We start from the raw sequence: 57,671 nt of genomic DNA on the forward strand, positions 1-57,671 counted from the left end.
TCTTTACTAACTCTAAAAGGGTTACTTCATATTCACCTACCAAAACAAAATCAATAAAAGGATTCCTCTCCAGAAATTCTTTTTTTCTTATATTTGCCTCCGGTCCAGAGAGAGCAATAAGAAAATCTCCGGATAGCTGTTTTAAAATCTCTAAATCGTTATACAGAGATGGTGTAGAAGTTTCCGCTAATAGAAGATGAGGTTTTATCTCTTTAATTTTCTGCTTAAGTTTTATGAAATCCATCTTTTCGGCAAGGCAGTCAATAAGGTAAACTTCAAAACCATTATTTTTTAAAAGACTGGCAGAGTAAGCCAAAAAGAAAGGAAAAGGTTGATAGTTATTCTCTTCTTCAGTTTTTATATGTGGCCAGCGCGAACCTGCCCTTACCCCCCATTTCCCATCTTTCTCCCAGGGAAGATTGACTAAAACAACTTTAAAGTTCTCTTTCCCCTTTATAAATATTTTTTTGGTAAGCTCTTCTCTTGCCTTTTCTATATAATCTTCTAAAATCTGCTCATCATCAATTAACAAAATTTCTCCTTTAAAATAAGGGTATTTTCCTTCTTTATATTCCTCTTTACCCATACAGGCATTTAAAACCCGCGCATTGTTCTCTTTCCCTGTATTCTGTATAGAAGGAGAAGTTTTAAAATAATTTTTTGCATAATCAAAGATAATATTGGGTAAGTCGTTTTCAAAATTCCTAACTCCAATAAATTTACTTTCTTTTAACTGCAGGGGAATTTCTTCCCAGTTTCTAATGACTGGGAAAAAACCTTCTTCATAGGAATTAATCCAGCGCTTATATAAAGAAGAAACCATAATGCTTGCCTTTCTTTCATCTACTTTTATATCCCTTTTTACCTCCATATTTATATCCCAAATAATTTTTTCTGGAGAGACCAGATTTATCTCCCACTTCTGTAAAATCCCAATTTTTTTCCATTTAACTTGAAGGGAAAGCCTGTGCGGTTCTTTAAACTTAACTTTCCATTTAGCCTGTGGTAACGCAAAACATTTATCTTTTATAAGCAGAGATGTATTTAGACCCACATCTTTAGTAATCTCTTTTCCTTGATAATAAATCTTTATATTTTTGTTAAAACAGATAACCTCAGTATTTTTGTTTTTAATTACTTTCTTTCCTATTCTCAAATTTCTTTCAAGCCTATATTTTCTTATAAGATAAATAAAATATTTTATCCCCCTCCATACAGCACAGAAAAATCCCCTATCTTTGAAATGTTTTCTAAATTTTTGGTAGTTTGTTCTTATCCATATCATTTTGTTAACTCCACCTCCCCCAAGAAATACCCTTTCAATTTTTCTCCTGATAAATTTTTCTGAAATTGAAATAACCTCGCTTTATATAAATTATCACTGTTTCCAACCACTGCCCGAAAGGAGTTATCTTTATTTAAATCCCTGAATATTAGCAAAGGGAGATTTTGCCCAGAAGATTTTAATTCATTTGCCCGACCATAGAAAAAACGGAAAGGCAAGATATCGTAATCTTCAGAAAATTCTTCTAAAAAATTACCTCTATAGACATCTTGGGCTATCCAATTTTTATATTCCGAAATAAACATCAGACTTATTTGCTCCAATTCTAAGTCTGCCTTCTCAGATATCTCTGTTTCTACTCTCCAGAGAATCTTCTGATTATCTAAGAGAGAAATTTTCCAGAATTGAGAAACAGGGATATAAAACCAGTTCCCTAAAACCTCAATCTCTTTAGAGTTTTTTCTCCTAATCTCCCATAAGGCTAAACTTGAATCATACCAAATCCCTTTAACCCGGAAAGATGTATACATCCCTAAACCAGTTGTAATTTCCTTATTTTCCCCAAATATCTTTCCTCTCCCTTCAGCAAAAATAAATTCCAAATCTTCCTTCTTAAGCAGAGGATAAAACAAAGAAACTGTTTGTTCTTTTACCAAATCCTTATCAAGAATTATCCTCCCGCTAAAAAAGTTATACCTTCCTGGAAGGGACTTTTGATTTCTCCTAGGAATTATCTTGGAAAATTGAAGAACTATTTTTTCACTATTTTCTTTTCTCTTATAAATAGAAGAAAGCCAATTATCAATATTATTGATGGAAAAAATAAAATTGGGAAATCCTTCTTTTCCTTTTAATCCCAATTCTTTTGCGCGGTGATTTCTCAATCTCACCGGAATAATTTCATTAACAAATTTTCCTGAAAAACAGCCTTCCTCTTCATTGGTCATCCAGAATTGATAAAAAGAGGCTACCTCTAAACGAATGTCAAAATTTGAAAGAAGAGTTTCTTCCTCCAATTCCATCTCTATCTCCAAAAATATCTCCTTCTCGGTCAGGATATTGATTTTAATATATTCCTTTAAGGATAAGGGAGGGTAATCGGTTATTATCTGGAGAGTTTTTTCATTTATTTTTTTTACTTTTATGGGAAAATCAAAAGAGTGATACCACTTGTCTTCTATATAAATTGCTGTATAAAGTCCGTTATCACAGGTCAATTCCCTACCTTCCCAAAATATCTTTATCCTACCTTCCTCGGATATTAACTTTAACCTGTTATAACTTATAACTTCTTTCTTTTCCTCTTTTTTTTCAACAATTTCTTCCCTTTTTATACTTTCTATATAAGAGGATATTACTTTTTCTATAGAGCCATCTTCAACAATTTCTCCTTTTCTTAAAAAAACTCCTCTTTTCGCCAACATTTTAGCCAAAGCCAAATCCTGAGTTACTAAGATCAAAGTTAGGCCTTTATTTTTTAATTCAAATAACTTACTAATGCATTTTTTTTGAAATCCAATGTCCCCTACAGTAAGAATCTCATCAATTAACAAAATATCTGGGAAAAGATGCACGGCTATAGAAAAGGAGAGTCTCACAAACATTCCCTGGGAATAGTATTTTAAAGGGGAATAAATAAATTTACCAAGACTTGCAAAATCACAAATCTCTTCAAACAGAGAATCTATATTTTCTTTTTTTAATCCAAACAAACTTGCACTTAAATAGATATTTTCCCTTCCCGTAAGTTCAGGATGAAAACCTAACCCCGGTTCAAGCAATGCAGAAACTTTTCCTTCTACTTTGATCTCTCCTCTATCAGGAGTAATTAATCCCGCGATTAACTTTAGAAGAGTGGTTTTTCCTACCCCATTTTCTCCAATTATGGCTAAAGTTTCTCCCTTTTCTATCCCCAAGTTAATTCCCTTTAATGTCCAGAAATCCTCCCAGAAAACTTTACCCTCTTCTATATACTTTATTCTATATTTTTCCCAGACATCTTTTAACTCGATTACTTTCATCTAAATCCTTTTGAGAAATTTAGATTCAGTTTTTAGAAAAAAAGAATAACCTATAAAAAAAGACAAAACTGCCCAAGCTAAACTAAGAGAAATAAATTTAACCTTAGGAATCTTCCCATCTAATAAAATATCTCTAAATAAATTTATATATAAATTCAAGGGGTTAAAATTGACTATCCAGCGATAATGAATAGGAACCATTTCTGTCTTATAAAAAATAGGGGTAATCCAAAAAAGAAACATTATCAAAATACCCAAGAGGTGAGAAATGTCTCGAAAAAAAACATTGAGGGAAGAGAAAAATAAGCCTATTCCAATTACAAAAATTAAAAAAATAGGAATAACAAATAAGAGAAAAAATAAAGGATAAAAAACAGAAAGTTTAGAAAAGATAAAAATAGGGATAAGTACCAAGAGCCCCAAGAGAAAATTTAAGAAATTGGTCAGAATTAGAGAAAGAGGGATGATTTCTTTAGGTAGATTAAACTGTCTTAAAAGATAAGCATTTTCTACAATGGAGTTGGTTGTTTGGGTTAAAGTTGCACTAAAGAACATAAAAGGAATAAGCCCCGAAAGAACAAAGAGGGAGAAATTTTCTATTTCAATTTTTAATACATTCTCAAAAACAAAACTTAAGACAAACATCAAAATTAGAGGAATGAAAATTGCCCAGCTTATCCCTAAGAAAGAATTTACATAATAGGTTTTTAAATTTTTTTTGATTAAATTTTTAAGCATTTCCCGATTTAAAAAAACAATCTTAATTCTCTTTAATAAAACCATGAAAGGGCTTTAATTAATATTCTCTTTCTTCTATTTAAAGATTCAATCTGTCTGTGTATTGGCTCGTTTTGCCAGAGATTATCGCAATTGTAACAACCGGTTTCCAGATTAGCCTGGTTTCCTATTTGGGAAAAATAGACATCTTTCTTTGATAAATTTTTAGCCTTGTATCTAAACTGATTATATATCTCTGAATTCCAGATTTTGTAGAAGTTTTTTTCATAAACGTTTCCTAAAACTAAACGATGTCCTTTACAACAGGGAACCACATTCCCTGTGGCCATTATCCGCGCAAATAGCCATCCCACATAACAAGGGATTGTTTCTATTTTATTAATATCGTGGGTTCCGGTTTCTAAATCAATGTCTTCTATCCTTCTTAAAAACTCAGGGAAAGCGGTAATAACAATACTTTTACCATTGTAATTATATCTATGGGTTATGGGATCATAATACTGTTTAATTAAAGATAACCTTTTCAACAACTCTTTTCTTTCCTCTTGATTAAGGAGGAGACAATCCGTTCTTTCTGGTATTGGGTCTAAGGGAACAAACTGTATATCTTCCGCTTTTACTTCTATCGCAAAATCTATCATTCTCTCTATTTCTTGAAAATTATGATTGAATATTACATTATATATTTTTATATAAGGTTTATTTTTCTTTTTTTCTCCTAAATAATTAAGGACTCCTTTAATTTGATAAAATGTCTCTTTATTTTTATTAGGATGGGTTTTTGTATAAGTTATTGCATCTCCTGCCCAAAGACTTACAGTCAAAGAATCTACTTCTAAATCCATTAACTCTTGAGCAATCCTTTTATCTACAAGAGTAAAATTAGTATTTATATCAATCTCAATTTCTTTTTTCTTTTCTTTAATATATCTTATAATTTTTAAAATATCTGGATGCATAAAGGGTTCTCCTCCTCCTACCAGTTTTATCTGTTTCAGCCCTCCCATTTTTAAACAGTCATCAATTACTCCTTTAATAACTTCGAAAGGAAGAGAAAGTTTCTTTTCCCAATCGGGCATCTCTTTATCTTTCAACAACGGCGAACGACACCAACAGCCAATGCAGTTATTATTACAGAAATTGGTTAGATCTAAATGTATTACCTGTGGGCCAAGAAAAGCCTGTCTTCCCTGAAAAATTCCTGCTAATAATTTTAGGGTTTCTTTTTTAGATATTGAGGGAATCATAGGAAAGATTTAATTCTTTTAAAAGAGAAATTATCCTTTCGGCTCTTTCCCTTCTTAAAGAATAATCGTTACCGTAAATATCTTTCCAGAAAGGCGCTCTCCTTTCTGGTTCTTCAGGAAGAAGCAGACCGTATTTTGAAGGATTAAATTCTAAATCTGTCTCCCCATTAACTAAACAGACACTTAAAGCGGCTAAAGAATCTATATATTTTCTATTTTCTTTTATAAAATTATAAGTCTCCATAAAATCCTCTTCAGTTTCTCCGGGAAAACCAACAATAATATTTATATAAACCCTTATACCTGCTCTCCAGGTATCCTGAATTACCTTTTCTGCAATTTCTTTAGTGAACATCTTCTTCATCCTGTTTAAAACTCTATTGGAGGCACTTTCTAATCCATAAATTAAGGTGTGACAGCCTGCTTGCTTCATCTTTTCTAAGATAGACAAATCCATCTCTTTCCTGGGTACCGCCTGAGAATCCCAGTTTATATTCAGTCTTCTTTCTATTATTAAGTCGCAAAGATTCTCTAATATAGAAATATTTCCATTACATAAGAGGTCCTTGAAAGAGAAAGAATTAATTTTATTATACCTTATATGATATTCTATCTCCTCACTCATATAGGAGGGATTTTTCCAGCGATAGGGAAAACTTAAACGGTGGTCATTACAGAAGGAACATTTTGAAACGCATCCTCGGCTGAGAAGTAAAGGCAAAGCGGGAATAAGATATTTATCTAAAGGAAAACTTTTAAAAGTAGGAAAAGGAATGGTATTAATATCCATAATCGGATGACGGAGAATAAGCGAAGTATATCCTCCATCTTCTTTGAAAATTGCTCCCTTTGTTTTATTTTTACCATGGGTTAGCAAGATTTCGTATAATGTCTCCTCCCCTTCACCAACTACAAAAATATCTACAGGAAGATTCTCTTTTTTTCGCAAAAAGAAAGTATCTAAATGTAATCCGAATGTAGCCGGCCCACCAAAAATTATTGTTTTTCTTTTGTCTTCTAATTTTATCCTCTTAGCCAATTCTAAAGAAAAAAGACGATTGCTGGTATTAACCGAAAAACCAATGAAAGGGGTTTTAAAGGAAAGTATTTTTTTAGTATATTTTTCAAAATAGGTCTCCCAAGAATTCTTCAATCTTAAAAACCTCTCTTCCTCAAACCAATAAGGATAACTCTCCGGCCGCCAGAGTATCCTCTCTTCCTTTGAAACTCTATTATAAAGGTCAATATTTATATCCAAAATTATAGGATAAAACCCTTTCTCTTTAAGATGCCTTTCTAAATAGGCAATTCCTAAGGGAGGCATCATTGTGTCCCAGGGAGGACACATAATTAAGATAATATCTGATGATTTAATAAATCTTTTAAGGAAAAACATGTTGATTAAAAAAAGATATAAGTATTTTATCTAACTTGGAAAGAGAAGCAATTTGTTTCTGTAAAATCATATTTTGAGCGAGATTATCACAGCTTAAAGAGCACCTCTGGGGAGAAAAATATATATTCTCTTTTTTCTCTTTCGCAAGTTTTCTAAATATCCTCTGTTTCTCACCATACCAAATTTTAAGCAAATCTTCCTCATAAATATTTCCTACAGGAACATTTGCTTTTAAACATGGATAGACATCTCCATTAGCAGTTATACGCATAAAATCCCAGCCAATATAACAAGGAATATCTTTAACTAAAGAATCGTATTCTCCCTTATCCGCTTCTTCATTAGAAAGTCTGCGCAAAAAATCTTCATAATCACAGATAAATAAATTTGGACCTGCCTTATTTTCAGGATTGTCATCAAGCAATTTTTCCTTAATTCTTTTCAATTTCTCCTTCACTATTTGCCTCTCCTCATAATTCAATAATAAAAAGTCGGTTTTACCCTTAACTGGGTCCGTAGGAACAAACTGAATAGAATCTGCTCCCACCTCAAAAGCAAACTCTACCATCCTATCCACCTCTTGGAAATTTTCTTTAAAAATTACATTATAGATATTTATATGAGGGAGGTGTTTAATCCTTTTATGCTCATAGATAAAACATAAAACCTCTTTAATCCTAAAAAAACTCTCCTTCTCCCTCCCCGGATGTACTTTCATGCAAATTTCAGGAGTCCCTGCCCATAAACTTACATTTATATGGTCAAAATTTAAGTCAATGAATCTTTTAGCTTCCTCTTTGTTTATAAGGGTGAAATTTGAACTGAGTATACAAATAAAACCATTTTTTTTAGCATATTCAATTACCTCCCAGAATTTTGGATACATAAGGGGTTCTCCACCTCCAGAAAAAAATAATTTTTTTGTTCCTATTTTCTTTAATTCCTTTAATAACTTTATGAGCCGAGAAAACAATAATTCCTGATTCTCAAATTCTGGAGTTACTCTTAATTTTCCTAAATAGGGAGAACGCATCCAGCAGACAAGACAGTTACTATTGCATCTATTGGTAAGGTCTATTTGGACTAAAGTTGGTCCTGTAAAAAGAGAATTTTTTAATATCCCTGCAGTAACTAAATATGCATGCCAGTAGTAGTGCAAACCGTAAAAAAAATCCTCAATTTTATATTTATAAAAATCTATCGCTCTTTTGAAATGCACCCTTTTTCTTATATGTCTTTCTACTACCATCACAAATTCATAGCTATATCTTCTCCCTCCCCAAGAACATCCTCCATGGACATATAGCGCCACGAACCGTAACGACCAAAGGAGATGATATTTTTTTCTTTTAAATAATCTAAGATTTTTCCCCTTGCCATCTCGTAATTGAAGTCATAAATTGGATAGCCATACTTTATATCGTTAATATCTTTAACTAAAATATTTTCCTCTCCTTTAAGAATACCCACTTTGATTAAATCTTTTATGGCTACAGAGATAATTTCTTTTTTATTGATAGGTTTAAATTTTGAATAAGAGATTTCTATATAAATGGAGCTTTTCCCTTTAGGAACTATCTTAGAAGAAAAATTATGATAAAATCCTACCCGATAAAAAGAGAATCTTTTTTCAGGAAAGTATATCCAGTGGTAAGGAAGTTTAACTTCCCCATCTATTCCTAGATTTATATTAAAAATAGAATTCCAACGTAATTTTTTACACAAAGATAATATTTCCTGAGGCATATCTTTTATAAGTTTTGGTAACTCTGGTAAAGGAATACTTGAGAACAAATAGTCATATTTTTCCCATGAATTATTAGCTAATCTAACTTTTTTGTTTTTTAAATCTATTTTTTTAATCTCGCATTGAGTAAAGATATTTTTAACCTCTTTAGCTAAAGCCAAAGAAATATCGCTTATCCCTCTCTTAGGATACCAGAAAAACGCGTTGTAGCCAAAATCCTTATTAATTTTTCTTTCTGCTCTTCTAATTATCTCTTTTACAGTGGGAACAGGAATTAATCCGTTTGTCCAAAAATAAGTTAAATTTTCTAAAGGTACAGTCCAGAATTTATTATTATAAGGAAACATAAAATAATTTCCGATTCCTTTACCGAAATTTTTCATTATCCAGTCATAAAAATTATTTATTTCTATTCTTTTATTATGAGCTTCTATAAAATCTTTAAGACATTTTTCTTTAATCTTTTCGGGAAGAGCAAATAGATTTACCTGAAAGGGATAGGGAATAAAACTTTGAAAAAAATAGATAGTTGAGTTTCTTTTATGCCTAATTAAATCCCTCCCTAAAAATCCCCTCACAAAATTAAACAGTTTTTTATTTTTGAAATGCAAGAGATGGCCTGAGTAATCAAAAATAAAATTTGATAATTTTTTAGAGCTGGCTAATCCACCAATTTGTTTACTTTTTTCAAAAACTAAGAACCTTATTCCTCTTTTTTTTAGATGATAAGCTAAACTCAAACCTGCAAGCCCTGTACCAACTACAATGACTTTTCTCATTAATTCCTACTCAATTTGAGGGAATAGGGTATAAGGAAAGTCAGGAACAATAGAATTAAAATAAAACTGGCGAAATTTGTCAATTTCGTAAAAAGAATTCCTAGAATTATAAATGCTAAAGTTAAGAAATAACAAATAAGAAGACATCTCAACTGATTTCTTTTTTTAAGTAAACAAATAATAAAATGGTCATCTGACCTTTTGAAAATTGATTTTCCTTTAGATAATCTTCTTAAACTAACAAAAACCGTATCAAATATAGGAAAACCTAAAATAAAAATTGGAGAAAGTAATGCTATTTCGTGAGAGGCTTTGGCATAGCTTATTAAAATAGCTAAGATACTAAAAATATAACCCAGAGAGAGACTTCCGGAATCTCCAAGATATATCTTTGCCGGAGGAAAGTTGAAAATCAAAATTGCTAATAAGGAACTGGAGAGTAAAAGAGAAATCTCTACTACAATCTTATTTCCTGTAGGATAAGCTAAATACAAAAAAGCCAAACTTATTAAAAAACTTACCCCCGTCGATAATCCATCTTGAATATCTAGAAGATTGAAAGCATTGGTAATTCCCAAAATCCAGAATAAAGTGATGAAAAAATTTACAAATCTCGGGAGGTAAATAACTTCGGTGGTCAAATTGGAAATAAACAAGAAAAATAAAACAATAACCATCTCTCCCAAGAATTTCTGCCATGCTTTTAGTTCTTTTAAGTCGTCAATCATACCGAGTAGAAAAACTAAAAATGCGGTAATAAAAAGCGTAAAGTAAAGAGATTTAAATAAAAAAAACCTTTTGCCAAGAATTAAACTTGAAACTAATAGCGATAAAAGTATAACCATACCACCTATCTTTGTGATTTTACGGTCTACTTTCTCGATATAAACACCTTTTAACCTAAATCTTAATAACAACTTTCTTAAAATTAAAACAGAAATAATACTGAATAAAAAATTCGCGAGAAAAATATTAATGAGCATAATACACCTCTAACATTTTTGAATAAAGATTCTCTGTCTCCCGTGTCATTAAATCGAGATTAAATTTAGACAAAGTTTCTGTATATATATTTCTATCAGTAAACTTTTTTCTCAAATTTTCTTCTTCGAGAATAAACATTATCTTCTGTGCTAAATTATAGTAATCACCGGGTTCAACCAAAAAACCGTTTTCTCCATCCTCAATTAACTCTCTTATCCCATCCACATCAGTAGCGACAATCGGCTTGCCTAAACTCATCGCCTCAAGTATAACCAGAGGAAGACCTTCCCAAATACTTGTAAGTACAAAAATATCAAATAGGGAAATTATCTCTATCGCATCTTCACGCCATCCCAGAAGGGAGAAATTGTTTTCCAAGTTTAATCTTCTTATCAATCTTTTAACTTCTTTATATAAAGGCCCTCCCCCTACTAATATAAATTTTGCCTTTGGAAATCTTTTCTTTACTAAAAATGCCCCTTTTACAAAATCCAAAGGAGCTTTCTGGGGTTTTAAACAGGCAACCATCCCTATCAAGGGAAAAGAGTAAGAAATGTTTAATCTGTTATACAAAGATTTTTTTTGTTTTTGTTTTACAATCTCTATCCCTTCCCTAATCAAAATATATCTATCTTCGGAACCTATCTTAGCAGAAATCCCTTTTTTAAAATCACTTTCACAAACTACAACAAGTTTATCGGTTATTTTAGCGGTAATTCTCTCCATAAGGATATAAATTTTTTTAAGAATAAATTTTTGATTTTCGTAAAAAGGAAAACCATGAACAGTATGAATAATAATAGGAACTTTAGCTATTTTTGCAGCCCAGCGACCCAGAAACCCTGCTTTAGGAGAATGGGTATGAACAATATCAAAACGGTTATGCTTTATATATTTTAACAACCTTAGAAAAGCAATAAAATCATTCAATAAATTTATTTCTCTTCTTAAACAAGGAAACAAATTAAACTTAATACCCTTAATTTCCTCTAATTTTCTGATTAAATAACCGTAAGGAGAGGTTATAAAATGTACTTCAAAATTCTCATGATTCAGTCTTTGAATAAGTGCGAGCGTTGTCTTTTGTGCCCCTCCTAATTCTAGATGTGTAATTATATGTAAAAGCTTAATTTTTCGAATAGACATAATAATTAATGCTCTAAATAAAATTATAATCGAAGGAGGGAATGATTGTCAATCTTTAAAGATGCGTGGTTCTTGTCTATCGGATAATAATCTAGGAGTGCGAAGGATATTTAATATCATGTGGTATTTTCGTCAAAAATATTCTTCAAATATTTTCTTTGCATGTAAAATAAATTTTTTGATGGGATTAAGTGTTTTTTTAGAATCTTTTTTAGAAGCTCGATTAAAATGGTCAAAATATAGTAACCCAATCGTATCTGCCCAAGAATAGAGACTATCTTCTTTACCTGATAAATCTTCACTTACTCTCACCGTCCCTAACCGGATAGGAAAACGAAAAATTTCTCCAACCTTCTCTACTAATCCTTCAAGGAGAAAAGTACACCCCCCTAGAACAATACCTGCAGGGAGGTAGTCAAAAACACTGGATTTTTCAATCTTTCTTTTAATCTGAAATAAAAAACCTTCTGAAACATTCTCTATGATTTTTATCAATTTCTCAATACTTAATTCCTTTTCGCCATTCTTCCTGATTATTTTTTCTTGCTTAATTGCAGGATATAAACTACCGTAATTTTTCTTTAATTCCTCTGCCTCATCTAAAGAAATGTTCAAAGCTTTCGCAATCGCTTTATCAATATCTATCCCTCCAAATGGAAAAATCTCTAAATTTATAGGAACACCTCCCATAAATTTAACCACCGTGGTTATCCCCCCACCTATTTCTAAGTAGAGCACTCCAGAATTGCGTTCTTCTTCCTCCAAAAAAGCAAAAGCAGAAGCTAAACCAGAGTATATTGTTATATCTACATCATATCCTGCATTATAAATACCTTTCTTAATATTTTGTAAAACAGAAGTAGGTAAAGTAATAAATAAAAAGTCCGCTGATAACTTACTACCAAACATCCCTCGAGGATCTCTAATCTTACTCTGACCATCTACCATAAACTCCCTTGTAAAAATATGCAAAACCTCATGGTCAAAAGGAACAGAGTTATCAACTGTTTCATTAATTAGACGCTCTATGTGATGATTTTTTATTTCCTGTGTCTTTTCGGAAAGCATAATCGAGCGACGGTAATTCATAACTCTTAAACAATCGTTGCTAATACCGAGTATAATGCGATTAGGTAAAAAATCCTTATTTACCTTATGCATAATACTTTCTATTACAGCCGTGAATTTTTCCATGTTTAAAACTTTACCCCTCTCCATCCCTTCTGAAGCCATTCTATCTTTAGCAAGAATTACCAAGTTATCATCCCTAAATTCTCCTAAAACTGCAGAAATTTTACTTGTTCCAATATCTAATCCACAAACTATTTCTTTTCTCATTTTGGTCCAATAATTACATCTTTGAATCTCAAGTCAATAAAAGCTGGGGAAATTGATTTAACCTTAATTTCTTCTAAAACCTGCGCAAGACGTTCAAATTTTTCTTCTTGTAAATTGGAACCTAATTTTATTTCTATTCCATTATCTAGGAGCATAGATACATCGTTCAGACTGGTTAAATTAATCTTGGCTACATTCTTTCGCCAAGGGAAACTCATTCTTTTTAATAAATTTACTATTTCAATCGCCTTCCTAATTCTTAAGGAATTAGAAAAATTATTTAGAGTAACTTCCGTGGGTTCTACCCCTATCACAATAGGTAAATCTGAATAAGGAATATCTTTGGGATATGGGATAACAAAACTATTCTTATCTACAGGATAAAATTTAACCATTTTTATCTGTACTACGGGAAGGCGTTCCTTAAGTAATATAAATATACTATCGGGAAGAACCCTTTTTACTACTACATCTTCGTATTCAGGATGTTTTTCTTTAATTTCTTTTGCCAAAGGAGAGATTTCTAAAGAAAAAATGTTTATACCTGGTTTCAATCTGCTAAATTCAAATGCTTCTTTACCCTCAAGCATAAAATGATCCTTTACACAAACTTCTGTAAGTTTAAAGCAGGATAGATTCGATAGTAGTAAATAAACCGCTTTCCTCCCCCAAAAACCAACAAAATAAACTGTAAAAACTAAGATGAGCATTTTAAAGACAGTTTTTCTCACCGACTCCCAAACAGGATTTTTCTTCTTAAGTTTTGTCTTTCGATTCTTCTTTCTTAACATAAATACTCACTTCACCCATGCTGATTCAAGAATTTTAAGGCAAAGATACGGAAAAGAAATATCCTCTGCCTGCGCAGCTTTAGGCAAGAGACTTCGCGAAGTCAATCCCGGTATTGTATTTACTTCCAGTACCACAGGAATTCCTTCTTTACTCAAAATCATATCCACCCGAGAAAAACCACTGCACCCCAAAGCTCGGTGTGCCTTAACGGCATTAATTTTTGCCTTCTCCTGTAAATCTTTTCCTATCGGGGCGGGCAAGAGATACCCTGTTTCTCGATCCTTATATTTAGCTTCGTAACTATAAAACTTTCTTTGGGGAACAATTTGAATAACAGGCAAAGCTCTATCTTCTAAAATCGCTACCGTAATCTCTTTACCCTGAATATATTCTTCAATTATTATCCTCTCATCATAGTTAAAAGCTAAATCTATTGCTTTCTGCAAATGTTCTTTTTCCTCCACTATAGACACTCCTATACTTGATCCCCCTCTTGCCGGTTTTACTACCAAAGGTAAAGAAAAATCAATTCGAACAGATTTGCGTTTATCCAATATCCTGTAACTTGGCACAGGAATATCGGCATCTTCAAAAATTCTTCGAGAAGCAATCTTATCCATTCCTAAGTAACTCGCTTTGCTGTTAGAACCTGTATAAGGAACCTTTAGATTTTCAAGAATCTTCTGGAAGGTTCCATCTTCGCCAAAATTACCATGCAGAGTATTAAAAACGACATCAATCCTTGAGTCGTCTAAGAGTTCTTTGAATAAACCTTCTAGATTACTAACCCTTTCTTCTAAATCCCGAGGAAGAACGACGGAAACCGCTTCTAAACCTAGTTCTTTCAAAGCATTAAATACAGCTGTTCCCGATTTTAAGGAAATTTCGTGTTCCGGAGAAGGTCCTCCCATAAAAACTCCTATCTTAAAGCTCTTCCAAGATCGCACTTCCATCGCAAAATCTATAAATTTCTTACTACATTAATCTCTGGTTCAAGCCACACACCATGGTCGGATTTCACCCTATTCTGTATCAACTCCATGAGGAGAAGAAAGTCTTTTGCGGTGGCTCTGCCTAAATTTATAAAGAAATTGGCATGTTTTTTAGAAACTACTACATCTCCCATTCGTTTTCCTTTCATGCCCGATAGTTCAATTAACTCCCCACTACTCCTCTTTACATCCAAAGGATTCTTAAAAACACAACCCGCGCTAGGCAATCCCAGTTCCTGTGTTTTCTTTCGATAATTTAAAAACGCGATTATCCTCTTTTTTATTAAAGAGGCATCTTTCTTTTCTCCTTTTACCAAACCAATCTCTAAGATAATAAATCCTCGAAGATTACTTGTGCGATAATCAAACTTTAAATCTTCTTTATCTAAAATCATCACCTTCCCAAATCTATCCATTACTTTGACCATCTTTACAAAATCACCTATCTGAATATGTTTCTCTCCATCAGGAATTTCTCTTACCCCCGCATTTAAACATACCGCACCTCCCAAAGAACAGGGAATTCCTGCCAGGAACTCCCATCCTCCCCAAGAATTCTCTATCATCCATCTTAGAAGCTCTTTTGTACTGACTCCACTTCCTACTTTTATAAATTCTTCACAAAATTCTATATTTTTTAAAAAATGATTTTTAAAATTTAACACTATACCTTTCAATGTCTCATCAGGAAATAACACCTTGCTTCCTCCTCCTAAGATAAAACAGGGAATTTGGTTACTGTTAGCAAAGACAATAATCTTTTCTATATCTAATATAGAAGACGGGTCAACAAAAACTTCTGCCCTGCCCCCTATTTTTATAGTAGTATGACTTCTTAGCTCTTCACCGTTAATTACCCTTCCTTTGATACCCAGATTTTTTATCGCTTGGCTTAAATTCAAATCGGTCTTAATCAACATCTAATATCAAGTCTCCTTAACAATTCATCAGTCACTTTGGTAATATCTCCAGCACCTAAAATAAGAACCAAATCATCTTTTTTTACTGTATTTAACAGGTAGGGTATTATTTTTTCTCTTTTCAGGAACAAAATATCTTTTGCATTACCCACCTTCTTCACTATCTCCTCATAAAGCATGCAACCATTAACTCCTTTTATAGGCTTCTCGTCTGCTGAGTAAATATCGGTCACTAACAGTTTATCTGCCAGAGTAAAAGCATCAGCAAATTTGTCTCTAAGATAGAAAATGCGAGTATAGCGATGAGGCTGAAATACAGTAATTATTCGATTTTTCTTAAAAGTACAAGCTGCTTCTAAAGTGGCCTTTATCTCGTTGGGGTGATGGGCATAATCATCAACAACCATTACGGGTTCGTATTTTCTTATCTGAAATCTGCGTCTTGTTCCTTCATAAGAAGACAAAGCATGTTTTATTTTATCCCAACTTATATTTAACTCTCTTCCAAAAGCAATTGCTACTTGAGCATTTAAAACATTGTGTCTACCAGGAACCTGCAGATTGAAACTTCCTACATTATTACCCAAATAAATACATTCAAATTCTACCTGATTAGCGTTAAGAACTATATTAGAAGGGTAAACATCTGATTCTCGACTAAATCCATAACTAATAGAACGTAAAGGAACCCTATTCATAATCTTTCTAAGATAGGGATCGTCATAACAGTAAAATACACAACCCATATCACGTGTTCTGCTTATAAAAAGCTCGTAGGCTTTAACTATTTTATTTATATCATTCTTATAATAATCAAGATGTTCAAAATCAACATTGTTAACTATTGAATAGACAGGCGAAAGCCTTGTGAATGAACCATCACTTTCATCAGACTCTGCCACAAGGAAATTACCTCTACCTAACCATGCATTTGTATCGTACTGATTAATCCATCCTCCCACTATGGCAGTAGGTGAAAAATTTGCTTCACAGAGAAGATGCGTCAATAAAGCCGACACAGTAGTTTTACCATGTGCCCCTGCTACTGCTATACCTATCCTTGATTGAAAGAGAAAAGACAGGACCTCAGAACGATGCAGAATAGGAATGCCTCTTTCTTTTGCACTGGTTAATTCCGGATTATCAAAAGATATAGAAGATGAATATATTACTAATCTTACATCGTCTTCTATGTTAGTTTTTTTATGCCCAATAAAAACCCTAATTCCTATTTCTCGTAATTTATGAATGTAAAAATTATCTACTTTATCTGAACCACTAACTTCATAACCTAATTCAAATAGAACTTTTGCCAAACCACTCATACCTATTCCACCTATGCCTACAAAATGAATTCTTCTAAATCTATTTAACATATGATCTATTTTTATTATCTCTTCAACAATCCTTCCACAGTATCCGCTAATAACTTAGTCGCCAATGAATTGTTTAGTTTCTTAATACCTTCGCTCAATGAATGTCTCTTCTCCTTGTTTTTTATTATATCACAGATAAAATAATAAGTCTTTTCTTGATTTAAATCTTTCTCGTCTATAAAAAAAAGACTGTTTCTTTGGCTATAATAGAGCGCATTCAGAAACTGGTGCTTTTCGGCATAAGGATAGGGAATTACAACTGCGGGTTTGGCAAAAAAAGATAACTCATTCAAAGTAGAAGCACCTGCCCTTCCAATAACTAAGTCCGCTGAGCTATAGAGGGCTCCCATATCTTCATAGAAGGGAAAAACTTTAGCAAGGATACCTAATTTTTTATACCTTTCCGCTACCCATTCTAAATCCTTTAAACCAGTAAGATGAATAATCTGTATTTTAATATTTTCTTTTATTATCTTCTCACATAGATTAAGAAAATAATTATTGATAACGTTTGCCCCCTGACTACCTCCTAATATAAGAATAGTAAAAAAAGAGGCTTCAAGTCCAAGACTGGATAAAGCTTTTTCCCTATCCATAACTAATAAGTCCGGTCGAAGAGGATTACCGGTAAATATAAGCTGGCTTCTTCTAAGATATTGTTTCGTATCTTCAAAACTAACCGCTATTACATTGGCAAAATAAGAAAGCAAACGATTTGCTTTGCCCGGATAAACATTCTGTTCATGAACTAATGTGGGTATGCGCAATAAGAAAGCAGAAAGAATCAAGGGTAAAGAAAGAATTCCTCCAAAGCCCACTACTACTCGAGGATGAGAAAGTAAAACCAACAAGAACGAATAGATAACCCCTCGTATAGTATTAGAAATGAACCTAAACCATTCACAAAATCCTCCCCTTTTAAAAGGAAAAATAGGAATGATTAATATCTTGATATTAGGAATTTTCTCTTTAATATAATTAGCTATCCTCTTTTCTTCAGCTCGCCCAGAAATAACAAACATAATCTCAAAAGATTTCTTTCTTTTTTGCATTTCGTAAACCAAGGCAAAAGCCGGAAAGAGATGTCCTCCACTTCCCCCTCCAACTACTAATATTCTTTCCATCTAATCCTTTTCTTCTCCCGGGCAATATTTAAAAGCAAAGCAACATAGGCGAGGTTAAAGATGAGAGCAGAACCTCCATAACTGATAAAAGGCAGGGGCAAGCCTTTCGTAGGTAATACCCCTACTGTAACTCCTATATTAACCAAAACCTGTATAGCTAAAATAGAAATAATCCCAAGGCTAAGGAATTGACCAAACTCGTCTTGTATCCGAAAAGGTATTTTGAAGGCTTCCCAAAAAAGAATCCCGAAGAGGATTATTACCAAAAGTGCTCCCAGAAGACCTAATTCCTCCCCCAATATAGAAAAAATAAAATCAGTATGAGCAGCGGGAAGATATAAAAGTTTCTGCCTGCTCTGGCCAAGCCCTCTCCCTAAAATACCTCCTGAACCGAAAGCGACTAATGACTGAACTATCTGAAAACCTGTACCCCGTGGATCAGCCCAAGGGTCTAAAAAAGCAAGAATTCTCTTTCTTCGATAGGGGGTAGAGAATATAGCTATAAAAAGAATAGGCAAAGAAATCAGTATTAAATTGAAAATACATCTCAACCCCACCCCAAAAACAATCATAAAAATTAAAAGAATAACTCCTACCAGAAAAGCCGTACCCATATCGGGCTGAATCAAAATAATACCCGCCATCAGAAAGGTAACCAACATTAGAGGAATAAGGTTATAAAAATTACTCTTTATCAGATTTTTTTTGCGCACAAAAAAATCAGCGGTATACACCAATAGAGAAAACTTTGCTAATTCGGAAGGTTGAAAACTGAAAATACCAAACTTAAACCATCTTCTTGCTCCTCCAATAGACTGCCCTATTCCTGGAATAAGCACCGCTATCAGAAGCAAAAAAGAAATCATTATAAGAAGCCTGCTGTATTTTCTTAAAAGAGAATAATCCCATTGGAGAAAAAAATAGAAAACAAACATACCTAAAAAAAGATAAAAAAGATGCCTCTTTAGATAATAAGCACTATCGTGAAGACGCTCGTAGGCGAATACCCCCGAAGCAGAATAAATCATCACTACACCAATGGCAAGTAAAATAACTGTAACAAAAAATATCCTTCTCCTTATTTCGCGCATAATGTCTTCTTCAAATTCAAAACTATATTCTTAAAAACTATTCCGCGGTGTTCATAATTTTCAAACATATCAAAACTTGCACACATCGGAGAAAGCAATACTATATCGCTTTCTTTAGCAATCAAATAAGCGTAGTCAACTGCTTCTTCTAAACGCTTAAATTTTTCTACTGGCATCCTCCCTGCCACTGCCTTCTCTATCTTTTCCGCTCCTTCTCCAATAAGAATAAGATATTTGACTTTTTCCTGAAGCCAATCGGAGATAATTGTAAAATCTTGTCCTTTATCTTTTCCTCCCGCAATTAGAATTACTTTTTGTCTAAAGGAACTTAAACTATAACGGGTTGAATGAATGTTGGTGGCTTTTGAATCATTTATGAATTTAACACCACCAAATTCTGCAACAAATTCGCACCGATGAGGAAGCCCTTGAAAATCTCGAAATATAGAAAGGGTCAACTCTTTGGAGATACCCAAAACAGAACAAATTTTAAGAATTGCTTTTTGATTATCCGTAAGGCTCTGGTTATCATCATCATTAAAAAATAAAACCTTTGCCTTAGTTTTATCAGCAAAATTTCTGGTAATGGGGTCTTCATAATTAAGAATTAAATAATCCGATGCGGTCTGATTTACAAAAATCTTTTCCTTAGCTTTAATATATTCTGCAAAAGAACTGTAACGGTCAAGATGGTCAGGTGTAATATTCAAAACTACCGCAATGTATGGCTTAAAGGCATTAATATTTTCTAACTGGAAAGAACTGACCTCTAGTACTACATAACTATTGGGGGTTAACTTATCCAGTTCCCCTGTGAAAGGATTACCAATATTACCACAAACCACATTAGGTATTCCTGCTCTCTCTAACACCTTACCTATAAGGGTAGTTACCGTAGTTTTACCATTTGTGCCGGTGATGGCGATAATTGGGGACGGGGAAAGGAAATATCCCAATTCTATCTCGCTGATTATGGGAATACAGTTGTTTTTTGCTCTTTCTAATAATGAAATAGTGGAAGGAATACCAGGGCTGATTACAATCAAGTCCTTTAATTCTACAAAATTGGGGGAGTGTCTTCCAAGCTCTACCTGAAACCCTTCTTCTTTCAACTGATATGCAAGGTTTCTTAAGTAGGGGGTCTCCTGAATCTCGCTTATCCAAACCTCTGCCCCTATTTTCTTTAAAGTTTTTGCCGCCGAAAGTCCACTCTTCCCCAAACCTAAAACTAAAACTTTTTTGTTACAAAAACCCCCAACATTTAAATCCATATCTACCTCTTAATTAACGAATTTTCAAAGTAGTTAAGCTCAAAAGGGCCAAAATACCGGCAATTATCCAGAAACGAATAATTATCTTGGGTTCTGCCAACTTTTTAAGTTGAAAATGATGATGTAAAGGTGCCATGAGAAAAATCCTCTTTTTTCTCCAACGAAAAGAAAAAACCTGGAGGATAACAGAAAGAGCTTCCGCTACAAATATACCACCTACAAGAATCAAAAGAAGTTCCTTTTTTACCATCAAAGCTATGAGACCAATAATACCCCCTAAAGCAAGAGCACCTGTATCGCCCATGAATATAGTAGCAGGGTAACAATTATGCCAAAGGAAACCGAGACTCGCTCCCACAAGACAAGCCATAAACACAGTAAGCTCACCTGAACCGGGAATGTAGGAAACCATAAGGTAATGGCTCAAACGATAATTGCCGCTAATATAACACATAGCCGTATAAGCCAAACCTACCATTACAATAGAACCTATAGCTAATCCATCCAAACCGTCAGTAAGATTAACAGCGTTAGACGAACCCACAATAACCAGAATGGAAAAAACAATATAAAAAATACCAAGGTCTAAGAAAATCCCTTTTAAAAAAGGGAATTCCAAATGATGGTCTATAGCAGGGTCAAAATAGAAAGTTATCCCTACCAAAATCCCAAGGATAATCTGACCTAAAAACTTCCATCTTGGTTTCAATCCTTTAGAATTACCTTTTATAAATTTAAGATAATCATCCCAAAAACCAAGCAACCCTAGATAGACTACGGAAAGTAAACTCAAGCGAATATAAGGATTAAAAATATCAGCCCAAAATAAAGTACTTAAAACAATAGCAGATATTATAGCTATACCCCCCATCCCGGGAGTCCCTTCTTTATGTTTAAAATTATCGTGGAGAATAAAATCCTTTTCATCGCGTAAAGGCTCTTTTATGCTATGTGTCTTTAATAACTTGGTCAGTCTATAGGTCAATATGAGGCAGATAAAGAAAGCAGTAATGCTCCCAAAAGCAGCACGTACAGTAATATAGCGGAATATATTTAGTCCTGAACAAAATGAACGAAAAAAATGAAGAAAATAAAACATTTTTTAAGATACGACGATTTTATCTATTTCCATTACCCCTTTTACAACTTCTTCCATACGCATTCCCCGCGAACCTTTAACCAATAACACATCACCATCATTTATAGTATCTTTAAGAAATTCTATAATCTCTAGGTGCGAATTAAGATGTCTAATTTCTCTAATTTTTGCTAATGAAGTTGCCACTTCGCTTATCTCTTGGGAATAATTACCTAAAGTCAACAAAATATCTATATCTTTATTACTCCCTAGAAACAAACCTATCTCCCGATGACATTTATAAGAATAATTACCTAATTCCAACATATCCGCCATTACTACAATCTTTCTCCCCCCCGTCTTAAAACAAGAGAGTGCTTCAATTGCAGACATTACAGAGTTTGGATTAGCATTGTAAGTATCATCTATAACAATGAATTCTTCTTCTTTATTAAGACTGGCGTTTTTCTTTTTTATTCTAAAAATATTCATCCGCATCTTTTGAGGACAGAAATTTTTCAAATGAAATGCCATATCTTTGAGAGAAATTCCCAAAAGAGCTCCTACTGCTATAGCCGCCAGGGCATTATAAATATTGTGTTTTCCAATAAGAGGAAGATTGAAGTATACATTTCTAACCCTGAACCGCACTTCAGCATCTGAACAGAACAAAAACTCTCCCTTAAAATCTGCATCATTTTCTAAACCGAAACTTAGAAGAGATAAATTACTTCTACGCTGCAAAAAATTTTCTCTTAAAAGAGTTTCATCATTATTAAAAACAATTGTATTATCTCTATTAAAATTACTGACCAGATGCATCTTTTCTTTTAAGACTCCTGAAGTGCTTTCTAAAAATTCCAGATGGGTTTTTCCGATGTTAGTAAATACTGCTATATTAGGCCTTACCATATCCCGCAAAACCTCCATCTCGCCTTGATGATTTATTCCTAATTCAAGGACTGCTACTTTATGATAACTATCTATCTCAAGAAGAGTAGAAGCTAATCCAATTTGATTGTTGTAATTGTAGGGAGTCTTCAAAACAGAAAAAAAAGGAGAAAGTAGATGATAGATCATCTCTTTTACCGTAGTTTTTCCATTACTCCCCGTTACGGCGATAACTGGTAACTTAAACTTACTACGATGGAAATAAGCAATCTTTCTTAAAGCTTCGAAAGTATCTTGCACCCTAATGATGCAAAATTCGGGATCTTCTCCAATGCTCATTTGACTTTCTACAATAGCTCCTCTTGTTCCTTTAGACAGAACCTCCCTGATAAAATCATGGCCGTCAAAATTTGGCCCTTTTAAAGCTACAAAAATATTTTCTGCTCTAATTGAACGTGAATCAGTGCTAATTCCTCTAAAGACAGTTTTACTCTGGCCCTGGAGCAATTCTCCTTTTGTAATCTTCAAAATTTCTTCCGCTCTTATCTCTAACATATAAATTATTTACATCTTGAAGAAATACTTTCTAAAAGAAGTTCTTTAGCCACAAGACGGTCATCAAAAGGAACGGTGATATTCTTAAATATCTGATAGGGCTCGTGTCCTTTGCCCGCAATAAGCACGATATCATTTTCTTCTGCGATAAATATTGCTTCTTTTATTGCTGCATAGCGGTCTAAAATTATCTGATATTGCTTAAACCCCTCCGGGAAACCACTCTCTATATCTCTAATGATTGCTTCAGGCTCTTCCGAACGAGGATTATCAGTGGTAAGAATTATAAAATCTGCTAACTCTGAAGCTACTTTACCCATCAAAGGCCTTTTTTCCTTGCATCTATCCCCTCCACATCCAAAAACAATTATTATTCTACCTTTAGCAAGTGTCTTGAGAGAAGAAAGTACATTCTTAAGCGCGTCATCGGTATGAGCATAATCTATAAATACCTGAAATGGTTGGCCTACATAAACAGGCTCTAGCCTCCCACTTACATAAGAAATTTTCTCTATGCCCTCTTTTATTTTATCTAAAGCAAAATTTTCTGTTATTCCAAGAGATATCGCCGCAAGTATATTATACACATTATGCATCCCCAATAGTGAAGTTTTAATCTCCATCTCTCCATAAGGTGTCCCAACCCAAAAATGGCTTCCTTCTCTCTTCAAAGATATTTCATATGCTTCAACATCAGCAGGATTATTTATAGCGTAAGTAATAGTTTTAGCAGAAGTGCGCATAAGCATATCTTTTCCTTTCGTATCATCCATATTAATTATAGCCCATGCAGATTGACTAAGCTTTTCAAAAAGTTTTGCCTTGGCATTGAAATAATTATCAAAATCTCCATGGTAATCAAGATGGTCTGTAGTAATATTAGTAAATATCCCTGCTTTGAAATCTATGGCGTCAACTCTTCCCTGTTGTAAACCATGGGAAGAAACTTCCATAACCACATACTCTATCCCGTCATGTTCCATGTGGAAAAGTAATTCCTGTAGTTGAAGTGCTCCGGGTGTGGTATTTAAAGCAGGAATTATACGTTGCCCAAAACGATAGTTAATTGTCCCAATCAACCCCGTTTTGAATCCCATAGATTTTAAAATACTTTCTATAAGGTAAGTAGTAGTAGTTTTACCATTAGTCCCCGTTACACCAATAACTTTAATCCTAGAAGAAGGGCGTTTATAAAAATTAGCTGCTAATTGTGCCAATATATACCTTGTATCCTTCACCCCGATAAAGATAACATCTTTATATTTCTTAATAAACTCAATCAAGGAAACAGAAATATTATAAATAACTACCGTTGCACCTCGTTCTATCGCTTCTTTAATAAAAGATGTCCCATCCTGAGAGTTTCCCTGTACAGCGATAAAAATAAATCCCGGCTTACATTGTTTGGAGTAGTCAGTAAGTCCCAAAATCTCCACATCTTTAAATATAGGAGCATAATCAATCACCAACCCTTCTAAAACTTCTTTTAGTTTCATTTCCCGCCCCTCTCTAATCCGGAATATCTTCAGCAAGTTTTAAATCTATAGATAAAGAATCAAGATATTTTAAGGCATCGGTGGCTATATTCCTAAAAACTGGTGCACAGACTACTCCTCCATAATAGGGATATGGTTCGTCCAAGACCACGCCGATGACTAACTTAGGCTTTTCTAGAGGCACAAAACCTACAAAAGAAGAAACAAATTTGCGATGTGAATAAGTCCCATTTTCTACTTTCTGGGCAGTACCTGTCTTACCTGCAGAAATATACCCTTCTACCCTCGCCATTTTACCTGTACCGTATTCCACAACTCCTTTTAATACTTGAGCCATCGCTTCGGCAGTAGAAGAAGAAATTACATTTCTTACCTTTTGAGGATAATTAACAACTATGGAAATCCCCTTACTATCTCTTATTTCCTTTACAATGTAAGGCTTCATAAGAAAACCACCATTGGCAATGACACACATTGCCATCGTTAGCTGAAGAAGCGTAACCATTACCTCCTGACCAATAGGAATTGCTCCGATAGAGGTTCTAGATAATTTACTTAAAGGCCTAATAAAACCCTCAGCTTCTCCAGGTAAACCTATGCCTGTTCTTTTTCCCATTCCAAATGTATAGATATAAGGATAAAGTCTATCTAAACCCATTTTCTGCGCTATCTTTACTGTACCGATATTACTGGAAAAACCAATGACTTCTTCAAAGGTCAACCAACCATGAGGCTGGTGGTCATGAAGTATATGAGTTTTTAAATTATACGAACCTTTTTCACAAAAAAATTTCTCTTTTAGGTTAGTCGCTTTCTCCTCTAAAGCTGCTGAGGCGGTAATTATTTTAAAAGAAGAACCGGGTTCAAACATATCAACAATTGCGCGATTGCGTAGTCTATCTTTATCAACTACTTCTTGAGGATTATTAGGATTGAAATTTGGATAATTTGCCATAGCCAAAATTTCCCCTGTATAAGGAGAAACTACAACCACCGAACCACCCAATGCCCCTGTAGCCTTAACTGCTTTCTCCAATTCGCGCTCAGCCATGTGCTGGATTACAGAATCCAAGGTCAGAATTAAATTATAACCATCAACCGGAGGTAGATAATCAAAGTCTAAGAAAAAAATTCTCCTTCGTTTAGCATCTTTATTAGAAAGTATATATCCTTTTCTACCCTTTAGTTGTTTATCATAATATAATTCTATTCCCTCCAAACCATTGTTATCTATGTCGCAAAATCCCAAAACAGTAGAGCCGTTATTTATCTGGGGGTAATAACGTTTGTTTTCTTTAATTAAATATACTCCTTTCAGAGAAAGTTTTTTTAAAGCCACTGTAGCCTCTTCGTTAATCCGACGGGCTATCCAAACAAAATGCTTGTTCTGAGATAATCTTTCTAAAACTATTCCTTTATCCAGTTCAAGAACATGCGAAAGTGCCTCTACAGTGGAATGGGGGTCGTCTATTTCTTTCGGATTGGCAAAGACTGAATCCACGGAAAGATTAAAAGCAAGAGGTTTTACATTACGATCAAATATAGTACCTCTCTTAGGTTCGAGAGGAATACGCATTTCATACTGGCTCTGGGCAAACTTTGCAAGAAATGGTCCACGGAATAACTGGAGATAAATTAAACGGAGAGATAAAAATAATAAACTAACAAGAATAAAAGAATATAATATATATACATACTTTTTCCTACGCTGCTCTATCACATTAAATAAAAAATTTCTATTAAAACGGTTATAAAAACTTATGGCTTTGCTTCTGCTTCAGACCTACCCGAGAATATTCTAGAAATTAATCTATTAACTTTATGCCAGAAAAATGTTGTTTTTGTAAATTCTGAAGATAATAAATTCTCTTTTTTCGATTCGGAAATTATTACTATAGGCTTAGTGTATTTGAGGCCTGTGTGTTTTGCCAAAACCTTTCTTTCTAAATAAGAAGGAGATTTTAACTGGGCTACATTGTACTTCAAAATTCGATTCTGGTCAACAAGATTATTGATTATTTTCTCTCTCTGCAGAATCTGATAACTCAATTCTATTTGATGAATACTCTGCCATACATATAGAAGAGCAGAAGCAACAAGGATAAAGATAACAAAAAGAAATTTTATAATTTTCATCTTATCCTTTCACCTAAACGTAATTTGGCACTCCTTGCCCGCGAATTTTCTGAAATCTCATCACTTTCAGGTCTAATTGGCTTTTTGGTTAATATCTTAAACAATCCGTTTTTAGCTAACTGGATAAATTTATTCTTAACAATGCGGTCTTCTAAAGAATGAAAAGAGATAATAACAATTCTTCCTCCCAAAGAAAGAAGATTGAAAAAATTATCAAGAAAATAAATAAGGTTATCCAACTCGTTATTAACCGCGATGCGTAAAGCTTGAAAAGTTCGTGTGGCAGGATGAATATGATAACTACGATAATTTTTAGGAAGTGCCCTCAAAATGATCTCTACCAGTTCTGTGGTAGTCTCTATATTCTTTCTTTTTCGCGCGATAACAATATTGTGGACAATTCTTCTTGCAAAGCGTTCCTGAGCGTTATGCTCCAATATTTTCACTAACCCATCTTCATCCATGTAATTGACTAAGTCAAATGCCTTAAGCCTCTGGGTTTCGTCCATACGCATGTCCAATGGTCCACCTGAACGAAAGCTAAATCCCCGTCTGCGGTCTGAAAGCTGATATGAAGAAATACCCAAATCAAGTAGAAAACCATCCACTTTCTTTATATGTAAATCTTCTATTATTTTACTAATATCTTTAAAATTCCCCTGAACTAATTTAAAAGAACCGCTGTATTTTTTTAATCTCTCTTCTGTAATAGAGAAAATATTTCGATCGAGGTCAATTCCTATCAAGAAGCCACCCGGTAATATTTTCCTCAAAATTTCCTCCGCATGTCCACCGCTTCCTATAGTGCAATCAACGATAGTTTTACCCGGAGAAAGATTAAGATTTTCTATGACTTCTCTCAACAAAACGGGCTTATGCAAGAAATATTTCTCTGAACCATCATCTCCTATCATAGAACGGCAATAATCATCATTCAATTCTACCTTAATCACTGTCCCAGTAATTTCTCCGCTGTCTCCTCGAAATAAGGACGAGAATTTTCGTAAAATTCCTTCCATAAATTCTTACTCCAAATTTCTATACGGTTAGAAACGCCGATAATTACAATATCCTTTCTCAATTCGGCAAAATCTTTTAAATACTGAGGAATAAGTATCCTTCCTTGTGAATCAGGTATTATTTCTTGAGCTCCAGAGAAATATAACCGATTAAATCTTCTTGCTTCTTGGTGAGTAAAAGAAAGTGTCTTAAAATTTTCTTCCTGCGTTCTCCATTCTTCTTCAGTAAAGAGAAATAAACACTTATCTAAACCCCTCGTGAGATAAAATTTCTTTATCCCTTTATCTTTTACTATCTGACGAAATTTCGCGGGTAAGATTATTCTTCCTTTACGGTCAATAATATGGGTAAACTCACCGTAAAACATAAATTTAATCTCCTTAATATATATAGAAAAAATACTGTTTATATTAAATAAGCCAAATTTAATCCACTTTACTCCACTTTAAACCACTATATGTGAAAAGTATACCACTATTTATATACTTGTCAAGAAAAAAATAAATATTTTTATATCTTTAAAGGAAGTCTACTGGGAGGAATGCTGAGAGAAGAAAGAACGGGCAAACGATTCGTCTTCTTTCATAGCTAAAACAAGAGAAGAAATTTTATCAAATTGTCTCTCTGCTCTTACTCTTTTTATAAACTCAACTTCTAAGAATTTACCATAAAGATTATTCTTAAAATCAAGTAAATATACTTCTACACTAAGTTCACTAACTTTGGAAAAAGTTGGCCGGTGTCCTATATAAAGAAGACCAGGATAAATATCTTTTTTAAAATAAACTTTTACTAAATAAACGCCAGAGGGAGGAAGTGCCTCGTGTTTTATATCCAAATTTGCAGTAGGAAAACCCAATCTCTTTCCCCTTCCCTCCCCTTTCACAACTTTTCCATAGATAGAGAAAGGACGGCCTAAAAGACGAGAAACTAAATCGAGATTGCCCAAATTTAATTCTTTTCTTATCCAACTGCTACTAATTATTCTTTTCCTATATTTAACCGGCCGAACCACAGTCAGGCGAAAATGGAATTCTTTACTTAATCTTTTGAGTAATCTAATACCTCCTTCTTGTCCATATCCAAAACGAAAATTATTCCCTACATATAATATCTTAATCCCTAATCCAGCACATAAAATATTTTTTACAAAAAGATGAGGAAAAAGAAGAGAAAAATTCCTATCAAAAGGAATGACTAAACAATAATTTATCCCTAAATTTCTCATCATTAAGAGGCGGTGTTCTAAAGAAATTAAAAGAGGAAGAGCAGTATTTTTTTTCGTTATCCTTGAGGGATGGGGATGGAAAGTAATTGCTAAAGAAGGAACTTTCTTTATCTTAGCTTCATTTATAACTTTATAAAAAACTGCTAAATGTCCGCGATGTATTCCATCAAATATTCCAATAGTAGCAACGGTTCCTTTTGGTATTTTATCTAAATTGTTTAGAGCTCGAATAACTTTCACTTGTTATACTCTCTAAAGGAATAAAAATTTTAGCTAACGAATCAATCTGTCTAAGGACATCGATACTAACTGCGTTAGCTAAGGAAAAATTACCACAACGCACGCGTCTAAGAGAATAGAGATAAAGAGGCAAGTTTAAACGCCTCATAATTTCTTCACAAAGACTTCTGATATAGGTTCCCTTTGAGCAGGAAATATGAAAATCAACAAAAGGAGGAGAAAAATTCACTAGTTTTAAAAAATAGATCTTTGCCAAACGCGGTTTACGGAACACAAGCTTACCTTCTCTTGCCAATTCATAGAGCCGTTTTCCTCTATAGTGCAAGGCAGAAAACATAGGGGGGGTTAAAGAAATATCACCGGTAAGCGAATGAAAGACCCTCTCTATATCCTCTACATCCAAATTAGTAACTTTATCTTCGTCTTTTTCTTCAAAAATTATCCTTCCATCTCCATCTCCGGTATCGGTAAACTTTCCAAGATAGAAACTTCCTTTATATTCCTTATCCATCTCTACAATATACGTAAATAATTTAGTAGCTTTACCCAACAAAACCACTAATACTCCGGTAGCCTCCGGATCGAGGGTTCCTCCATGTCCTACTTTCTTGAGTTTAAATCTCTTCCGAATAAAATCCACCACATCGTGAGAAGTAAATCCTTTGGGTTTATCTACAATAAGCACCCCATTCATCTTAAACCTCTTTAATTATCCGATGGAGAACCATATTTTCTATATCTTTTAATCGGCCTTCTAACATACAACCACTAGCAGCAAAGTGTCCCCCTCCTCCAAAAAGACGAGCTAATTTACCAACATCTAAATCGCGACGTGAACGGAAACCAATCTTTACTCTATTTTTTTCTACCTCCTGAAATAAAATTGCTAATTTTATACCTTTTATTGAACGTAGCATCTCGATGAAACCCTCAGTATCTTTTAAATCAGCACCTGTATCCCTCAGCATTTTCTGAGAAACGGACATCCAAACAATTCCCTTCTCTTTATTTACTTTGATGTTCCGAAGGGACAATCCTAATAATTTCATTCGTGCAAGAGAGTACATTCCATAAATATTTTCAAAAACCAAAGACGCATCAAAATCATATTCAAGCAGACGAGAAACTATCCGATGTGTCTTGACTGTAGTATTCTGATTACGAAATCCCCCTGTATCGGTTATAATGGCGGCATATAGACATATTGCCGCATCTTTATTCAAAGAAATGGCAAGTTTCCTAAACAATCCATATATCAATTCACCAACCGCAGAAGCCGTGGGATCTACCCAGTTAACTTTTCCAAAATAAATGTTATCAGGATGATGATCAATATTTATAATTATTTTTTTGGAGTTGATAAATTTCTTAACTTTACCTATCCTCTCAAGATCTGAACAGTCTAGTACTATGGCAGTATCAAATTTTTTATTTTTCCTTTTATCCAAATAATGAATTAGTGGCAAAAATCTATAGGCGGCTGGTAAAACACTGGCATTATAGATAAAAAACTTTTTACCCATTTTCTCCAGAATATATGCCAAAGAAAGTTCGCTTCCCAAAGCATCGCCTTCAAGATTTACATGGGAGGTAATTAAAAAGACTTTTCCCTTCTTTATATATTTAACAACACTATTTAGCGCATCTAATTTCATCTCTCTTCCTTGATTTTGTCCAAAATATCCTGAATATGCATACTGTATTCTGCAGAAGAATCAAACAGAAACTTAATTTCAGGAACAAACCTTAGCCTTATTCTCTGTCCAATTAATCCACGAATGAAACCTTCACTGCTCTTCAACGCTTTGGTTGTTTCTTCTTTTTCCTTTTCTGTACCGAGAATACTGTAGTATATTTTTACAAAACGAAGATCATCCGTTATCTCTACATGAGTAATGGTAATAAAACCGATACGTGGGTCATGCAATTCTTCGTATATTATTTTAGAAACTTCCTTTTTGAAAACCTGAGCTACTTTCTGTGCACGTTGTCTCATCTTTAAATAAACTCCAGGTGGTAGTCATTGACTTCTATTCCAGAAATATGATGAACAAATTCTAATATTTTACAAAGTAGACTGTTTAAGCACCTCTTATCAGAATTCACAGAAACTATACAGAGGCGGGAAATCTGCCAGTTATCTTGGGCTCCAATCTCTGAAACCGCTACATTAAAATTATTTCTTACTCTATCCTTTAAACTTTTTAACACCATCCTTTTGTCTTTCAGAGAATGACTTGCATCTATCTTTATGGATATTTCTAATATCCCAATAGTCATCGCCGAAAAGTAAAATTATTCCTAATAAAAGCTTCCTCTTCCTTTGCTGTAGAAACAATTCCATCGAGTTTAGCCAGAAATAAGGCCTCTAATATCTTGTTGAAAATTGGACCTGGAGAAAATCCCATTTCTTTTAGTGTTTCTCCATCTGTATGGATCTTAACTTCGTAAAATTTAATAAGAAAGTTAAAGAGTTTTTTCTTCAAAAATGAATTTTTTGTTCCGATGATGAGATAAATTATACTCTCTGGTATGATGGGTTTCAATAAATTAAATAATTCACTATATTTAGAAACTAACAATTTTTCTCTTTTTATTCCCCGCAATTTAAAAGTATGTAAAACCGCAAAGCGTTTATGCCTATCCAATTCATATTGCATACATAACCTCTGCAGTTCACTCTTATCAAGTGCATCGGTAATAAAAATAAAGTAGACAAGCCAACTTTCTAAATGTTGGGAAGTCTTACTCTCAAATCTTCTTATCCAGAGGGGTAACTGTAGAAAATACTTATTCCATTCTTCTTTAAACTTAATATCGGGATGGATTATTTTTAAACCACAGAGTTTCTGTATCTTTTTAATACCCTTAAAAGGTTGCTTCTCCTGAAGTAATCTAATTATTTCATTACCAATGCGCACGGAACTTATCTTAGAAAATACTCCTCTGGAAACTGCCTCTCTTAGCCATTTGAGAGTATCTTTCGCTATCGAAAAGTCAAATCTGCTTGCAAAACGTATAGCACGAATAATTCTTGTCGGGTCATCTAAAAAACTTCTTTTATGTATCACGCGGATTCTTTTGTTTTCTAAATCCTCTAAGCCTTTAAAAGGGTCAATTAAATCAGAAAATCCTTCTCCATTAATTTTAAGTGCCATGGCGTTAATTGTAAAATCTCTACGAAAGAGGTCTTTCTTTATAGAAGAAACTATCTTTATTTGGGGAAGACTCCCTACAGAAGGATAATACTCTTCTCTCATAGTGGCTATATCAATGTGTAAATCCCTCAGAAATAATTTAGCGGTTTTAAATTTTTCTTGGTAAACATAGTTTGCTGAGAATCTCTTCGCTAAATGAGGAATTGCTATCCTTACATCTTTATCAAGAACAATGTCCAAATCAATGTTAGACTCTCCCAGAAACAAATCTCTTACCGGTCCTCCTACTAAATATGCATTTATCTTCAATCTTTTACATTCTCTTCCGATAATTTCTATTAACTGTGTTAACTTAGGATTTATTTTCAATTTAACCATTTAACCATTTAGCAACTTTTGGTAATCTAACAGTCTTCAATCAAGGCCTGGGATGAAACATTTTGTGTATCGACTTGAGCCTTTCTTTATTTACATGAGTATAAATCTGAGTAGTAGAGATATTTGCATGGCCTAACATCTCTTGAACCACCCTCAAATCTGCACCGCGTTCTAAAAGATGTGTTGCGAAAGAATGTCTTAGAGTATGTGGACCAACCTTCTTCTTAATTCCTGCCCGTAGAACATATTTTTTAATCATTTTCCATATGCTCTGCCGAGAAATCTTCTTACCCAGGTGAGATAAAAAGAGAAACGGCTCACTATTTTTCTTAATCATCTTTGGCCTTATCTCTAACAGATAATTTCTTAAATACCTTATTGCAGTCTTTCCCACAGGAACAATTCTTTCTTTCTCACCTTTACCTTTACAACGCACAAAACCTCCTTCTAGATTAATATCGCTAATCCTCAAATCGGCTACTTCAGAAACCCGCATTCCTGTGGCATAGAGAAGTTCAAGACATGTTTTATCTCTGAAACCTATAGGAGTATTTGTGCGAACAGAGTTTAGAACTTTTTCTACCTCAGCAACAGAAAGACTTTCCGGAAGCCTTTTCCACAACCGCGGCGTCTCTAAAACCGCAGTAGGGTCATCTCTTATAATTCCCTCTTGGGCAAGAAATCTAAAAAACATTTTTAACGCTACTAACTCCCGCGCTATCGAAGAAGGATTTATTCCTTTTTCTCTTCTCTTAAATAAGAAATTGTCTATATCTCTGCGAGAAACCTTATCCCAAGAAATGATGCCTCCATCAGAAAGATATTTTTTAAATATTTTAAGATCTCTTCTATAAGAAGCTATTGTGTTATCTGCTAAACTTCTTTCCACATTGAGATAATTCAAAAACTGTTCAATCCATTCTTCCATATCTTAGAAGAGAAATTTTTCTCTGCCCCAATAGTAGAAGTTGGACCATGGCCAGGAAAAATTTTAATTTCCGCATCCAAGGTAAATATTTTTTCCTTAATAGACTTGAGTAATTTGTCCTCTGATGAATGTGGAAAATCTGTACGACCTATCCCTTGAAAAAAAATGGTATCTCCCGTAAAAAGATGGTTGTCAAATTTTAGACAAATACTCCCCGGCGTATGCCCTGGCGTATGAATTGTTTCAAAACTTAGACCAGAAAAATCAAACATTTCTCCACCTTCCAGAATTTTTTCTGCCTTCCGCGAAGAGTAAGGAAAACCAAAGCACATGGATAGATTCAACTCAGGATTGTAAAGAAACTCTTCATCGGCTTCGTGGACCATTATGGGAATATCAAATTCATTGTTCGCTCCGATATGGTCAATATGTCCATGGGTATTGATAATAAAAAGACATTTTAGTTTTTTCCTATCAATAATTATTTTAATTTTAGATGCATCTCCGCCGGGATCTATGATTAAAGCCTGTAGGCTAACCTCATTGTATACAATATAACAATTAGCCTCCAATTCTCCGACAACAATTCTTTCAATCACCATTGCTTTGAGATTCCTTTATAAACCCTTGCATCTTATGATACATTAATTCTTTCTCAACCATTCTCAAGTGTTTTTCTATTTTCTGTCTCAGATTTAACCTTTCTAGTTCGGAAATTATTCCATCCTTAATCTTAGGTTCAATCTCCTCCAATGTCTCTCGATATTTAGCAACCTCTTTCTGCTTCTCAGGAACAAGATAGGATTCTAAGTCTCTAAGGTTAGAAATCGATTGTTGTAAACTACTCAACTGTTTCTTATAATTGTTTTCTCCAAGGGCATTAATTAACTCCATTTCCCAGTATTTCCAGAAAAGAAAATGTTTCTTGTACAACTCTTCATAAGAAATATCTTTTTCATAGTCTTTGAAATAAACAACTGGTCGGGGCTTTTCTTCTTTTTTCTTTTCGCGTACAAATTTCCTCCGAAAAGACGCACAACCAGTAAGAGTTGTTATTAAAATAACTATAACAATAATCTTTTTCATCTTGCCTCCTTTACCAATCTTTTAAATTCCTCCTCGTTAATAATCTTTACCCTCAACTCTTCTGCCTTATTATATTTTGAACCCGGATTCTCTCCTAAAACTACGAAATCAGTATTTTTAGATACGGAAGAGGCTGTTTCACCACCCAAAATTCTCACTAATTCTTCTGCTTCTTTGCGTGTAAATTCGGAAAGTTCGCCAGTAAAAACAAATCTTTTACCTTTTAATGGCTGATGTTCTATCTTCTTTGCCTCTTCTTTTAGATTTACACCCGCTTTTTTAAATTTCTTAATCAAATCCTGAGTTGATTTTTGTCTAAAGAAATTAATAACACTTTGAATCATGACCGGGCCAACTTCGTAAATTCCCAATAAATCATCTTCTTTTGCATTCATAAGGGCATCGATATTCCTGAAACGCTCTGCCAAAACAATTGCTGCTTTTTCTCCCACATGACGGATTCCTAAACTATATAAAAATTTACTAAAAGGCCTATTCCTGCTTTCTTCAATTGCCCTCAACAAATTCTCTGCCTTCTTCTCAGCAAAGAGCTCCAAAGTAAGTAAATCCTCCTTATTTAAAAAATAAATGTCTGCCAAATCCTTGACCATTCTTTTCTTCACAAGCTGTTTAGCAACAGATTCTCCTAAACCTTCTATATCCATTGCCACGCGAGACGCGAAGTGAATTATAAGCCGCTCTAACTGTGCAGGACAAGAAGGATTAATACAACGATAGGCAACTTCTTCTTTTTTTTCTTTGACCACTCTACCGCCACAAACAGGACAAGTTTTAGGAATATCTACTTCTTTTTTCCCTTTTGATTCAACTACTTTAACTATCTTAGGGATAACCTCTCCTGCTCGTTCTACTAAAACTCTATCTCCAACACGAATATTCAATCTTTTTATCTCATCAAAATTATGCAAAGTAGCATTTCTAATAATTACTCCTCCGCATTCGACCGGCTTTAGTTCTGCGGTAGGAGTAATTACGCCAGTTCTGCCCACATTCATCTTAATTGCTAAAACCTCCGTGGTTGTCTGTCTGGCGGGAAACTTATAGGCCACCGCCCAGCGTGGACTCTTTAAAGTAAAACCTAACTTCTCTTGCTGTTCAAAAGAATTAACCTTAACCACCATACCATCGATATCATAATCTAAACTATCACGCTTTTCTTGCCACTGTCTACAATAGACAATAACTTCGTTTATATCCTTGCAAAGTTTATTTGCAGGATTTACTCGAAAACCAACCTCTTGGGCATAACTTAGGAATTCCCACTGCGTAGAAATTATTCTCCCTCCTTCCATGGTTCCAAAAGAGTGAATGAAACAATTCAGATTACGTTTTGCAGTAATTGATGGAGAAAGTAATTTCAAGGAACCACTCGCAGCATTCCGCGGATTGGCAAAAATAACCTCTCCTTTTTTTTCTCTTTCTTTATTCAGAGCTTCAAAATCTTTTCGTTCCATATATACCTCCCCACGCACTTCCAAAATCCGCGGGATATCTTTTCCTTTAAGGCGCAAAGGAATGGAACGAATCGTTTTAAGATTCAAAGTAACATCCTCACCCACTTCTCCATCTCCCCGCGTAGCTCCTAAGCTAAAAATACCGTTTTCATAAGTAAGAGAGGAACTTACTCCATCAATTTTTAGTTCTACCACAAATTCGATCTTATCTTTTCCTAAATTCTTATATAACCTTTCGTTCCACTCCCTAAGTTCTTCAAAAGAATAGGTATTGTCTAACGAAAACATCTTTACCTTATGTCTCACAGTTTTAAACTCCTTTAAGACCTCTCCACTCACTCTTTGAGTAGGAGAATCTGAAGTTATAAATTGCGGATATTTTTCCTCAAATTCTTTTAGTGCTCTATATAAATCGTCATACTCTTTGTCAGAAATGACCGGTTGATTCAAAACATAATAGAGATAATCGTGGTGTCTGATTTCTTCACGCAATTTTTCAATTTGTCTTTTAACTTCATTTAGCTCCGTCATAATATCACCTTCCCCACGACAATCTAAAAGCGAGTTCTTCGGGTAAGAGGTTATTCAAAATATTTTTTTGAGTTTTTTTCAAATCATAACTTATTCTCCTAAACTCTACAGTTTTTTCTTCACTATCATATATACAAAAACATGCTCGCGGGTCTCCATCGCGAGGCTGGCCTACACTTCCTACATTAACAATATAACGCATTCCCTTCTTTAAAGAAATCTTATCTTCAAAAAAATATTGTATATTCCCTTCGCTATCCAAAGAAAAGATAAGAGCTTTATGTGTATGCCCTACAAAAAGAAGAGGGGTTTTTAATACCTGAAAGCACATCCAAGCGTAACTCAGATTATCAAGATAAAAAAATTTATCTGGTTCAAAGATAGTTCCGTGAACTAAGGTAAAATCACTTTCTTCATAAATAAGTGGAAGACCAGAAAGAATTCTTTTTTCATCCTCATCTAACAAATTAACAGTCCATAAAATTGCGTTTTTAGCCAAGTCATTAAACCATTCTAAATTAAATTTACCAACACATGCCCAATCATGATTCCCTGCAACAATTTTTTTACAAAATTCCTTCATAATCTTTATACATTCCTTAGGACTAGCATTATAGCCAACAATATCCCCTATTGAAAAATACTCATCAATATTTTCTTTTTTCAATGCCCACAATACTTCATTTAAAGCCTCCCAATTACTATGAACATCTCCTAAAATAGCATAACGCATCTTTCAATTAAACTTCAAGCTCTAAACTATCACTTTTTAATAAAATCTTATTTCAAAATCCCTATATTCGTCTATTGAGTCGAGCCATTTTAATTCTACATTTTTTATATATTTATCGAAATAGTTCTTTAACTTATCTAAGAAATTCCTTAACTTTCCTTCCTCACCTTCTACTTCCAGTTCTACCCGTCCATCATTCAAATTCCTTACCCAGCCAACGAGTCCCAGCTCTAAAGCAAAACTTTCTGCAGTAAAACGGAAACCTACCCCCTGAACCTTTCCTGAATAAAACACATGAATCCTTTTCTTTGCCATAATTTCTTATTTATCACCCCCTTAGAAAGCTATTTTTATTATAACTAAATTGAATTTCCGGTCAACTTAAAAGTATTAAAATTATATAGATAAGATAAATAAAAAGGAGGTAAATGGTGACTCATTAAGAATATTTATAAAATAAAAAATAACTCCGTAAAAGTATATATTCAACCTTCTCCTAACTCTGTAACTTTAAGATTCCTATAATTACCAAAAAAATCGGCAATTCGTAAACCCTAGATTTGCCAGTGTGGATAATAAAACCGCACCTCAATTTTTACAATATTCTTTTAGCCTTACAAGAGATGCAAAATTTTCGGCGATTTTTCCAACATGGATTTCTGTGGTGGCAGATCAATTCCCTAAAAGCGCTTTTTCTACTTTGGGATATAATTTATCAATTCCTTTTTGCAATTCTATAGTATGTGATAATGCAGCAATAACTTTAAGAAAATGGGCAATATCATCATCGCTTAAAACTCTATCTTCTCTTTCTTTGAGCCATTTATCCAAGACCTGATAGCCGCCAATATAATAATTCCAGACCTCTTTAGCGACGCCAGAAAAATATTGCTTATCGTTAATATATATCCTTTCTTCTTTTTCTTTGTATTCTCTCTTTTCAACTTTGCAGCCGTCTTTCGCTGGAAATTTTGCGATTGATTTATCCAATTTCTTGGACTTGAGCAAATGCAATTCTACTAACTCTTTGCCCAGGCCTGCCATTTCCTTAAAAACTTCAACATCTTTGGTAAAAGGAATGCGCGGAAAATCTGTCTTTAAAAATTCCGCATATTTTGCGCGGTAAGTGTTTGCGTAAAGAATAGCGTAAATATAATAGAAGATTTCTTCTGGCTTTGGCTCCTTTTTAAAAGCGTCGCATAAAATTTTTAATAATTCTTTGCTAAGGTTCGGGCTCTTTATTTCACCGGCAATAGCAAATAAATCCTTTTTGTCGCTATCAGGATAAAGATAAAGAGGGAATAAATAACCACTTCCATATTTTCCAGCTGTACCGGTAGAATTAAGGTCGGCAATCTGATCTGTAACTAAAGCGTGTCTAAACCCGCCCTGCGCTTGCCTGGAAGTTAACAATCCTAAATTCTCTTGCATCATATGCCGCATCACTTCTTTTCTTGAGCGCTCAATTACCGCGTCATGATAGAACAAATAACGGATATCAAAGGGACGGTAGAGGCATTTAACTATATTTTTATCCAGATCCTCAATCCTTCTAATTTCTTCCCGCGCTTTTGCGATTTTCCATCTGGGGTTTTCCTTTATATTGTAGGTAGCTTTTAGCAAATCATCGCTTAAGCCCTTTCCTCTTAATGCCTCTATGCGTTGACGTAAGTTTCGCTTTTCGAAATCAAATACCAAATTATCCCGGGAGGTAACAATCCCCACGCTGTTTACTGCAAAAATGTCGGTTATTTTCCAGAAAGACAGGTATTGCTTTTCCTGCTTTTCGCTGCGCGGCACAAAGAAATACATCTCAGGTTTTGGCGCTAAGGTCCTCCATTTTGTTGATGCCGCATCGTTATCTTCCAGCCACTGGTATTTCTTCTCTCTTACTCCCCACAAATCCGCATAATAAACCTTATTGCCCCTGGCGCCTGATTCTTTGATAAAGATGGCGATTGCCACTCCCTGCTGTATATCAAAAACATTCTCGTCTTTTGAGCCGTCAGGGCATTTTTCTTTCTTCAAGCTGTTGCCATGTAAATCCAGGATATAAATCTCATTAAAGGTCTTTATTAATGACTGCCGCATTCCTCTAAAGGTAGGGTTATCTAAATAACTGTGGTTGGTAATAAAAGCCAGAATCCCCTGCCCTGCTTTTTCAATTTTCCACTGCCCAAAGCGGATAAATTTAACATAATCATCTTGCAGCCATTTAGGATTTCTTTCCCTTAAGGGTTTGCCGTCTACTTTCTTATAATCCTCAATTAAATTGGTAATCCAATCTCCGATATTTTTGGAGTGTCCCGAATAAGGAGGATTTCCCATAATTACTAAAATCGGTACCTCGCCTTTTATTTTTTTTGCCTCAATTGCCTCCTCAGATAATGCGGCAACATAAGGCTCAACTGCCTGAGTTATTTCGCGCAAATCGAGGGTATTGGTTAGATAAAGTGAAAAACGGTCATCTTTTTTGAAATTTATAACCTAAATCTTCTAGAAGCAACGATATTTTAAGATGTCCTATAATATAGGGCGCCATTAACAACTCAAAGGCATAGAAATTTTTCAAGACATGATTTTTAATTATTTGCTGCCAAGCTCCCGCCATTTTTCCCTTAAAAACCTCTTCCTTAACCAATAAAATCGCCTGAGCTAAAAAGGTGAGTGTTCCTGCAGCGGGGTCTAAAAGCGTAACAGTTTTATCCGCAAAACCGTCTCTCTTGTTAAATTTTTTCTTTAGTAGTATATTTATTGACCGTGTAATATAAGAAACAACTGGAAGCGGGGTATAATATACACCTCTTGCTTCTCTTTTTTGGGGGTCATACTCAGCTAAAAATGTTTCGTAGAAATGCATTAAGGGGTCACCGCCTTTTTGGCGATGTAAATCCTGTCTAATTTTTTCTATATCGCAGTGGGCTAAAATCGTGGCGATATCATCCAAAATCCAGGTTATGGATTCAGGTAAAGCTGAACTTGAAATAAGAGAAAAAGTATCATGAAAAATATGGATATTTTTGGGGATATATTCGGAAGCTATAAAACGGCTAAAGTCTTTGCCTTGATATTGAAGCCGTGCAGTAAATAATCCATAAGTTATAGTCTGAGCATAAATATCCGCAAAATCCTCTTTTGATAAATCCGGAATCAAATATTTCCTAAAGGCTTCATAAATCCTGTCTATCTCAGTAATTTCTTGGTTGTTTAGCTCTTCAATAATATAAGAAGGCAAGAGCTGGGCCTTCTGAGCTAATTCTTCTGCTAAAGACTTCGCTGACTTTAATTCAGGGATGTTGTATGAAAAGAAGGTATCAAGGAGCTTAAAGAAATCTTCCCCGTTGTCTGGCGGTGGCGCTGTTTTTAATTTTTTAAGAATTGACGGTTGACCAATCCTAACTTCTTTTACGACCTTACCACTCCTAAAAAGATGAAGATCTAAAAAGTTAGTTAAAATAAAATTTGGCAATCGAGCCCTGTAGCGCTCAATCTGTTCTGTATCATAAACATCGGTTAAATTGGTTAAGGTTAAATCTTTGGCTTCTATATAACCAATTAGTTCTTTGCCATTTCGTATTGTAAAATCGGGTTTTCCTGCCTTTGTTCTTCTTGCTTCAATTGTAATAGAAGGTTTTTTATTCTTAAAATTTAGATAGTTTTCTAATAATTTCTTTAAAGCAGAATAATAACTGGCTTCTGTGGCATCACCAGCTTTAAAAGTTTTTGTAATGTCTTCGAGATATTCTTTAAGCATTGTTTTTACTTATTATTCTTAATATTAATTATATAATAAATATATATTTAATTCCAAAATAAATCTTCGCCTAAAATAAAATTGGCAAGAAGTTAATGGCAAGTAAACACCGCAGGGACAATTGATATCTACAATGTCAGTGACTAAGCAATAAATTATATTTTAGTAGTTGTTTTTTCAAGATAAGTCAAAGTAGCGTTTAATAAGGATAATTGCTCATAGGTGGTCGGGGAGGACGGACTTGAACCGTCGACCTCAGCGTCCCGAACGCTGCGCTCTAAACCAAACTGAGCCACTCCCCGGATTTGGGTTAGATAGTCAAAAGGTCTTTTAACCTTATGGCATTTTTTACGGCATAGCCGCAAGCATCATTATTAAAATAGGCATAAAGATCAATACCTTTTTCTATCCAGATTTTAGCCTTATCTACCCAAAATTTCAACTCTTTTTCGGTATATTCTGAACCGTAAAGCGTTTTTCCTCCGTGAAAGCGTAGATATATAAAGTCACTGGTAACAATCTCAACCATCGGCCAAAATGGTGAATGGGCAATACATAAAGAAAAATTGTAATTCCTTAAAAGAGTATATACTTCCTCATTGAACCATGAGGAATGGCGAAATTCAAAAGCATAACGGATTTTATATCCCGAAATATCTTTACAAAATTTTTCTAATCTTTTAATATCTAATTTCATGTCCGGAGGAAATTGCCATAAAACTATTCCCAATTTTTCTTTCAGTTCTTTAAGTAGATTAAACAATTTTAGAAGATCATCATTAATACCATTGAGTTTCTTTACATGGGTAATATATCTTGAACCTTTAACAACGAATACGAAATCCTTGGGAGTTTTCTTATACCAATTTTCAAATGTGCTTCTCCGCGGAAGACGATAGAAAGTAACATTTAATTCTACAGTGTTAAAGAATTTAGAGTAATATTCTAACCATTTATTCTCTCGGAGCCCTTCAGGATAAAACAAACCATCTCCCCAGTGAGCATAGCTATAACCACTTGTTCCAATAAAAACCCTTCCCTTTTTCACTTTATAAAATTTATAAAAAACCGTGCTCTCTAAGAAATCCTTCGCTTAAGTGTTCACCTTTTTTTTTCGTAAGAATTTTATTCACATATTTTGCAAAAATATCTATTTCAATATTCAAATAATCACCAATATTTTTAAAACCAAGTGTAGTATTCTCTGCGGTGTGAGGAATAATATTTACTGAAAAATAACTGTTTTCTATTTCTACTATCGTCAAACTTACTCCATCTAAAGAAATTGAACCTTTAGGAACAAGATAATCTAATATCTCTTTATTTGTATCCACAAATAAAGATATTCCACTTTCTTCTTTAATCTTCTTTAAAATTTTACCCATTCCATCTACGTGTCCTAAAACGATATGCCCACTTAAAAAAGAATCGAGCTTTAATGCCCTCTCTAAATTAACCTTTTCTTTTACTTTAAGCATTCCTAAGTTTGTACGCTTTAAAGTCTCTCCGATACAATCAAAAATTAATTTATCTTTTTTTGTCTCCACAATTGTTAAGCATACGCCATTTACTGAAACACTATCTCCAACTTTTAATGTGGTAATAATTTTCTCAGCCTTTATCTCTAATTTAAAAAAACTATCCTTTTTCAAAATTTTATCCACTGAACCCAATTCCTCAATTATTCCTGTAAACATATTTAACTCCTATTTTTTTATATAACCAGAAATTAAAAAATCATCTCCTATCCTTTTTATCGCTGTATTTTTCAATAAAATTGCCTTATTCAATTTCTCAACACCTTCTCCTTCCACAGAAGTAATTGCCTCTCGACCTCCGATTATTTTTGGACTAATAAAGAAATAAATTTTATCTACAAGTTTTCCCTCTAAAAAAGAAGCGATGGTTTCTCCCCCTCCTTCTACTAAAACATGGGCTATTTCTTTTTCAAACAATTTTCTCGCTAAAGTCTTTAAATCAACTCTGCCATCTTTATCATTAACTACTATAACTTCTGCCCTGTTTTTAAATTCTTGCATTCTTCTCTTAGGAGCATACTTTGTGGTAGCAATAATTAATTTCCCAATAGATTTTTCAGAAAGGACTCTTGCCTTAAGCGGCATCCTCAATCTTGAATCCAAAATAATCTTATAGTAAACCTTTGAATTTAGAGTTTTGAATGCAGGGTTTAAGAGAGGGTTATCTTTAATTATTGTATTTACCCCTACTACTACCGCATCTACTTCGTTACGTAATTCCTTTGCAAATGTACGTGCCTTTTCCGAAGTAATCCATTTAGATTCTCCGGTCTTGGTAGTAATCTTTCCATCAAGACTCTGAGCAACTTTTACAATTATAAAAGGGATTCTTTGAGTAATGTATTTTACGAAAACCTCATTAATTTTCCTTGCCTCATCTTCTAAAATTCCTACCTCCACCTCAATCCCTTTTTCTCTTAATTCTTTTATTCCTTTCCCGTTATTTAGAGGATTAGGATCAACCATCGCCGTATAAACTTTTTTTATCCCTGCAGAAATTATTGCTTTGGTGCACGGAGGAGTTCTGCCATAATGACAACAAGGTTCAAGATTTACATATAAAACTGCCCCTTTTGCTCTCCCTCCCGCCTCTCTTAACGCTTCTATTTCTGCGTGAGGAAACCCTGCTCTTTTATGAAATCCTTTACCTAATATTCTTCCTTCTTTTACAATAACACAACCTACTAGCGGATTAGGGCTGGTAAGTCCTTTTGATTTCAGAGCCAGTTTAAAAGCAGTACGCATATAATCTTCGTGGTTCATCGTTCTTTAATCCTCTCTTTCATCTCCTTAACCCATTCATAAGAAATTTTTATACTCCCCAGCTCTCTTTTCCCCTTTATTCCATGACAATCAGAACCTCCGGTAACCAAAAGAGAATATCTTCTTGCTAAATATAGATAATGCTCAGTTATTAAAGAAGATTGGTCGGGATGATAAACTTCAATCCCTTCAATACCCTCTTTTACCAATTTTTCAATCAGTTCATCTTTATTCATCTTATAAGGATGGGCAAGAACAGTTACTCCTCCTACTTCTTTAACCATTCTTATTGCTTCGTGGGGTAAAAGACGAAATCTTTGTACATAACAGGGTGCATGATTACCAATATATCTAGAAAATGCTTCAGAAATACTTCTTACATAACCACGTTTTAATAAAACCTGTGCCAAGTGTAGTCTACCTACCGAGCCTTCTCTTTTTTCCGTCACAACCTCTTTATAGTCTATATTGATCCCAAAAGCATTGAGCTTTTCTACCATCCTATATATCCTTTTTTCTCTTGCCCGACAAAATTCTTTTAATCTATTAACAAAACTTTCTTCCTGATGATCTATGAAATATCCTAAAATATGGATCTCTTTATCATCAAGTTCAGTGGTCAACTCTACGGCAGGAATCACTTCTAAAGAAGAAGCGTATCTAAAAAGATGAGGAATGGCATCTACACAGTCGTGATCAGTAACTGCAATACAAGAAAGTTTCTTCTCATTCGCTTTATTAACAATTTCCTTAGGTGTAAAAAAACCGTCTGAAAAAGAGGAATGGATATGAAGGTCAGCAAATTGTGTTTCCAAATTAAATCTCTCTAAGTTTTTTTATATCTTCTTTAAAAATTTTATCCAGTATACCATTTATAAATTTAGGAGATTCAACATCGCCATATTTTTTGGCTAATTCTATCGCCTCATTAATCACTACTTTTGGAGGAACTTCTTTAATAGAATTTAGTTCAAAACAAGACATGCGCAGTATATTACGGTCAATAACTGCCATACGGGATATTTCCCAGTTTTGAGCATATTTCTTAATCAACGAATCTATTTTTTCAAGATTTGCCAGAGTCCCTCTAACCAAATTGTCCGCATATGCTCTAATTTCTTCATTTACATCTACACCTGACCAAAAACTTTCTCTACCTTCCTCATAAGAAACTCGATTGACATCTGTCTGATAGAGACATTGTAACGCCATTTCCCGTGCCACTGTACGTTTACGCATTTACCCCCACACTTGTTGAGAAAGATTATAGTTTACATACCTAAAATTCAACCGAAAATGTACGGCAACCCATCACCTATTTTATCTTATCTAAAAGATTCGCCATCTCAATAGCAGATAATGCTGCATCTCTACCTTTATTACCTTCTTTGGTCCCTGCGCGTTCAATTGCCTGTTCTATATTATCAGCAGTAATTATCCCAAAAATAACGGGAATCCCCGTAGAAATGTTTATCTGTGCAATCCCTTTGGTTACTTCGGCAGAAATATAATCAAAATGAGGAGTAGCACCACGAATAATTGTTCCTAAACAGATTACCGCCTGAAATTTTTTAGATTGAACAAGTTTTGAAGCAATAAGAGGAATTTCAAAAGAACCAGGGGCCCAAGTTACTAAAATATCTTCCTCCTTTGCACCATGCCTTAGTAGGGTATCAATACATCCCTCAAGTAGTTTCTGACTTATAAATTCATTAAAACGCGAAACCACAATAGCAAACTTCTTATCCTCTACTACTAAATCTCCTTTAATCAACTTCATGGCTACCTCCTTTCTTTACAATTTTGAAAAGCAAGTATACAATTTTAGAAAACCGAATGTCTTGAATTGGTTAACTGTCTTAAACAAACTTTTTAATCTGATTATTCATATTTAAATAGACAATTGATGCCCTAATTTTTCTTTTTTTGCCTTCAAATATCTCTTGTTGAAAGGAGAGGGAGAAATTTCAATGGGAACACGTTCGACAATTTTGAGACCATAACCCTCCAGACCTACAATTTTACGTGGGTTATTGGTAAGTAACCGAATTTCCCTAACTCCCAAATCAAAAAGAATCTGAGCACCAATTCCGTATTCTCTTAAATCGGCATCAAAACCAAGAGCAAGGTTTGCTTCCACTGTATCTAAACCTTTATCTTGCAAAGCATAGGCTCTAATCTTATTTTCTAAACCAATCCCTCTCCCTTCCTGGAGAAGATAAAGAATTACCCCTCTTCCTTCGCGGGCAATCATCTCCATTGATTTATTCAACTGTTCACCACAATCACATCTTTTTGAACCAAAGATATCGCCAGTTAAACACTGAGAATGAACCCTTACGAGAACAGGCTGGATGTTTTTCTCTAAATCCCCTCTTACTAAAGCAATATGTAGGGCTTTATCAATCGATGACTCATAGAGAACAAGTCTAAATTCACCATAATCTGTAGGAATAACCGTTTCGCTCACTCTATGAACAGATTTATCGGAACGTCTCCGGTAAGCAATAAGTTCAGCTATGGTTCCAATCCTGAGGTTGTGCCTTTGTGCAAACTCAAAGAGTTCCCTTGTCCTTGCCATCGTTCCATCCTCATTCATAATTTCGCAAATAACTCCTGCAGGATAAAGACCCGCTAATCTCATCAAATCTACACACGCTTCCGTATGCCCTGCCCTAACTAAAACTCCTCCTTCTTTTGCCCGTAAAGGAAATACATGACCAGGCTTAACTAAATCTTTCGCAGCTGTCTGAGGATCAATCAAAACTTTAATAGTATGGGCGCGGTCGTGAGCAGAAATCCCTGTTGTAATATTATTTCTAGCATCAACAGAAATAACCCAGGCAGTCTTATACGTATCCTGTGGTTCTTCAGCCATGGGATATAATCCCAACTCATCTAAGCGCTCGCCTTCCATGGGCACACAGATTAAACCCCTCCCATATTTGGCCATAAAATTGATGTGTTCCGCTGTAATAAAAGAAGCAGCAACAATAAGGTCTCCTTCATTCTCACGGTCCTTATCATCGAGCATAATCACCATCTTTCCCTGTTTCAAATCTTCAATAATCTCTTCTATAGTATTGAATTTCATAAACCCCTTAATCCTCCAAAATAAAATGTCCCGAAGTTATCCTCGGGACAATATTTTATAACCGAATTAATCTACGGTAAAGAGAAAACAACGATTATAAAATCTTCTCCCCTCTAGACTATATGCCGAATACAATGGTTCTCTTCAATCCGGCATCCTGACTTTAGTCAGGACAATCGGCACTGGAATTTCACCAGTTCTGTCCCGGTGAATCGGGATTCGCGGGCTTTACCCCTTTAGAAAACTATCCTTCTCCTAAATCAAAACTCTCAACTCCCTTAAACACTTCCTTTCTTTTCTAAAAGGGAAAACCGCCGGTCAGGATTTACACCTCCTGCCATAGAAGACTATGGCAGGTCTGCCATAGCAGATGTCCCGAAGATTTATCTAAATTTTATCAAAAACAGGTTTGTTTGTCAAGCCTTGACAGAAATAAAAATTTTTGCTATATTTATATAACTTTATTTGTCCCCTTATGGAAAAAGAGATTCAAGAAAATATTGAGCTGTTTAAGAAAGAGCTGGATAAAGCAAAAACGGAACTATCTATCCTCTATGAGATAGGCAACGCTATGCATTCCACACTCAACCTTGATGAAATTCTCTATATAATACTTACTGCAGCAACTGCCCATACTGGACTCGGTTTTAACCGCGCAATGCTTTTTATGGTCAATGAAAAAGAAAATTTGCTTGAAGGACGTATGGGCATAGGACCGCAGTCAGGTGAAGAGGCATATCACATTTGGAAAAAGATTGAAACAGAAAAAATGGACCTTAATGATTTCATTGAAGCATATAAAGAGTTTTCTGTCCAGAAGGATTCTCCTTTGAACAATCTCGTAAAAACCATAAAAATTCCTTTAAGAGAAGATGGAGGAATCCTTGCTGTGACAGTAATAAAAGGCTCTCCTTCCCTTATAAATACTCCTGAAGCGAGGGCAAAAATAAACGATGTTGCACTCTCCTTGTTAAAAGTTGACCAATTTGTGGTGGTGCCGCTTAAGGCAAAAGATAAGGCAATAGGGGTAATTCTGGCAGACAATTTTATAACGCGAAAACCCATTAACCAGGATGATTTGCGTCTTCTAAGTATGTTTGCTAACCAGGCAGGTTTAGCAATTGAAAACTCACGTTTATATGAACAGACTCTCATCCTCTCTAATACCGACTATCTTACACATCTCTGGAATCATGGTTATTTTCAGCAGTTGATGAATGAAGAAATAAAGAAATCTTCTGCAAACAAAACATCAATAAGTCTTATTATGCTCGATATAGATGATTTCAAAAACTACAATGATACACTTGGTCATCAAGCGGGAGACAAAGTCCTTCAAGAAATAGGAGATATAATCCGGCAAAATGTACGTAGAAATGACTGGGCATGTAGATACGGAGGTGAGGAATTTGCTATAATTTTACCCCAAATAAGTAAAGAAGATACACTCAAATTTGCGGAGAGATTGAGGAATCAAATTGAATTACATAAATTCCCTCATGAAGAAGTACAACCGAAACAGAAAATCACCGTAAGTATAGGTATAGCTACCTTTCCTGCAGATGCTTCTAACAAAGATGAATTGATTTACAAAGCAGATATGGCTATGCTCGAGGCTAAGAAAAAAGGGAGGAATCGTACTTGTCTATATTTTCCTCAGTCAATGTCTCAGTAATAATAAACTTAATTTAATTTTTCCTTGCCTCGACTTTAGTATTTTCAGAAACATCAGAAAATTTTACAGAAACAAGTTTAGAAACCCCTGATTCTTCCATCGTCACTCCATACATAACGTCAGCAACCGCTATTGTTTTTTTATTGTGCGTAATAACAATAAATTGTGACGTTTTAGAAAATTCCTTCATCAACATACGGAAACGGTCAATATTAGACTCATCCAGGGGCGCATCTACTTCATCAAGGATACAAAAAGGACTGGGTTTTACTTTAAAAATAGCAAAAAGCAAGGCTACAGCAGTCAAGGCCTTCTCTCCTCCAGAAAGGAGATTTATATTCTGCAACTTTTTACCTGGTGGCTGAGCAATAATTTCTATCCCTGACTCTAAAACATTCTCAGGTTCCAAAAGGAACAACTGAGAATTTCCTCCACCGAAAAGAAGACGGAAAATCTCTTTGAAGTTTACCCCTATCTTCTGAAACGTATCAATAAACATTTCCTTCGCCGTATGATTAATACGATTAATTGCCTCGTGCAAGGATTCCTTAGCTTTCAGCAAATCTGACTGTTGGTTAAGAAGAAAACTGTGTCTTTCCTGAAGTTGTCCAAACTCTTCGATGGCAATAAGATTAACTGGGCCAAGTGATAAAAGCTTATCTTGTAATGAACTTATTTCTTCTTTCAAAATATGTTCATCAAAATCTTCCGCTGTAAAATCTACCTTTGCTGTCTCTAAATTAATTTTATAATTACTTTCTATTTTCTGGAGAATATCTCTCTTATCAAAATCTATACCTTGCATTTTTATCTCCAACTCATGAATTCCATTTTTTATCTTATCCAAGCTCTTCTGCATTGTTCCCAAGCTATCTTCTTCTTCTTCTATCTCATTCTTAAAATAATTTTTCTTTGCATTTAAATCATCTAATTTCTTTACACTATTTTCAATCTCTTTATTAAAAACACCTTTCTCCTTCTCAAGAGAGGAAATCTCTTCATTCAAGAGTTTAATTTTTTCAAGATTAATATTTCTTTCCTCTAATCTTGTTAAAAACATTCTCTCTGTTTCAGCAACAGAGTTTTCCAAGGAATAAATCCTCTCGTTAAGAAGCGTTGCCTTCTCACTGTACGAATTTAAACTCGATTCAAGCTCTGTAATCTCCAATAAAGTCTTTTCCCTTAAAGCATTTCTATCTTCAAGATTACGCGTCGTTTCTTCTAAGAGCCGTTGTATTTCTGACTCTCTCAACTCTAAATCCTTTAGTCTATTTTCACTCTCCTTTATCTTGCCATCGCGCGAATTGACCTCCTCACGCGATTCTTCAATTTCTAAATCTACAATTCCTAATTCGTCCTTTACTCTTCCTAAATCTTTTCCTATCCTTTCAACCTCTTGGTTTAGATTGCTCAACTCAATCTCAATTAAGTGTTTCTCCTCTTCTTTGTTGACCAACTCCTCTTTGGTCTGATTCAACGTTAGGGATAAACTTTCTTTATCCTGGGAAAGTTTATCCTTTTCTTTACCCAAACTAACTAATTCCAATTTTAAATCCTCAATCTTTCTACGACGCCCAATGATAGAGGTATCCTCGTCTATAGAAACATAAGCGGTTTTGATAAAATTGTCTCTCATAACATCCCCTTGGCAAGTAACTAAGCATAAAGATAAATCTCCTCTTTCTCTCTTAAGCCCAATTCCTTCCTCCAAATTATTCACTAAAACGGTATTTGAAAACAAATAAGAGAGTACAATTTCATAAGGAACGAGGCGGACAAAGTTAATTAAATAACTAAACTTGCCTTCGATATTTAATGAAGAAACAACATTTTTTTCTATGTCCTCAAGAACAAGAAAGTTCACTCCACCTAAGTTGTGTTCTCTTATATAATCTAAACAGAGTGACAAACTTCTGTAGTCTTTAATTAAGATTGCCTGAGCATTCTCACCCAGAACGGCTTCCACCGCTTTCTCATAACCCTTATCCACTTCAAGCATTTCTGCCAAAGGTCCAATTATCGCTGCTTCTCCTAATGCACCATTTTTATATGCTAAAATCAAGGATTTTACTCCCGGAGAATACCCTTCATAATGTGCTTCCATCTCTTTCATCAAATCGATGCGTGAAGCGAGTGTATTATATTCCACCTCTTTCTTCTGAAGTTCTCCAGTTAAATCATCCAGGTCCTTATTTAATTTCCCTATCCGATTATCTAATTCCTCTATATCTTTAACTTTATTATATAGAACTAATTTCTTATCCTCTAAAATTTGGCAACGTTGGGTATATAAACTATCAAGTTTACCTTTCTCTTCATCAGCCTTAGCTTTTTCTAATTCCAAACGGCGGAGGCGTGCTTGAAAAGACGAAATCTCTGTCTTTAGCTTCGTCAGCTCATTTCTTACTCTTGCCATTCCCTGATTAACATCCATAAGTTGAAGTCGGTAATTACTAATCAAAGATTCTCCTTCTTTTATCTGTTGATTTAGTGAATTCAATAAATCCTGTTTGTTTTTGAGCAGATTTTTCTTTTCCTCTTCATCCTTACAAAAATCATCAAATTGAACTTTCAGTTCTGTGAGCATTCTCCTCTCGTTGTCTCTTTTTTCCTCTAATCTCTTATTTTCCTCGACAAGGACGATATTTCTTTCCTCTAACTCTTTAATGCGTTCACTATCAAGCATAATCTTTGATTGGTTCTTTTCTAACGAAGCTTCAAGGTAAGCCTTTCTGCTCTCCTCTGAAGAAATCTCTTTTTCTAAAGATTCGAGCTTTTCTCGTCTTTCTTTCAACCGCTCTTCTCCGGAAGATAAATCTCTTAAGATTTTTTCTTCTTCTTTTTGTAAAGCTTCTTTTTCTTTAAGCAGTGCTTCCTTCTTACCCTCCAATTGAAGCATAAGGGATTTACTATATTTTAATTCTTTGTCTTTTAATATATTAAAAATCTCCTGATACCGTTCCGCTTTTCTTGCCTGACGTTCAAGTGAAGAAAGTTGCCTGCTTACTTCACTGATTATATCGTTAACCCTTATTAAATTATTTTCTGTATCTTCCAATTTTCTCAAAGCCTCTTTTTTTTGAGATTTAAATTTGGTGATTCCTGCTGCTTCCTCAAATATGAAACGTCGATCCTCCCCTCGTGAACTCAAAACCAAGTCAATCTTACCCTGTTCAAGCAGAGAATAGGAACTTGTTCCTATACCTGTACCAAAGAATAATTCCTGGATATCTTTAAGACGAACGGGAACTTTATTGAGTAAATATTCTGATTCTCCGGAACGAAAAAGCCGCCGAGTAACGGTAATCTCTGCATATTCTATAGGGAAAATTTTATCCTCATTGGAAAGGGTTAAAGAAACCTCGGCAAAATTAACTGGCTCCTTGATGCTAGTCCCATTAAAGATAACATCTTCCATCCTGGAACCACGTAATTCCCGAGGATTCTGTTCTCCTAAGACCCACTTTATTGCATCCGAAATATTGCTTTTTCCACAACCATTAGGACCAACAATGGCGGTAATCCCCGGTTCGAATTTCAATACTGTCTTTTCAGCAAACGACTTAAAACCATATAATTCTATGGATTTGAAATACATTATATTTTCCTTTTTTCTTTGCTTAGAAGTCCTTTCAACTCCAGCATAAATTGCCCAACATCTTTAAACTCACGATAAACCGAAGCAAAACGGACATAGGCTACCTGGTCTAGAGAGCGCAAATGCTTCATTACCAATTCTCCGATTGTTCGCGAACTGACTTCATTGTTATCCGAACTTCTTTGTAAAGCCATTTCTATTCTATCCAACATATCCTCTATTCTCGCGGTTTCTATAGGTCTTTTCTCTACCGCTTTCATTATTCCAGAAAGAAGTTTGCTCCTATCAAAATGTTCTCTTCTTCCATCTTTTTTAACCACCATAAGAGGCATTTCTTCTAATTTCTCATAAGTAGTAAACCTTCTTTTACATTTTAGACACTCCCTTCTCCTGCGGATAGCTAAACCTTCTTGCGATATTCGAGAGTCGATTACTTTGGTTTCGCTATATTTACAATAGGGACAATTCATTATTATATTTCTAAATTCAGATTCTAAATATCAAAAGGTAAATTAGATTCTCTTATTCTTCTTATCTTAATCTTTGACTCTTCGAACATTTCTTTAGCCGTCGAATCAGGGTAACCATCCAAAACAACAATTTCTTTTATTCCCGCATTAATCAACATCTTTGCACAAATAATACAGGGTTGATTTGTGCAATATAAAGTTGCATCCTTAAGACTTATTCCGTAGAGTGCCGCCTGGAGTAAGGCATTTTGCTCCGCATGCAGACCGCGACAGAGTTCATGACGTTCGCCTGAAGAAATTTTCAGTTTCTCCCGCAAACATCCTATAACGTCGCAATGTTTAATCCCTTTGGGAGTCCCATTGTAACCCGTTGACAAAATATGTCGCTCTTTGACAATCACTGCCCCTACTTGCCTACGCAAACATGTTGAACGACTGGCTACAAGCTTAGCTATTTCTATAAAATAATTATCCCAAGAAGGACGTTTAATTTCTTTCTTCATCGCGATAAATATAAAGGAAATCTTTTAAGTAGATTCCTTACTTTATCTTTAACCTCTTTAATAGCCATCTTATTGTCAGGTGATTTTAATACTTCATCTATAAAAGAGGCTATTTCTTTCATATGCTCTTCTTTCATCCCTCGAGTGGTCACAGCAGGAGTTCCCAAACGAATACCGCTGGTTATGGGGGGACTTAAATTATCAAAAGGAATAAGATTTTTATTCACAGTAATATTTGCCATATCTAAAACTTCTGCAGCTTCTTTACCGGTAACTCCTCTACTCTTAATAAGGTCTACCAAAAAAAGATGCGTATCTGTCCCTCCAGAAACGATGCGAAATCCTTTACTTTTTAACTCTGAAGCAAGAACCTGAGCATTCTTAACTACTTGCTGTTGATATTTTTTAAAATCGTGATTTAAGGCTTCTTTAAAAGTAACTGCCTTCGCAGCAATTATATGTAATAAAGGCCCTCCTTGAATTCCAGGGAAAATCAAAGCATCAATTTTTTTAGCAAATTCTTTTTTGCAGAGAACCATTCCTCCTCTTGCACCACGCAAAGTCTTGTGAGTAGTAGTAGAGACTACTTCGGCATAATCAACTGGGTTGGGATGCAGTCCTGCGGCGACTAAACCGGCAAAGTGTGCCATATCTACAAAAAGATAAGCTCCTACCTTATCGCATATTTCTCTCAGTTTCTTAAAATCAATGATGCGAGAATAGGCACTTGCCCCTGCAAGTATCATCTTTGGTCGATGTCTCTTTGCTAATATCTCTACTTGGTCGTAATCTATTAACTCAGTACTCCTATTCACTCCATAGGTAACAATGTTGTAAAAAATACCTGAGAAATTGTGGGGATGGCCATGGGAAAGGTGTCCTCCGCACGCCAGGTCCATAGCAAGAACGGTATCCCCCGGTTTAAGCAAAGCAAAATAAACTGCCATATTTGCTTGCGTCCCCGAGTGTGGCTGTACATTTACATGCTCCGCTTTAAATATCTTCTTAGCCCTCTCCACTGCCAAACGTTCTACCTCATCTACATATTGACAACCTCCATACCAACGCCTTCCCGGATATCCTTCTGCATACTTGTTAGTAAGTACGGATCCCTGCGCTTCCAAAACTGCATAAGAAACAAAATTTTCTGAGGCAATAAGTTCTAAATTTTCGTTCTCTCTTTTAATCTCTTTCCTAAGAAAATAAAATATCTCAGGGTCAACTTCCTTTAATCTCTTCACTATTTACCCCCTTTGCTAATTTCTTTTTCAATCTTCTCAATCTTTTTTAACCTCCGCAGATGCCTCCCCTTTTGAAACCCAGTTTTTAACCAAATCTCTAAAAACTTTCTTGCCATTTCCTTATTTATAAAACGTGCTCCAAAAATAATTATATTTGCATCATTGTGTTCTCTGCTCAATTTAGCGCATTTAAGATTATAACACAAAGCAGCTCTTACTCCGGGGAAGCGATTGGCAACAATGCTCTGGCCAATGCCAGTAGCACAAATCAAAATTCCTCTCTCAAATTTATGCTCTGATACTGCCTTTGCTACTTTGTATCCAAAATCAGGGTAATCACAACTTTCTTCTTTAAAGGTACCAAAATCTTTTATTCTGTATCCATTTTCTAATAAAAAATCCCTTAATGCTTCTTTCAATTTAAATCCTGCATGGTCTGAACCAAGAGCAATATTCATTTTATTTTAGATCTTATTAAGTAAAATTACATGATTACAATACAAGATATTATTTATCCAACTTGAATTTCTTAATTAAACCTTCTAAACTCTCCTTAAAAATAAACAAAACCTCTTCATAGACTTCAGGAGGTCTCCCGATAGGGTCGGGAATTTCCAGACTACTATTTTTGGGTATGTTTTCCATAAAACTTTTAAGAAGATAGGTTTTTTTCTCCGCCTCAGGATAAAGATTCAGAATAATGTTATGATGCGCTTCTTCCATAACCAGAACCAAATCTGCTTCTTCTATCATCTCTTTGGTCAAACGTGTGGCACGGTGAGCAGATATATCAATACCTTCCTTTAACATAACCTTTTGCGCCTCCGTACTTGCACCCATTCCTTCCAAAGCAGAGGTTCCTGCAGATTTTATCACAAAATTTTTTGCTTTATCTTTAAGCATATTTTTTAGTAGCTCTGCTGCCATTACCGATCTACAGCTGTTACCTGTACATACAAAGAGAATATTTTTAATCATTTTTTTATCTCGGTATAGAAACTATAATTCCTTCTAACCTCACTATCCTTCTCTTTTACTTTTCTCTGCATCTGTTTTTTGTATTTTATAATAAGATGGTCTAATTTTCTATCTTCCAAACTCAGAATCTTAATAGCTAGAAGACTGGCATTCTTGGCTCCTGTTTTACCCAAAGCCATGGTAGCCACAGGAACACCTGCAGGCATCTGAACAATAGATAAAAGAGAGTCCAAACCCTTTAGAGAATCTGTCTCAATAGGAACTCCTATCACCGGTAATTCGGTATGAGAAGCGATTACACCCGGAAGATGGGCTGCTCCTCCTGCAGCAGCTATAATTACCTTTACACCTCTATCTTTAGCATGCTTGGCAAATTCCACCGCTTCATCAGGGGTGCGATGTGCAGAAATAATACGCACCTCGTAAGGAATTTTAAAATCTTTAAGGATACTAAATCCTTCTTCTAATACATGAAGGTCAGAATCGCTACCCATTACCACGCTCACTAAAGCTTGTATCTTTTTATTTCTCATATCCTCCCCCTAATTATAATCTATTTGATTTTTACCGTCAAAAAGCTCAACGTATCTACCTCTAATACAAAACTAAGCGACTTCGTTAATTCTTGTAGCACAATTTTTATGGTGGGATTTTTTATTTTCTAAAGCTTTTTTTCCTATATCTTTACGATAATGCATACCTTCAAAATGAATCTTCTCTACTGCTCTATAAGTACGCCTAATGGCTTCTTCTATTCCCTCCCCCAAACCCACTACTCCCAAAACCCTCCCTCCATTAGTCATGTATTTCATATCTAGTTTCTTATCCTTTTCTTCGGAAATCTGAACCTTTGTCCCCGCGTGAAAGATAACTATATCTTCTAACTTTTCCGCCTCTTCCAAACCATAAATAACCTTATCTTTCTCGTAATCACCGGGATAACCTTTTGAAGCACATACCACACAGACGCATGACTTTTTATTCCAGTTCAAAGAACCAAATTTCTTAAACTTAGCAAGCTTACCTTCGGAGGTAGCTAACATCAACTCCAATAAATCTGAATTTAGTCGGGGTAAAACTGCTTGGGTCTCAGGATCACCAAAACGCACATTGAATTCTAAAACTTTAGGTCCTTGTTGGGTAACCATAATTCCTGCATACAAAACACCTTTATAGATTATACCCTCTTGCACTAAACCATCAATTGTCCGCGTAATGATATCTTTCTCAATAACTTCAAACAACTCTCTCGTAACTACTGGAGCGGGAGAATAAGCACCCATCCCACCGGTATTTGGTCCTTCGTCATTATCAAATACACGCTTGTGGTCCTGACTGGATGGAAAAGCAACGAATTCACGCGAGTCAGTAACGACCACTATTGAAGCTTCTTCTCCTTTAAGAAAATCCTCAACTATAATTCTTTCTCCCGCCTTACCAAAGATTTTATTTACCATAACTAAATCAATAGCATTAAATGCCTCCTCTTCCGTCTTAACAACAAATACCCCTTTACCCTGTGCAAGTCCATCGGCCTTAATTACCCAAGGTCCATTTTTTGTTTCTATATAATGCTTTGCATCATCAGGATTATCGAATATCTTAAAGTCAGCAGTGGGAACACTATATTTGTGCATCAGTTCTTTAGCAAAAATCTTGCTTGATTCTAAACTTGCTGCTAATTTTCCCGGCCCAAAAATCTTAAAGCCGTTTTTCATAAATTCATCAGAAATTCCTTGCGCTAAAGATGCTTCTGGACCGACGATTGTAAAGTCTATTCGTTCTTTGCGTACAAGCTCTAATAAACCATCTGTATCTTCTGTTTTTATATCAATACACTCTGCATGTTTAAGGATTCCACCATTACCCGGGGCACAAAATATCTTATCCACTAGTTTAGATTGACTAATTTTCCAAACTAAAGCATGCTCTCTCCCACCAGAGCCGATAACTAATATTTTCATCCCTATATACAATAATTCTAAATATCAAAAACTAAATTTTATAAATTTCTTAAATATAATCCTGCATCCTGAACTTGCACTAATCTATTATTACTTCTCTATCCCCCTTAATTACTTCTCCAATCACCAAAGATTTTATTCCCCAATTTTCTAATTTCTTAATTACCAATAACTCTCTGTTTCTTTCTGTAACCAAAACCATTCCAATACCCATGTTAAAAGTGCGATACATCTCTTTTTCTTCAATGTTTCCCTTTTCTTGAATTACCTTAAAGATCTTAGGTATCTGCCAAGAGTTTTTTCTGATTAAAATGGATTTGCCTTCGGGAATAATACGAGGAATTTTCTCATAAAAAGCACCGCCAGTAATATGGGCACTACCTTTTATGAATAACCAGTAGTCGCTAGCAAGT

Annotated in this window: 55 protein-coding genes and 1 tRNA gene (1 of these 56 running past the window's edge); 1 reads left to right on the forward strand and 55 read right to left on the reverse strand. The window is 34.7% G+C overall.

All coding sequences use genetic code 11. The annotated features are described in order from the left end of the window. From NC818_04610 to NC818_04835, 46 genes are all read right to left on the reverse strand, one after another. On the reverse strand, nucleotides 1-1,285 hold a 1,285-nt coding region (locus NC818_04610; GenBank protein MCM8784035.1), incomplete at its 3' end, for a cobalamin B12-binding domain-containing protein. Beyond that, entirely contained in the window at nucleotides 1,282-3,306 is a 2,025-nt protein-coding gene (locus tag NC818_04615) for an ABC transporter ATP-binding protein (protein MCM8784036.1), read from the reverse strand. The genes NC818_04610 and NC818_04615, both read right to left, overlap by 4 nt. Beyond that, nucleotides 3,307-4,044, reverse strand: a complete 738-nt coding sequence (locus NC818_04620; protein MCM8784037.1) for an ABC transporter permease — start codon at nucleotides 4,042-4,044, stop codon at nucleotides 3,307-3,309. A 32-nt stretch (nucleotides 4,045-4,076) separates the two neighbouring features. Next, complete coding sequence (locus tag NC818_04625) at nucleotides 4,077-5,291, reverse strand: radical SAM protein (GenBank protein MCM8784038.1); 1,215 nt, start codon at nucleotides 5,289-5,291, stop codon at nucleotides 4,077-4,079. Further along, nucleotides 5,272-6,687 carry a radical SAM protein gene (locus NC818_04630; GenBank protein MCM8784039.1) on the reverse strand — a complete coding sequence of 472 codons (1,416 nt, stop codon included), beginning with the start codon at nucleotides 6,685-6,687 and terminating at the stop codon, nucleotides 5,272-5,274. Before NC818_04630 ends, NC818_04625 begins: the two co-directional genes overlap by 20 nt. Continuing rightward, nucleotides 6,674-7,936, reverse strand: coding sequence for a radical SAM protein (locus tag NC818_04635; protein MCM8784040.1), 1,263 nt, complete (start codon nucleotides 7,934-7,936; stop codon nucleotides 6,674-6,676). The genes NC818_04630 and NC818_04635 overlap by 14 nt, the downstream gene beginning before the upstream one ends. After that, nucleotides 7,936-9,213: an FAD-dependent oxidoreductase gene (locus tag NC818_04640; protein MCM8784041.1), complete on the reverse strand. Its 1,278-nt coding sequence runs from the start codon at nucleotides 9,211-9,213 to the stop codon at nucleotides 7,936-7,938. The genes NC818_04635 and NC818_04640 overlap by 1 nt, the downstream gene beginning before the upstream one ends. After that, nucleotides 9,213-10,196 (reverse strand): undecaprenyl/decaprenyl-phosphate alpha-N-acetylglucosaminyl 1-phosphate transferase, encoded by a 984-nt coding sequence (locus tag NC818_04645; protein ID MCM8784042.1) that lies wholly within the window; start codon nucleotides 10,194-10,196, stop codon nucleotides 9,213-9,215. The genes NC818_04640 and NC818_04645 overlap by 1 nt, the downstream gene beginning before the upstream one ends. After that, entirely contained in the window at nucleotides 10,186-11,343 is a 1,158-nt protein-coding gene (locus NC818_04650; GenBank protein ID MCM8784043.1) for a glycosyltransferase family 4 protein, read from the reverse strand. Before NC818_04650 ends, NC818_04645 begins: the two co-directional genes overlap by 11 nt. Nucleotides 11,344-11,475: 132 nt before the next feature. After that, the gene (ftsA, locus tag NC818_04655; GenBank protein ID MCM8784044.1) at nucleotides 11,476-12,681 is read right to left on the reverse strand and encodes a cell division protein FtsA; all 1,206 of its coding nucleotides are present in this window, start codon (nucleotides 12,679-12,681) and stop codon (nucleotides 11,476-11,478) included. After that, nucleotides 12,678-13,472 carry a cell division protein FtsQ/DivIB gene (locus tag NC818_04660; GenBank protein MCM8784045.1) on the reverse strand — a complete coding sequence of 265 codons (795 nt, stop codon included), beginning with the start codon at nucleotides 13,470-13,472 and terminating at the stop codon, nucleotides 12,678-12,680. Before NC818_04660 ends, ftsA begins: the two co-directional genes overlap by 4 nt. A gap of 6 nt (nucleotides 13,473-13,478) precedes the next feature. Beyond that, on the reverse strand, nucleotides 13,479-14,384 hold the full coding sequence (locus NC818_04665) for a D-alanine--D-alanine ligase (protein MCM8784046.1): 906 nt from the start codon (nucleotides 14,382-14,384) through the stop codon (nucleotides 13,479-13,481). 50 nt (nucleotides 14,385-14,434) lie between these two features. Further along, nucleotides 14,435-15,385 carry a UDP-N-acetylmuramate dehydrogenase gene (murB, locus tag NC818_04670; GenBank protein ID MCM8784047.1) on the reverse strand — a complete coding sequence of 317 codons (951 nt, stop codon included), beginning with the start codon at nucleotides 15,383-15,385 and terminating at the stop codon, nucleotides 14,435-14,437. Further along, entirely contained in the window at nucleotides 15,379-16,761 is a 1,383-nt protein-coding gene (gene murC, locus NC818_04675; protein ID MCM8784048.1) for a UDP-N-acetylmuramate--L-alanine ligase, read from the reverse strand. The genes murB and murC overlap by 7 nt, the downstream gene beginning before the upstream one ends. 14 nt (nucleotides 16,762-16,775) lie before the next feature. Beyond that, nucleotides 16,776-17,885, reverse strand: coding sequence for an undecaprenyldiphospho-muramoylpentapeptide beta-N-acetylglucosaminyltransferase (gene murG, locus NC818_04680; protein ID MCM8784049.1), 1,110 nt, complete (start codon nucleotides 17,883-17,885; stop codon nucleotides 16,776-16,778). Then, nucleotides 17,870-18,976 carry a putative lipid II flippase FtsW gene (gene ftsW, locus NC818_04685; GenBank protein ID MCM8784050.1) on the reverse strand — a complete coding sequence of 369 codons (1,107 nt, stop codon included), beginning with the start codon at nucleotides 18,974-18,976 and terminating at the stop codon, nucleotides 17,870-17,872. Before ftsW ends, murG begins: the two co-directional genes overlap by 16 nt. Next, complete coding sequence (gene murD, locus NC818_04690; GenBank protein ID MCM8784051.1) at nucleotides 18,964-20,247, reverse strand: UDP-N-acetylmuramoyl-L-alanine--D-glutamate ligase; 1,284 nt, start codon at nucleotides 20,245-20,247, stop codon at nucleotides 18,964-18,966. The genes ftsW and murD overlap by 13 nt, the downstream gene beginning before the upstream one ends. 13 nt (nucleotides 20,248-20,260) lie before the next feature. Continuing rightward, nucleotides 20,261-21,346, reverse strand: coding sequence for a phospho-N-acetylmuramoyl-pentapeptide-transferase (gene mraY, locus NC818_04695; protein ID MCM8784052.1), 1,086 nt, complete (start codon nucleotides 21,344-21,346; stop codon nucleotides 20,261-20,263). A gap of 3 nt (nucleotides 21,347-21,349) precedes the next feature. Beyond that, complete coding sequence (murF, locus tag NC818_04700) at nucleotides 21,350-22,771, reverse strand: UDP-N-acetylmuramoyl-tripeptide--D-alanyl-D-alanine ligase (protein MCM8784053.1); 1,422 nt, start codon at nucleotides 22,769-22,771, stop codon at nucleotides 21,350-21,352. Between the two features lie 5 nt (nucleotides 22,772-22,776). Then, a complete protein-coding gene (locus NC818_04705; GenBank protein ID MCM8784054.1) occupies nucleotides 22,777-24,267 on the reverse strand; it encodes a UDP-N-acetylmuramoyl-L-alanyl-D-glutamate--2,6-diaminopimelate ligase in 1,491 nt (496 codons plus the stop codon). A gap of 13 nt (nucleotides 24,268-24,280) precedes the next feature. Then, nucleotides 24,281-25,987, reverse strand: coding sequence for a penicillin-binding protein 2 (locus NC818_04710; GenBank protein ID MCM8784055.1), 1,707 nt, complete (start codon nucleotides 25,985-25,987; stop codon nucleotides 24,281-24,283). A 38-nt stretch (nucleotides 25,988-26,025) separates the two neighbouring features. Then, nucleotides 26,026-26,403: a hypothetical protein gene (locus NC818_04715; GenBank protein ID MCM8784056.1), complete on the reverse strand. Its 378-nt coding sequence runs from the start codon at nucleotides 26,401-26,403 to the stop codon at nucleotides 26,026-26,028. Then, nucleotides 26,400-27,422: a 16S rRNA (cytosine(1402)-N(4))-methyltransferase RsmH gene (gene rsmH, locus NC818_04720; protein ID MCM8784057.1), complete on the reverse strand. Its 1,023-nt coding sequence runs from the start codon at nucleotides 27,420-27,422 to the stop codon at nucleotides 26,400-26,402. Before rsmH ends, NC818_04715 begins: the two co-directional genes overlap by 4 nt. Then, nucleotides 27,353-27,790, reverse strand: coding sequence for a division/cell wall cluster transcriptional repressor MraZ (gene mraZ, locus NC818_04725; protein MCM8784058.1), 438 nt, complete (start codon nucleotides 27,788-27,790; stop codon nucleotides 27,353-27,355). The genes rsmH and mraZ overlap by 70 nt, the downstream gene beginning before the upstream one ends. A gap of 162 nt (nucleotides 27,791-27,952) precedes the next feature. Beyond that, nucleotides 27,953-28,891 carry a bifunctional riboflavin kinase/FAD synthetase gene (locus NC818_04730; protein MCM8784059.1) on the reverse strand — a complete coding sequence of 313 codons (939 nt, stop codon included), beginning with the start codon at nucleotides 28,889-28,891 and terminating at the stop codon, nucleotides 27,953-27,955. After that, nucleotides 28,857-29,585, reverse strand: a complete 729-nt coding sequence (gene truB, locus NC818_04735; protein ID MCM8784060.1) for a tRNA pseudouridine(55) synthase TruB — start codon at nucleotides 29,583-29,585, stop codon at nucleotides 28,857-28,859. The genes NC818_04730 and truB overlap by 35 nt, the downstream gene beginning before the upstream one ends. A 1-nt stretch (nucleotide 29,586) precedes the next feature. Beyond that, nucleotides 29,587-30,546 (reverse strand): bifunctional oligoribonuclease/PAP phosphatase NrnA, encoded by a 960-nt coding sequence (locus NC818_04740; GenBank protein ID MCM8784061.1) that lies wholly within the window; start codon nucleotides 30,544-30,546, stop codon nucleotides 29,587-29,589. Next, complete coding sequence (rbfA, locus tag NC818_04745; protein MCM8784062.1) at nucleotides 30,543-30,887, reverse strand: 30S ribosome-binding factor RbfA; 345 nt, start codon at nucleotides 30,885-30,887, stop codon at nucleotides 30,543-30,545. Before rbfA ends, NC818_04740 begins: the two co-directional genes overlap by 4 nt. A 2-nt stretch (nucleotides 30,888-30,889) precedes the next feature. Further along, entirely contained in the window at nucleotides 30,890-31,171 is a 282-nt protein-coding gene (locus tag NC818_04750) for a DUF503 domain-containing protein (protein ID MCM8784063.1), read from the reverse strand. Beyond that, nucleotides 31,168-32,427, reverse strand: coding sequence for a hypothetical protein (locus NC818_04755; protein ID MCM8784064.1), 1,260 nt, complete (start codon nucleotides 32,425-32,427; stop codon nucleotides 31,168-31,170). Before NC818_04755 ends, NC818_04750 begins: the two co-directional genes overlap by 4 nt. 40 nt (nucleotides 32,428-32,467) lie before the next feature. After that, nucleotides 32,468-33,355 carry a site-specific tyrosine recombinase XerD gene (xerD, locus tag NC818_04760; protein MCM8784065.1) on the reverse strand — a complete coding sequence of 296 codons (888 nt, stop codon included), beginning with the start codon at nucleotides 33,353-33,355 and terminating at the stop codon, nucleotides 32,468-32,470. After that, complete coding sequence (locus tag NC818_04765; GenBank protein MCM8784066.1) at nucleotides 33,328-33,957, reverse strand: MBL fold metallo-hydrolase; 630 nt, start codon at nucleotides 33,955-33,957, stop codon at nucleotides 33,328-33,330. Before NC818_04765 ends, xerD begins: the two co-directional genes overlap by 28 nt. Further along, nucleotides 33,947-34,441, reverse strand: coding sequence for a hypothetical protein (locus NC818_04770; protein ID MCM8784067.1), 495 nt, complete (start codon nucleotides 34,439-34,441; stop codon nucleotides 33,947-33,949). The genes NC818_04765 and NC818_04770 overlap by 11 nt, the downstream gene beginning before the upstream one ends. After that, nucleotides 34,438-36,447 (reverse strand): NAD-dependent DNA ligase LigA, encoded by a 2,010-nt coding sequence (gene ligA, locus NC818_04775; protein ID MCM8784068.1) that lies wholly within the window; start codon nucleotides 36,445-36,447, stop codon nucleotides 34,438-34,440. Before ligA ends, NC818_04770 begins: the two co-directional genes overlap by 4 nt. Nucleotides 36,448-36,451: 4 nt before the next feature. Continuing rightward, a complete protein-coding gene (locus NC818_04780) occupies nucleotides 36,452-37,180 on the reverse strand; it encodes a metallophosphatase family protein (protein MCM8784069.1) in 729 nt (242 codons plus the stop codon). A 36-nt stretch (nucleotides 37,181-37,216) separates the two neighbouring features. Next, a complete protein-coding gene (locus tag NC818_04785; protein ID MCM8784070.1) occupies nucleotides 37,217-37,495 on the reverse strand; it encodes an acylphosphatase in 279 nt (92 codons plus the stop codon). 357 nt (nucleotides 37,496-37,852) lie between these two features. Beyond that, nucleotides 37,853-39,610: a hypothetical protein gene (locus NC818_04790; GenBank protein MCM8784071.1), complete on the reverse strand. Its 1,758-nt coding sequence runs from the start codon at nucleotides 39,608-39,610 to the stop codon at nucleotides 37,853-37,855. A gap of 34 nt (nucleotides 39,611-39,644) precedes the next feature. Beyond that, on the reverse strand, nucleotides 39,645-40,934 hold the full coding sequence (locus NC818_04795; protein ID MCM8784072.1) for an N-6 DNA methylase: 1,290 nt from the start codon (nucleotides 40,932-40,934) through the stop codon (nucleotides 39,645-39,647). Between the two features lie 223 nt (nucleotides 40,935-41,157). Then, a tRNA-Pro gene (locus NC818_04800) sits at nucleotides 41,158-41,236 on the reverse strand. Between the two features lie 8 nt (nucleotides 41,237-41,244). Further along, nucleotides 41,245-41,982 (reverse strand): DUF72 domain-containing protein, encoded by a 738-nt coding sequence (locus tag NC818_04805; protein ID MCM8784073.1) that lies wholly within the window; start codon nucleotides 41,980-41,982, stop codon nucleotides 41,245-41,247. A 10-nt stretch (nucleotides 41,983-41,992) separates the two neighbouring features. Then, nucleotides 41,993-42,631, reverse strand: coding sequence for a riboflavin synthase (locus tag NC818_04810; GenBank protein ID MCM8784074.1), 639 nt, complete (start codon nucleotides 42,629-42,631; stop codon nucleotides 41,993-41,995). A gap of 9 nt (nucleotides 42,632-42,640) precedes the next feature. Then, a complete protein-coding gene (gene ribD / locus NC818_04815) occupies nucleotides 42,641-43,735 on the reverse strand; it encodes a bifunctional diaminohydroxyphosphoribosylaminopyrimidine deaminase/5-amino-6-(5-phosphoribosylamino)uracil reductase RibD (GenBank protein MCM8784075.1) in 1,095 nt (364 codons plus the stop codon). Beyond that, nucleotides 43,732-44,550, reverse strand: coding sequence for a PHP domain-containing protein (locus NC818_04820; GenBank protein ID MCM8784076.1), 819 nt, complete (start codon nucleotides 44,548-44,550; stop codon nucleotides 43,732-43,734). The genes ribD and NC818_04820 overlap by 4 nt, the downstream gene beginning before the upstream one ends. Before the next feature lies 1 nt (nucleotide 44,551). Then, nucleotides 44,552-44,974 carry a transcription antitermination factor NusB gene (gene nusB, locus NC818_04825; protein MCM8784077.1) on the reverse strand — a complete coding sequence of 141 codons (423 nt, stop codon included), beginning with the start codon at nucleotides 44,972-44,974 and terminating at the stop codon, nucleotides 44,552-44,554. A 76-nt stretch (nucleotides 44,975-45,050) separates the two neighbouring features. Then, nucleotides 45,051-45,515, reverse strand: a complete 465-nt coding sequence (ribE, locus tag NC818_04830; protein MCM8784078.1) for a 6,7-dimethyl-8-ribityllumazine synthase — start codon at nucleotides 45,513-45,515, stop codon at nucleotides 45,051-45,053. A 111-nt stretch (nucleotides 45,516-45,626) separates the two neighbouring features. Continuing rightward, nucleotides 45,627-46,829, reverse strand: a complete 1,203-nt coding sequence (locus tag NC818_04835) for a bifunctional 3,4-dihydroxy-2-butanone-4-phosphate synthase/GTP cyclohydrolase II (protein MCM8784079.1) — start codon at nucleotides 46,827-46,829, stop codon at nucleotides 45,627-45,629. A gap of 475 nt (nucleotides 46,830-47,304) precedes the next feature. Here NC818_04835 and NC818_04840 point away from each other — a divergent pair, with 475 nt between their 5' ends. Next, nucleotides 47,305-48,504 carry a sensor domain-containing diguanylate cyclase gene (locus tag NC818_04840; protein ID MCM8784080.1) on the forward strand — a complete coding sequence of 400 codons (1,200 nt, stop codon included), beginning with the start codon at nucleotides 47,305-47,307 and terminating at the stop codon, nucleotides 48,502-48,504. Between the two features lie 13 nt (nucleotides 48,505-48,517). On the opposite strand, the gene smc is transcribed toward NC818_04840, so the two are convergent. From smc to purM, 9 genes are all read right to left on the reverse strand, one after another. Beyond that, nucleotides 48,518-52,102, reverse strand: coding sequence for a chromosome segregation protein SMC (gene smc / locus NC818_04845; protein ID MCM8784081.1), 3,585 nt, complete (start codon nucleotides 52,100-52,102; stop codon nucleotides 48,518-48,520). Further along, nucleotides 52,102-52,572, reverse strand: a complete 471-nt coding sequence (gene nrdR, locus NC818_04850) for a transcriptional regulator NrdR (GenBank protein MCM8784082.1) — start codon at nucleotides 52,570-52,572, stop codon at nucleotides 52,102-52,104. The genes smc and nrdR overlap by 1 nt, the downstream gene beginning before the upstream one ends. Before the next feature lie 23 nt (nucleotides 52,573-52,595). After that, complete coding sequence (locus NC818_04855) at nucleotides 52,596-53,075, reverse strand: cytidine/deoxycytidylate deaminase family protein (GenBank protein MCM8784083.1); 480 nt, start codon at nucleotides 53,073-53,075, stop codon at nucleotides 52,596-52,598. Beyond that, complete coding sequence (locus NC818_04860; GenBank protein ID MCM8784084.1) at nucleotides 53,072-54,319, reverse strand: serine hydroxymethyltransferase; 1,248 nt, start codon at nucleotides 54,317-54,319, stop codon at nucleotides 53,072-53,074. Before NC818_04860 ends, NC818_04855 begins: the two co-directional genes overlap by 4 nt. After that, nucleotides 54,316-54,774: a ribose 5-phosphate isomerase B gene (rpiB, locus tag NC818_04865; GenBank protein MCM8784085.1), complete on the reverse strand. Its 459-nt coding sequence runs from the start codon at nucleotides 54,772-54,774 to the stop codon at nucleotides 54,316-54,318. Before rpiB ends, NC818_04860 begins: the two co-directional genes overlap by 4 nt. 49 nt (nucleotides 54,775-54,823) lie before the next feature. After that, on the reverse strand, nucleotides 54,824-55,243 hold the full coding sequence (locus tag NC818_04870) for a low molecular weight protein arginine phosphatase (protein MCM8784086.1): 420 nt from the start codon (nucleotides 55,241-55,243) through the stop codon (nucleotides 54,824-54,826). 47 nt (nucleotides 55,244-55,290) lie between these two features. Continuing rightward, complete coding sequence (purE, locus tag NC818_04875) at nucleotides 55,291-55,827, reverse strand: 5-(carboxyamino)imidazole ribonucleotide mutase (protein ID MCM8784087.1); 537 nt, start codon at nucleotides 55,825-55,827, stop codon at nucleotides 55,291-55,293. Between the two features lie 72 nt (nucleotides 55,828-55,899). Next, nucleotides 55,900-57,258 carry a phosphoribosylamine--glycine ligase gene (gene purD / locus NC818_04880; GenBank protein MCM8784088.1) on the reverse strand — a complete coding sequence of 453 codons (1,359 nt, stop codon included), beginning with the start codon at nucleotides 57,256-57,258 and terminating at the stop codon, nucleotides 55,900-55,902. 79 nt (nucleotides 57,259-57,337) lie between these two features. Further along, a protein-coding gene (gene purM / locus NC818_04885; GenBank protein MCM8784089.1) for a phosphoribosylformylglycinamidine cyclo-ligase crosses the window boundary here: on the reverse strand, nucleotides 57,338-57,671 show its final stretch. The gene runs 677 nt beyond the window's last position; the window shows 334 of its 1,011 coding nt (coding positions 678-1,011); its start codon lies beyond the right edge, outside the window; it ends in the stop codon at nucleotides 57,338-57,340.

It is taken from the genome of Candidatus Omnitrophota bacterium, assembly GCA_023819145.1.
Taxonomy (GTDB): domain Bacteria; phylum Omnitrophota; class Gorgyraeia; order DTHP01; family DTHP01; genus JBFWKV01.

Bases quoted from the DNA above. Each gene is read 5' to 3' on its own strand.
- ftsA (MCM8784044.1), bottom strand. From the start codon at position 12,681: ATGAGAAAAGAAATAGTTTGTGGATTAGATATTGGAACAAGTAAAATT.
- NC818_04750 (MCM8784063.1), bottom strand. From the start codon at position 31,171: ATGACTATTGGGATATTAGAAATATCCATAAAGATAGATGCAAGTCAT.
- NC818_04640 (MCM8784041.1), bottom strand. From the start codon at position 9,213: ATGAGAAAAGTCATTGTAGTTGGTACAGGGCTTGCAGGTTTGAGTTTA.
- ribD (MCM8784075.1), bottom strand. From the start codon at position 43,735: ATGAACCACGAAGATTATATGCGTACTGCTTTTAAACTGGCTCTGAAA.
- purD (MCM8784088.1), bottom strand. From the start codon at position 57,258: ATGAAAATATTAGTTATCGGCTCTGGTGGGAGAGAGCATGCTTTAGTT.
- xerD (MCM8784065.1), bottom strand. From the start codon at position 33,355: ATGGAAGAATGGATTGAACAGTTTTTGAATTATCTCAATGTGGAAAGA.
- NC818_04715 (MCM8784056.1), bottom strand. From the start codon at position 26,403: ATGAAAATTATAAAATTTCTTTTTGTTATCTTTATCCTTGTTGCTTCT.
- smc (MCM8784081.1), bottom strand. From the start codon at position 52,102: ATGTATTTCAAATCCATAGAATTATATGGTTTTAAGTCGTTTGCTGAA.
- murB (MCM8784047.1), bottom strand. From the start codon at position 15,385: ATGTTGATTAAGACCGATTTGAATTTAAGCCAAGCGATAAAAAATCTG.
- murF (MCM8784053.1), bottom strand. From the start codon at position 22,771: ATGTTAGAGATAAGAGCGGAAGAAATTTTGAAGATTACAAAAGGAGAA.
- NC818_04635 (MCM8784040.1), bottom strand. From the start codon at position 7,936: ATGGTAGTAGAAAGACATATAAGAAAAAGGGTGCATTTCAAAAGAGCG.
- NC818_04785 (MCM8784070.1), bottom strand. From the start codon at position 37,495: ATGGCAAAGAAAAGGATTCATGTGTTTTATTCAGGAAAGGTTCAGGGG.
- murD (MCM8784051.1), bottom strand. From the start codon at position 20,247: ATGGATTTAAATGTTGGGGGTTTTTGTAACAAAAAAGTTTTAGTTTTA.
- murG (MCM8784049.1), bottom strand. From the start codon at position 17,885: ATGGAAAGAATATTAGTAGTTGGAGGGGGAAGTGGAGGACATCTCTTT.
- NC818_04855 (MCM8784083.1), bottom strand. From the start codon at position 53,075: ATGAAGAAAGAAATTAAACGTCCTTCTTGGGATAATTATTTTATAGAA.
- NC818_04620 (MCM8784037.1), bottom strand. From the start codon at position 4,044: ATGCTTAAAAATTTAATCAAAAAAAATTTAAAAACCTATTATGTAAAT.
- mraZ (MCM8784058.1), bottom strand. From the start codon at position 27,790: ATGTTTTACGGTGAGTTTACCCATATTATTGACCGTAAAGGAAGAATA.
- NC818_04625 (MCM8784038.1), bottom strand. From the start codon at position 5,291: ATGATTCCCTCAATATCTAAAAAAGAAACCCTAAAATTATTAGCAGGA.
- rpiB (MCM8784085.1), bottom strand. From the start codon at position 54,774: ATGAATATTGCTCTTGGTTCAGACCATGCAGGATTTAAATTGAAAGAA.
- NC818_04780 (MCM8784069.1), bottom strand. From the start codon at position 37,180: ATGCGTTATGCTATTTTAGGAGATGTTCATAGTAATTGGGAGGCTTTA.
- nusB (MCM8784077.1), bottom strand. From the start codon at position 44,974: ATGCGTAAACGTACAGTGGCACGGGAAATGGCGTTACAATGTCTCTAT.
- mraY (MCM8784052.1), bottom strand. From the start codon at position 21,346: ATGTTTTATTTTCTTCATTTTTTTCGTTCATTTTGTTCAGGACTAAAT.
- NC818_04870 (MCM8784086.1), bottom strand. From the start codon at position 55,243: ATGGCAGCAGAGCTACTAAAAAATATGCTTAAAGATAAAGCAAAAAAT.
- NC818_04650 (MCM8784043.1), bottom strand. From the start codon at position 11,343: ATGTCTATTCGAAAAATTAAGCTTTTACATATAATTACACATCTAGAA.
- rbfA (MCM8784062.1), bottom strand. From the start codon at position 30,887: ATGAGACAACGTGCACAGAAAGTAGCTCAGGTTTTCAAAAAGGAAGTT.
- NC818_04835 (MCM8784079.1), bottom strand. From the start codon at position 46,829: ATGAAATTCAATACTATAGAAGAGATTATTGAAGATTTGAAACAGGGA.
- purE (MCM8784087.1), bottom strand. From the start codon at position 55,827: ATGAGAAATAAAAAGATACAAGCTTTAGTGAGCGTGGTAATGGGTAGC.
- murC (MCM8784048.1), bottom strand. From the start codon at position 16,761: ATGTTAAATAGATTTAGAAGAATTCATTTTGTAGGCATAGGTGGAATA.
- nrdR (MCM8784082.1), bottom strand. From the start codon at position 52,572: ATGAATTGTCCCTATTGTAAATATAGCGAAACCAAAGTAATCGACTCT.
- NC818_04810 (MCM8784074.1), bottom strand. From the start codon at position 42,631: ATGTTTACAGGAATAATTGAGGAATTGGGTTCAGTGGATAAAATTTTG.
- NC818_04645 (MCM8784042.1), bottom strand. From the start codon at position 10,196: ATGCTCATTAATATTTTTCTCGCGAATTTTTTATTCAGTATTATTTCT.
- ligA (MCM8784068.1), bottom strand. From the start codon at position 36,447: ATGACGGAGCTAAATGAAGTTAAAAGACAAATTGAAAAATTGCGTGAA.
- NC818_04840 (MCM8784080.1), top strand. From the start codon at position 47,305: ATGGAAAAAGAGATTCAAGAAAATATTGAGCTGTTTAAGAAAGAGCTG.
- NC818_04705 (MCM8784054.1), bottom strand. From the start codon at position 24,267: ATGAAACTAAAAGAAGTTTTAGAAGGGTTGGTGATTGATTATGCTCCT.
- NC818_04615 (MCM8784036.1), bottom strand. From the start codon at position 3,306: ATGAAAGTAATCGAGTTAAAAGATGTCTGGGAAAAATATAGAATAAAG.
- ribE (MCM8784078.1), bottom strand. From the start codon at position 45,515: ATGAAGTTGATTAAAGGAGATTTAGTAGTAGAGGATAAGAAGTTTGCT.
- NC818_04660 (MCM8784045.1), bottom strand. From the start codon at position 13,472: ATGTTAAGAAAGAAGAATCGAAAGACAAAACTTAAGAAGAAAAATCCT.
- NC818_04665 (MCM8784046.1), bottom strand. From the start codon at position 14,384: ATGGGAGGACCTTCTCCGGAACACGAAATTTCCTTAAAATCGGGAACA.
- NC818_04740 (MCM8784061.1), bottom strand. From the start codon at position 30,546: ATGAAATTAGATGCGCTAAATAGTGTTGTTAAATATATAAAGAAGGGA.
- NC818_04770 (MCM8784067.1), bottom strand. From the start codon at position 34,441: ATGAAAAAGATTATTGTTATAGTTATTTTAATAACAACTCTTACTGGT.
- NC818_04755 (MCM8784064.1), bottom strand. From the start codon at position 32,427: ATGGTTAAATTGAAAATAAATCCTAAGTTAACACAGTTAATAGAAATT.
- truB (MCM8784060.1), bottom strand. From the start codon at position 29,585: ATGAATGGGGTGCTTATTGTAGATAAACCCAAAGGATTTACTTCTCAC.
- NC818_04795 (MCM8784072.1), bottom strand. From the start codon at position 40,934: ATGCTTAAAGAATATCTCGAAGACATTACAAAAACTTTTAAAGCTGGT.
- NC818_04630 (MCM8784039.1), bottom strand. From the start codon at position 6,687: ATGTTTTTCCTTAAAAGATTTATTAAATCATCAGATATTATCTTAATT.
- ftsW (MCM8784050.1), bottom strand. From the start codon at position 18,976: ATGCGCGAAATAAGGAGAAGGATATTTTTTGTTACAGTTATTTTACTT.
- NC818_04765 (MCM8784066.1), bottom strand. From the start codon at position 33,957: ATGGTGATTGAAAGAATTGTTGTCGGAGAATTGGAGGCTAATTGTTAT.
- rsmH (MCM8784057.1), bottom strand. From the start codon at position 27,422: ATGGAAGGAATTTTACGAAAATTCTCGTCCTTATTTCGAGGAGACAGC.